This is a genomic window from Rothia nasimurium, assembly GCF_035916755.1.
GTDB lineage: Bacteria > Actinomycetota > Actinomycetes > Actinomycetales > Micrococcaceae > Rothia.
Map to the genome: position 1 here is coordinate 115033 of NZ_JAYWIX010000008.1, position 56266 is coordinate 171298.

Annotated in this window: 57 protein-coding genes and 3 tRNA genes (1 of these 60 cut by a window edge); 36 read left to right on the forward strand and 24 right to left on the reverse strand. The window is 54.4% G+C overall.

Annotated elements, in window-relative coordinates; all coding sequences use genetic code 11:
• Positions 1-11: 11 nt before the first annotated feature.
• The 3 genes from VSX42_RS09875 (at position 12) to VSX42_RS09885 (ending at position 2050) form a co-directional block, all read left to right on the forward strand.
• The gene (locus VSX42_RS09875) at positions 12-665 is read left to right on the forward strand and encodes a ParA family protein (protein ID WP_326504117.1); all 654 of its coding nucleotides are present in this window, start codon (positions 12-14) and stop codon (positions 663-665) included.
• Positions 666-1010, forward strand: coding sequence for a hypothetical protein (locus VSX42_RS09880; protein ID WP_326504118.1), 345 nt, complete (start codon positions 666-668; stop codon positions 1008-1010).
• A gap of 509 nt (positions 1011-1519) precedes the next feature.
• Positions 1520-2050: a hypothetical protein gene (locus VSX42_RS09885; RefSeq protein ID WP_326504119.1), complete on the forward strand. Its 531-nt coding sequence runs from the start codon at positions 1520-1522 to the stop codon at positions 2048-2050.
• Here the strand turns inward: VSX42_RS09885 and VSX42_RS10995 are convergent.
• Positions 2047-2151 (reverse strand): helix-turn-helix domain-containing protein, encoded by a 105-nt coding sequence (locus tag VSX42_RS10995; RefSeq protein ID WP_418950797.1) that lies wholly within the window; start codon positions 2149-2151, stop codon positions 2047-2049. The two genes, VSX42_RS09885 and VSX42_RS10995, sit on opposite strands and share 4 nt — an antisense overlap.
• Before the next feature lie 12 nt (positions 2152-2163).
• Positions 2164-2616, reverse strand: coding sequence for a hypothetical protein (locus VSX42_RS09890; protein ID WP_326504120.1), 453 nt, complete (start codon positions 2614-2616; stop codon positions 2164-2166).
• Between the two features lie 196 nt (positions 2617-2812).
• On the opposite strand from VSX42_RS09890, the gene VSX42_RS09895 reads away from it, so the two are divergent.
• From VSX42_RS09895 to VSX42_RS09915, 5 genes are all read left to right on the forward strand, one after another.
• On the forward strand, positions 2813-3067 hold the full coding sequence (locus VSX42_RS09895; protein ID WP_326504121.1) for a hypothetical protein: 255 nt from the start codon (positions 2813-2815) through the stop codon (positions 3065-3067).
• 14 nt (positions 3068-3081) lie between these two features.
• A complete protein-coding gene (locus tag VSX42_RS09900; RefSeq protein WP_326504122.1) occupies positions 3082-3420 on the forward strand; it encodes a ribbon-helix-helix protein, CopG family in 339 nt (112 codons plus the stop codon).
• 187 nt (positions 3421-3607) lie between these two features.
• Positions 3608-3802, forward strand: coding sequence for a type II toxin-antitoxin system HicA family toxin (locus VSX42_RS09905; RefSeq protein WP_326504123.1), 195 nt, complete (start codon positions 3608-3610; stop codon positions 3800-3802).
• Positions 3795-4163, forward strand: a complete 369-nt coding sequence (locus VSX42_RS09910; protein ID WP_326504124.1) for an antitoxin HicB — start codon at positions 3795-3797, stop codon at positions 4161-4163. The genes VSX42_RS09905 and VSX42_RS09910 overlap by 8 nt, the downstream gene beginning before the upstream one ends.
• A 114-nt stretch (positions 4164-4277) precedes the next feature.
• Positions 4278-4745, forward strand: coding sequence for a hypothetical protein (locus VSX42_RS09915; protein ID WP_326504125.1), 468 nt, complete (start codon positions 4278-4280; stop codon positions 4743-4745).
• A gap of 49 nt (positions 4746-4794) precedes the next feature.
• On the opposite strand, the gene VSX42_RS09920 is transcribed toward VSX42_RS09915, so the two are convergent.
• On the reverse strand, positions 4795-5199 hold the full coding sequence (locus tag VSX42_RS09920) for a hypothetical protein (RefSeq protein ID WP_326504126.1): 405 nt from the start codon (positions 5197-5199) through the stop codon (positions 4795-4797).
• Positions 5200-5664: 465 nt separating this feature from the next.
• Here VSX42_RS09920 and VSX42_RS09925 point away from each other — a divergent pair, with 465 nt between their 5' ends.
• The 3 genes from VSX42_RS09925 to mobF all read left to right on the forward strand — a co-directional run bounded on the left by VSX42_RS09925 (position 5665) and on the right by mobF (position 12193).
• Positions 5665-5958 carry a hypothetical protein gene (locus VSX42_RS09925; protein ID WP_326504127.1) on the forward strand — a complete coding sequence of 98 codons (294 nt, stop codon included), beginning with the start codon at positions 5665-5667 and terminating at the stop codon, positions 5956-5958.
• 124 nt (positions 5959-6082) lie between these two features.
• Positions 6083-6427 (forward strand): hypothetical protein, encoded by a 345-nt coding sequence (locus VSX42_RS09930; protein ID WP_326504128.1) that lies wholly within the window; start codon positions 6083-6085, stop codon positions 6425-6427.
• Between the two features lie 531 nt (positions 6428-6958).
• The gene (gene mobF / locus VSX42_RS09935; protein WP_326504129.1) at positions 6959-12193 is read left to right on the forward strand and encodes a MobF family relaxase; all 5235 of its coding nucleotides are present in this window, start codon (positions 6959-6961) and stop codon (positions 12191-12193) included.
• A gap of 68 nt (positions 12194-12261) precedes the next feature.
• Here the strand turns inward: mobF and VSX42_RS11000 are convergent, their stop codons facing one another.
• From VSX42_RS11000 to VSX42_RS11005, 12 genes are all read right to left on the reverse strand, one after another.
• Positions 12262-12672, reverse strand: coding sequence for a DUF4913 domain-containing protein (locus VSX42_RS11000; protein ID WP_418950790.1), 411 nt, complete (start codon positions 12670-12672; stop codon positions 12262-12264).
• A 3-nt stretch (positions 12673-12675) separates the two neighbouring features.
• Positions 12676-14400, reverse strand: coding sequence for a type IV secretory system conjugative DNA transfer family protein (locus VSX42_RS09940; RefSeq protein ID WP_326504130.1), 1725 nt, complete (start codon positions 14398-14400; stop codon positions 12676-12678).
• 84 nt (positions 14401-14484) lie between these two features.
• A complete protein-coding gene (locus tag VSX42_RS09945; protein ID WP_326504131.1) occupies positions 14485-15798 on the reverse strand; it encodes a hypothetical protein in 1314 nt (437 codons plus the stop codon).
• A gap of 229 nt (positions 15799-16027) precedes the next feature.
• Positions 16028-17581: an SCO6880 family protein gene (locus tag VSX42_RS09950; protein WP_326504132.1), complete on the reverse strand. Its 1554-nt coding sequence runs from the start codon at positions 17579-17581 to the stop codon at positions 16028-16030.
• Positions 17581-19548 (reverse strand): hypothetical protein, encoded by a 1968-nt coding sequence (locus tag VSX42_RS09955; protein WP_326504133.1) that lies wholly within the window; start codon positions 19546-19548, stop codon positions 17581-17583. The genes VSX42_RS09950 and VSX42_RS09955 overlap by 1 nt, the downstream gene beginning before the upstream one ends.
• A 5-nt stretch (positions 19549-19553) precedes the next feature.
• Complete coding sequence (locus tag VSX42_RS09960) at positions 19554-20306, reverse strand: hypothetical protein (RefSeq protein ID WP_326504134.1); 753 nt, start codon at positions 20304-20306, stop codon at positions 19554-19556.
• A 34-nt stretch (positions 20307-20340) separates the two neighbouring features.
• On the reverse strand, positions 20341-20685 hold the full coding sequence (locus VSX42_RS09965; RefSeq protein ID WP_326504135.1) for a TrbC/VirB2 family protein: 345 nt from the start codon (positions 20683-20685) through the stop codon (positions 20341-20343).
• Between the two features lie 35 nt (positions 20686-20720).
• A complete protein-coding gene (locus VSX42_RS09970; RefSeq protein WP_326504136.1) occupies positions 20721-21236 on the reverse strand; it encodes a hypothetical protein in 516 nt (171 codons plus the stop codon).
• The gene (locus VSX42_RS09975; protein WP_326504137.1) at positions 21217-22683 is read right to left on the reverse strand and encodes a hypothetical protein; all 1467 of its coding nucleotides are present in this window, start codon (positions 22681-22683) and stop codon (positions 21217-21219) included. The genes VSX42_RS09970 and VSX42_RS09975 overlap by 20 nt, the downstream gene beginning before the upstream one ends.
• A gap of 6 nt (positions 22684-22689) precedes the next feature.
• A complete protein-coding gene (locus VSX42_RS09980) occupies positions 22690-23409 on the reverse strand; it encodes a hypothetical protein (protein ID WP_326504138.1) in 720 nt (239 codons plus the stop codon).
• Positions 23397-24515, reverse strand: a complete 1119-nt coding sequence (locus VSX42_RS09985; RefSeq protein WP_326504139.1) for a transglycosylase SLT domain-containing protein — start codon at positions 24513-24515, stop codon at positions 23397-23399. Before VSX42_RS09985 ends, VSX42_RS09980 begins: the two co-directional genes overlap by 13 nt.
• A gap of 459 nt (positions 24516-24974) precedes the next feature.
• Positions 24975-25790 (reverse strand): tyrosine-type recombinase/integrase, encoded by an 816-nt coding sequence (locus VSX42_RS11005; protein WP_418950791.1) that lies wholly within the window; start codon positions 25788-25790, stop codon positions 24975-24977.
• 73 nt (positions 25791-25863) lie between these two features.
• On the opposite strand from VSX42_RS11005, the gene VSX42_RS09990 reads away from it, so the two are divergent.
• From VSX42_RS09990 to VSX42_RS10000, 3 genes are all read left to right on the forward strand, one after another.
• Positions 25864-26529: a hypothetical protein gene (locus VSX42_RS09990; protein WP_326504140.1), complete on the forward strand. Its 666-nt coding sequence runs from the start codon at positions 25864-25866 to the stop codon at positions 26527-26529.
• Between the two features lie 270 nt (positions 26530-26799).
• Positions 26800-29973, forward strand: a complete 3174-nt coding sequence (locus VSX42_RS09995) for an LPXTG cell wall anchor domain-containing protein (protein ID WP_326504141.1) — start codon at positions 26800-26802, stop codon at positions 29971-29973.
• A 306-nt stretch (positions 29974-30279) separates the two neighbouring features.
• Positions 30280-31146, forward strand: coding sequence for a hypothetical protein (locus VSX42_RS10000; RefSeq protein WP_326504142.1), 867 nt, complete (start codon positions 30280-30282; stop codon positions 31144-31146).
• Between the two features lie 810 nt (positions 31147-31956).
• Here VSX42_RS10000 and VSX42_RS10005 read toward each other — a convergent pair.
• The 4 genes from VSX42_RS10005 to VSX42_RS10020 form a co-directional block, all read right to left on the reverse strand.
• Positions 31957-32928: a hypothetical protein gene (locus tag VSX42_RS10005; protein WP_326504143.1), complete on the reverse strand. Its 972-nt coding sequence runs from the start codon at positions 32926-32928 to the stop codon at positions 31957-31959.
• Positions 32929-33503: 575 nt separating this feature from the next.
• Positions 33504-33767, reverse strand: coding sequence for a hypothetical protein (locus VSX42_RS10010; RefSeq protein ID WP_326504144.1), 264 nt, complete (start codon positions 33765-33767; stop codon positions 33504-33506).
• Positions 33768-34117: 350 nt separating this feature from the next.
• The gene (locus VSX42_RS10015; protein WP_326504145.1) at positions 34118-35284 is read right to left on the reverse strand and encodes a site-specific integrase; all 1167 of its coding nucleotides are present in this window, start codon (positions 35282-35284) and stop codon (positions 34118-34120) included.
• 4 nt (positions 35285-35288) lie between these two features.
• Positions 35289-36161 (reverse strand): helix-turn-helix transcriptional regulator, encoded by an 873-nt coding sequence (locus tag VSX42_RS10020; RefSeq protein ID WP_326504146.1) that lies wholly within the window; start codon positions 36159-36161, stop codon positions 35289-35291.
• A gap of 108 nt (positions 36162-36269) precedes the next feature.
• Between VSX42_RS10020 and VSX42_RS10025 the strand changes: the two genes are divergently transcribed.
• The 9 genes from VSX42_RS10025 to VSX42_RS10065 all read left to right on the forward strand — a co-directional run bounded on the left by VSX42_RS10025 (position 36270) and on the right by VSX42_RS10065 (position 42338).
• Entirely contained in the window at positions 36270-36500 is a 231-nt protein-coding gene (locus tag VSX42_RS10025; protein WP_326504147.1) for a helix-turn-helix domain-containing protein, read from the forward strand.
• A gap of 164 nt (positions 36501-36664) precedes the next feature.
• Complete coding sequence (locus VSX42_RS10030; protein ID WP_326504148.1) at positions 36665-37009, forward strand: hypothetical protein; 345 nt, start codon at positions 36665-36667, stop codon at positions 37007-37009.
• Positions 37009-37272 (forward strand): hypothetical protein, encoded by a 264-nt coding sequence (locus tag VSX42_RS10035; protein ID WP_326504149.1) that lies wholly within the window; start codon positions 37009-37011, stop codon positions 37270-37272. The genes VSX42_RS10030 and VSX42_RS10035 overlap by 1 nt, the downstream gene beginning before the upstream one ends.
• The gene (locus VSX42_RS10040; protein WP_326504150.1) at positions 37269-37496 is read left to right on the forward strand and encodes a hypothetical protein; all 228 of its coding nucleotides are present in this window, start codon (positions 37269-37271) and stop codon (positions 37494-37496) included. Before VSX42_RS10035 ends, VSX42_RS10040 begins: the two co-directional genes overlap by 4 nt.
• Positions 37489-37791 carry a hypothetical protein gene (locus VSX42_RS10045; RefSeq protein WP_326504151.1) on the forward strand — a complete coding sequence of 101 codons (303 nt, stop codon included), beginning with the start codon at positions 37489-37491 and terminating at the stop codon, positions 37789-37791. Before VSX42_RS10040 ends, VSX42_RS10045 begins: the two co-directional genes overlap by 8 nt.
• Positions 37788-38804 carry an AAA family ATPase gene (locus tag VSX42_RS10050; RefSeq protein ID WP_326504152.1) on the forward strand — a complete coding sequence of 339 codons (1017 nt, stop codon included), beginning with the start codon at positions 37788-37790 and terminating at the stop codon, positions 38802-38804. The genes VSX42_RS10045 and VSX42_RS10050 overlap by 4 nt, the downstream gene beginning before the upstream one ends.
• A gap of 154 nt (positions 38805-38958) precedes the next feature.
• Entirely contained in the window at positions 38959-39732 is a 774-nt protein-coding gene (locus VSX42_RS10055) for a hypothetical protein (protein ID WP_326504153.1), read from the forward strand.
• Positions 39733-39932: 200 nt separating this feature from the next.
• Positions 39933-40373 carry a hypothetical protein gene (locus VSX42_RS10060; RefSeq protein WP_326504154.1) on the forward strand — a complete coding sequence of 147 codons (441 nt, stop codon included), beginning with the start codon at positions 39933-39935 and terminating at the stop codon, positions 40371-40373.
• A 1053-nt stretch (positions 40374-41426) separates the two neighbouring features.
• Complete coding sequence (locus VSX42_RS10065) at positions 41427-42338, forward strand: 3-hydroxyacyl-CoA dehydrogenase NAD-binding domain-containing protein (RefSeq protein ID WP_326504155.1); 912 nt, start codon at positions 41427-41429, stop codon at positions 42336-42338.
• A 2-nt stretch (positions 42339-42340) separates the two neighbouring features.
• Here VSX42_RS10065 and VSX42_RS10070 read toward each other — a convergent pair whose 3' ends face one another.
• From VSX42_RS10070 to VSX42_RS10080, 3 genes are all read right to left on the reverse strand, one after another.
• Complete coding sequence (locus VSX42_RS10070; RefSeq protein ID WP_326504156.1) at positions 42341-43183, reverse strand: sulfurtransferase; 843 nt, start codon at positions 43181-43183, stop codon at positions 42341-42343.
• 146 nt (positions 43184-43329) lie between these two features.
• Positions 43330-43902, reverse strand: coding sequence for a hypothetical protein (locus VSX42_RS10075; RefSeq protein ID WP_326504157.1), 573 nt, complete (start codon positions 43900-43902; stop codon positions 43330-43332).
• A 30-nt stretch (positions 43903-43932) separates the two neighbouring features.
• Positions 43933-44649, reverse strand: a complete 717-nt coding sequence (locus VSX42_RS10080; RefSeq protein ID WP_326504158.1) for a hypothetical protein — start codon at positions 44647-44649, stop codon at positions 43933-43935.
• 447 nt (positions 44650-45096) lie between these two features.
• On the opposite strand from VSX42_RS10080, the gene VSX42_RS10085 reads away from it, so the two are divergent.
• From VSX42_RS10085 to VSX42_RS10130, 10 genes are all read left to right on the forward strand, one after another.
• Entirely contained in the window at positions 45097-45603 is a 507-nt protein-coding gene (locus tag VSX42_RS10085) for an asparaginase domain-containing protein (protein ID WP_326504159.1), read from the forward strand.
• 70 nt (positions 45604-45673) lie between these two features.
• A complete protein-coding gene (locus VSX42_RS10090) occupies positions 45674-46411 on the forward strand; it encodes a hypothetical protein (protein ID WP_326504160.1) in 738 nt (245 codons plus the stop codon).
• Positions 46411-48630, forward strand: a complete 2220-nt coding sequence (locus tag VSX42_RS10095) for a RecQ family ATP-dependent DNA helicase (RefSeq protein WP_418950792.1) — start codon at positions 46411-46413, stop codon at positions 48628-48630. The genes VSX42_RS10090 and VSX42_RS10095 overlap by 1 nt, the downstream gene beginning before the upstream one ends.
• A gap of 18 nt (positions 48631-48648) precedes the next feature.
• Positions 48649-49137: a tRNA adenosine(34) deaminase TadA gene (gene tadA, locus VSX42_RS10100; RefSeq protein ID WP_326504161.1), complete on the forward strand. Its 489-nt coding sequence runs from the start codon at positions 48649-48651 to the stop codon at positions 49135-49137.
• 107 nt (positions 49138-49244) lie between these two features.
• Positions 49245-49898, forward strand: a complete 654-nt coding sequence (locus VSX42_RS10105) for a TetR/AcrR family transcriptional regulator (protein WP_326504162.1) — start codon at positions 49245-49247, stop codon at positions 49896-49898.
• A gap of 65 nt (positions 49899-49963) precedes the next feature.
• A tRNA-Ser gene (locus tag VSX42_RS10110) sits at positions 49964-50054 on the forward strand.
• A 182-nt stretch (positions 50055-50236) separates the two neighbouring features.
• Positions 50237-50875: a uracil phosphoribosyltransferase gene (gene upp / locus VSX42_RS10115; protein ID WP_237207283.1), complete on the forward strand. Its 639-nt coding sequence runs from the start codon at positions 50237-50239 to the stop codon at positions 50873-50875.
• A 461-nt stretch (positions 50876-51336) separates the two neighbouring features.
• Positions 51337-52110, forward strand: a complete 774-nt coding sequence (locus VSX42_RS10120; RefSeq protein WP_326504163.1) for a winged helix-turn-helix domain-containing protein — start codon at positions 51337-51339, stop codon at positions 52108-52110.
• Between the two features lie 129 nt (positions 52111-52239).
• On the forward strand, positions 52240-53022 hold the full coding sequence (locus VSX42_RS10125) for an alpha/beta fold hydrolase (RefSeq protein WP_326504164.1): 783 nt from the start codon (positions 52240-52242) through the stop codon (positions 53020-53022).
• 9 nt (positions 53023-53031) lie between these two features.
• Positions 53032-53559, forward strand: a complete 528-nt coding sequence (locus VSX42_RS10130) for a SixA phosphatase family protein (RefSeq protein ID WP_326504165.1) — start codon at positions 53032-53034, stop codon at positions 53557-53559.
• Positions 53560-53710: 151 nt separating this feature from the next.
• Here the strand turns inward: VSX42_RS10130 and VSX42_RS10135 are convergent.
• Positions 53711-53802, reverse strand: a tRNA-Ser gene (locus VSX42_RS10135).
• A gap of 177 nt (positions 53803-53979) precedes the next feature.
• Between VSX42_RS10135 and VSX42_RS10140 the strand changes: the two genes are divergently transcribed.
• On the forward strand, positions 53980-54366 hold the full coding sequence (locus tag VSX42_RS10140; protein WP_326504166.1) for a hypothetical protein: 387 nt from the start codon (positions 53980-53982) through the stop codon (positions 54364-54366).
• A gap of 110 nt (positions 54367-54476) precedes the next feature.
• Here VSX42_RS10140 and VSX42_RS10145 read toward each other — a convergent pair.
• Positions 54477-54567 (reverse strand) — tRNA-Ser (locus VSX42_RS10145).
• 170 nt (positions 54568-54737) lie between these two features.
• On the opposite strand from VSX42_RS10145, the gene VSX42_RS10150 reads away from it, so the two are divergent.
• Positions 54738-55730, forward strand: a complete 993-nt coding sequence (locus tag VSX42_RS10150) for an NAD(P)H-quinone oxidoreductase (protein WP_326504167.1) — start codon at positions 54738-54740, stop codon at positions 55728-55730.
• A 160-nt stretch (positions 55731-55890) separates the two neighbouring features.
• Positions 55891-56266, forward strand: the 5' portion of a protein-coding gene (locus VSX42_RS10155) for a dehydrogenase (protein ID WP_326504168.1). Its footprint extends 110 nt past the window's final position; the window shows 376 of its 486 coding nt (coding positions 1-376); it begins with the start codon at positions 55891-55893; its stop codon lies off the right edge, out of view.

Here is a 56266-nt window from a genome sequence, read left to right on the forward strand (position 1 = left end):
AGGATGGAGCCATGATTTTACTAATTGCTCACCACAAAGGCGGGGTTGGCAAGTCCACTCTCGCTGTCAATCTAGCCGTAGCTTTTCAGCAGCTCGGTAAAAAAGTTCACGTCTTGGAGACCGATCCGTCAGTGCGTACTGCTTCCCGCTGGGCAGACGACCGAGAAGAGCTGGGCCATGCCCCGGTTATCACCACCCGCAAAGAAGGCAAGCTCTCAGCCACTCTCAAAGAGATGGACGAGCAGAACGATATCGTCATCATCGACACGGCGGGTAAGGATTCCAAGGAGACTCGCTCAGCTATGATCGCAGCCGACATTCTGCTGGTGCCCACCGGAACCTCACAGGCTGACTTGGACTCCACGCTTGACCTGGCTGACACCATCGATACCGCGCGAGACTTCAACGAATCGCTCAAGACTCTGATTGTTCTCTCCAAGGCTTCAACTCATGCTTTGAGCGACGAGATCCAAGAAGCACGAGACTACCTAGAAGACTTCCCCCAAGGTATCGAAGCTGAGATAGCCGATGTGGTTATTTATCACCGCAAGGCCTATCAGGCGTCCATAAGCGAAGGCCTCTCGGTGGTGGAGTCCAAGGACGCCAAAGCTAAGGCTGAAATTCAGCTGCTGGCCCAAGAAATCTTGACCCTGAAAGAGGCATAAATGGTTCGCAAACGTAGCACGGAGAAAACCGCAGATGACTTCATCGAGGCGGCAGAAAAAGACGCCAGCTGGAAACAGGAAGAGACGCCAGCAGCTATCAAGAAGGTTGTTAAGGCCCAGGCGGTAGAGATGCCTGCTGATACCAAAGATCGGGTCAAAGCTCGAGCTAAAGCCAGCCTCAAACGCGGCATCTACACTATCCAGGCCACTGAAAGCCAAAAAGAGCTGATGAACTACGCGGCAGAGAAACTGGACATCTCCAAGGCAAAGCTCATGGAGCGTTATTTCTTCACTGCCTTGGAAGAAGAGTTCGGCAACGATGTTCCCATCGTCAAAGAGGTTTAAGTTGCTATGAATCGCTACCCGCCCCAGTACAGGAAACCACCACTGAGATACCGGCTCTGGGAGTTCGTGCGGGCAGTCCACCGGGTCATCTAGATGATGGGACTGTTCGTGGGGATTCCTGCGGCCACGATTCCTGTACTGGGGCGGTTCCCCCCAGATACGCCAAGCTATTGGATATTGCATCCTCTGGGGCCTAGCTATAAGTTTCATCGTTTACCTTGTTCGCTCCCTCATATCAGGTGAGAGACCACCGGGGGTATGACACCTGGGGGAAAGATTGAATTATCCCGTACAATGGGTGCTGGCGCTTTAGGCGCTAGTAAAATCATGGCACTTACTCTGATTCCCTGGTGTTTTCAAACCCTTTCTTGCATGAGGGGCTCTCTTGACGCCGGGGGAGAGGGGCTAATGCCTACATCTGCCTGAATCTTGTGGTGAGATGATGGCAGGAATGCCGCCCTGTTTCTTGGAAGCAGGGCGGCGTCTTCTTTTATGCCTATGATGAAACTATGAGTAGCTGGAACTTACCGAAGGAAGTAGTCGCCCTATCCCGTGCTGATAATTTCGAGGCAGCCCGGCACGAATGGGATTTGGTAGACCGGGATATTGACCCTGATTGCTTGCAAAGCTGTGTTTGTGGCAAAGAGGGGTTGAGGTATCTCTTCACTATCCGTAACCGTGAGACCGGGGCCAAGCTCTATCCCATCGGCTCTAGCTGCATTGAGCTGTTCGGGCGCAAAGACCTTGACCAGCAAGTTAGCGTTGCTAGGCAGATGTATGAGGTCCTTGCAGAGTACAGGGAAACTGGATCCTTGAGGCTCAACGGTGGAGCCATCTCAAGAGCCGTGCTGAAGCAGCTATATGAGGAGGGTTGCTTTGACCCTAATTCATATAATGATGGCAACCCTGATGTTGATTATCAGTTCTTGGTCAAGATGTTCAATCGGCGTAATGAGCTTAGTGAAGGGCAACGAAGGAAGGTCTGGGTGTTGCTCAATAGGACTGTTGGCCCCTACCTGGAGCGCACATTAGGTTCCTAGCTGCTGCGGTTCTTTGCCTTGAGACGAGTGATAGTAGAACGCGAGACCCCTAGCGTGGCAGCTACTTGGTTCTCACTCATGCCGTTGTCGATAAGGCGCAGCGCTGCTCTTCATCAGATAATGTGGTTGCTCGTTAGGTGTTGCCAGTAGGTGTTGCCGTAAGACTTGATCTTCTTCTTGAGGGCGCTGGTCGCGGCGTCTTCATCGTTGAGACCCACGGTCCCCCAATCAATGAAGGGTGAAGCCGTCGTGGCGTTATTTTGAATCCATCCTAAGTCCACCATGGCCATTGCAAGCATCTCTAGGTTGGGAGCAACAAGCTTCTTGTCGCCTGTAAAGACTTCTCCACTGTAAATATCGAGCTGGTAGTTCAGAGCCTTTGCCACCTGACGTCCAATCTCAGTAAAGGAGCGGTACTGGTCAGGTGTCGAGTTGTTGGCAACTGCCTGGATAGGTTCCATTTCTGCTGGGGTGAGGGGTTGAGTCTGCTCGTATGATTCATGCTCTCCAGGATTCTTGCCTCCGATTTTGTAGAAGAAGTCACCTAGGGTGATAAAGATTGACATGAGTTTTCCTCGATTCATATACGAACGTTTTTGACGCAACCTAGTCTACCGGCGTCCCGAGAGAGTGGGAATCCCTCTTTCTTGCGTCAGAAGTCTGAGTCGAAACCTGAGTGAGTCATAACTTGTCAACGAACATTTTTGACTCAATTTCTGTGCGGCTATTTATTGTAGTCGTTTATTCGGCTGCAATATAGGTATGGCAGTTGAATTTACTCCTAACGCAAGCAAACATCGCATCCCGCATCAAGATGCACTCTATGCAGTTCTCCATCATGAAGTGGCGGTAGACATTCCTGGTAGAGATGGATTCAAGGCTGCCACCCTGTACATCGGGCATCCACACGGTCAAACAGACCGATACATCGAAGTGATCGCCGAGGTGATTCCACCGCGCGGTTTCAAAATCTTCTATGTTATGCCCCTGAGTCCAAAAAATAGAAAGTACCTCTAGAAAAGAAAGCCCCGATGACCTACGGAACTAACGAATACTACGAAAACTACTCACGAGCTATCGAGGCGGGCGAAGTTGAAGTGGACCCCAACACCATCCGTCGAGATAACGCTGGGGCTCTTGAGCTGATTCTTGCAGCTACTAGCGCATCCAGTGAAGAGGAAGCTCTGGCAATGTTTGCCCCTGGTCGCCCTCATGTGGGGAAAGAACGGGGAGTCTCCCCTTCTATCCGTGCGCGGGTACCTCAGCAGCTTAAGGACAGCATCGCCCTTCTAGCTGCACGCCAAGGTAAGAAAGAATCTGAGATTGTGCGTTTGGCGGTTGCAGAGTACGTCAAGGCACACACAGCATAAGGGGCAGGATTAGGGCCTGGGTCTAGGCATAATCCCATTTTGGGGCAGGGGGGGCGTTCTTCTTTTACCTTCTAAACTATGGTTGCAGAGGGTCTTTGGTGTAATCCGCATCAGAATCCTAGTAAAAAGTATACCCCCTCTATACTTTTAAGTATAGAGGGGGTATACTAGAATTATGGTTAAACCAATGAAGTACAAAGACCTTGCCACCAAGCTCAAGGAGGCAGGATTCATTCGCTCTGAAGGCAAAGGGGACCATGAAAAGTGGACCTATCCAGGGATTAAACGTCCTGTAATTCTTACTCAAACCAGAGAGCTATCACCGGCCGTCACCAGAAACGCTCTCAAAGCTATCGCCGAGAAGGAAGAAGCCAATGACTAAAAAAATTACCGTTACAGCCAATCGCTGGGCACATGGCTGGGAACTCATTATCGATGAAGATAAGGCTACTCAGGTGCGCTCTCTTGCTAAAGCCCAGCAGCAGGTACGTGACTACTTCGATACCCTAGAGCCTGAACTTGACCATAGTGACCTTGTTGTTCATCTTGTATATGCAGATGTCGAGGAAGAGCTTCGTCAGGCACGTGAAGCGCAGGCTGCTGCCCGAAAGGCTGAGGAAGAAGCCGCTCAAAAGGTTCGGGCAGTCGTCGCGCAGCTTCGCAGCGAAGGGGTGTCTCTGGCTGATACTGCTGCACTTCTAGAAGTGTCAAAATCTAGGATTCAGCAGCTCCAGGCTGCGTAGTTCCTAGCTAAGGGCCCGTAGCAACTTAAAGCAACCAGCTATTGGCCGGTGTATCTACTAGATACACCGGCCAATAATCTTTTAAACGCCTGATGAAGAAGATAGGGTAGAGTCATGAGCAAAGAGCAGCAGCGATTTTTCAGTCATGTTGTCAAAGGACCTGCACCAGAATCCTGTTGGATTTGGACAGGTGCTATCAGCGATGATGGCTACGGAATCTTCTGGCGTAAAGACTCCAATACTGGCAAGGATGCCCCCATGCGTGCTCACCGCTACGCGCTCTCCCTCGCACATGATAATCTCACTGATCTGCACGCCCTGCACCGCTGTGATAACACTTTATGCGTCAAAGCGACAGAACATAGTGACACACACTTAACCGCTGGAACCAGGGCAGAAAACATGAGCGACCGCTCTAGAAGAGGCCGATCCAACTTCCAAGGCAGGCCTACCAAATCAAAAACTGACCGAGCGGAAGCTGCACGCACCCTGCGCGAAATTACCCTTAAGGACGGCTACAAGCAGCAAGCCGTTGATGAACTCATGAAAGGCATACCGGCAGAACAACTATCCCTCTTCTAGAACGAATGGTGGCTCTACCCTCACTGGGTAGAGCCACCATTCTTTCTATCTATACCGCAGTATCTGAAGGAGAATCTTCGCTGTCATTCGTAGAAGATTCTTCACTTTGCTGGGGAGCTATCTTCAGAAGCCTACGCGCTTCAGAGGAAGACATCGCCAAACGCTGAGCAATCTCACCCACAGCAATACCCTCAGCCTTCATTCGTGAGGCCACAGATGCCTGCTTCAGCTGCGAGCTTTCCTGTTGCTGATTAATCTTTTCGCGCAGTTGCTGAATTTTTACTTCTAAATCCTCAATCTGCTTCTCCAGATCACTAACACCGTTCTTCTCAGGAATAGAGAAAAACTCAGCTGCAAGTTCCAACAAGCGATCCTGTTGTTGCTGAAACTTTAGAGCAGCTTCTGCTGCCTTCTTCTGTGCATTAATGGCTGTGCTACTTTTACGGCCTGCCATATTTCCTCCTCATAGGGTGGTGAAGTTTTCTTGCTTCTAGACTACCTGAGAGCCTTCTTCTTTAACAGAGTTTGCTGATTTTTAGGCGTAAGAAAAGGGCATCGTCGCTGCCGCGCCGCTGGCTCTGCTAGCTTCACCGCAGGATCAGTAGCGGCTTACTTCCAGCCAAAACTTAAGTTCTATTTGCGAGGCCGCTACTGATCGCGGTGATAGGAGGTGCCGGTTGCCTACGACAAAGATACTGAGCCAAGAAAAAATGCAACTGCTCGCAAGCTCGCAGCGGTGGTTATCCCCTTTTTCTTCGGCGCTACGCTTATTTCCTCAGAAAAAGTGGTGCCCCACCGCCCTAAAGGGTTGCCATTTTTTCTTTGACGGCTCAGTTCTCTTTGCTTCGCCAACCGGCACAGGGCGGGCTCCCAGCCACACATCTGACCCGCCCCTCTCACCTAGCGAATGGAGAACATCATGGTTCAGCCTGGCGATATTTTTTACACCTCTTGGGGATATGAACAGACTAATGTCGAGTTCTACCAGGTCATCAGAGCAACCGAGAAAACTGTGTGGGTACGCGAGATTAGCGGAGCAAATTCCGGTGATTGGTGGAGCGGGCACACTGAGCCAGCTAAGGACAGTTTTGTTTCAGATAAGGTTCTCAGGCGCAAGCTCAAGGGCGGAGAGTCACCGTTCTTTTCGGTGAACGCAGTGGCAGACGCTTGGCCCTATGAGGGGCAAAAGCTCTACTACTCAAACTACGCCTAAACCTAGTTATCCAGTAAAGCAATGGCCTGGACGCGCAAGGCATCCAGGCCACCCAACAAGTCTTAGGCACGAAAGAAAACGTTACCAATCACCTAAGACCCATCACAGAAAGACTAACATCATCATGACAACTTCAGCAAGCATCGATAAGCTCATGACCCGTCTGATGTTTGACGAGGAAGGCACCGGGGCAGAAATTGTATACTACCTGGAGACTGAGCCGACCGAGCATGAAGCACATCAGCTATCACAGGGAATCTGTATTTACATTCCTAAGAAGTATGTTCACCTGGTGACTTGCTTTGTGAATTGGAAGAAGCCCACCAAAATGCGGGGCTGGTGCTCATTTGAGTTGGTGCGCGATAAGGGCGGGCAGGACATTCCCAAGTATCTTCCTGAAGAAGTGCGCTATCACCTGCTCATGACCAGCGCCGGAGTTTTTGAGTATCTGGCGGATATGACCAGCTAAGCAGAAAGGCAAGTGCCCCCGTAACCACCTAACGGTCACGGGGGCACTTCGTGCGCCGGGCAAGGCCCGGCGTACGGTTTTACACAATCGGCACGGATACGCAAACCTAACGTGCTGACTCAAGCATTATTGCTCGTGCCTCGCGTGCTTGTCGAGTCAGCACTAGGTTTGCTACTTGGTGGAAAAGCTGTGCACAGCTAAAGTCTCCTCCGCAAGCTCCCCCGACTTTACCTGCACCCAACTTTCCCACAAGAACCTCAGCCCTGATGCACAGACCTGTCCACAGATTCCTCCGCAAGCTCCCCCATCTATGGATAGGTCTGCACACAGGCTGGCCTCGTGTGCAAAACCGCGGCAAGTATGCCGGACGAAAGGTCACTAGAACGTTTCTGCTGCCTCTTCCCCCGCAAGCTCCTCCAGAGACGAAACCCCTGTTCTAGCGCCCATTTTTTTCGTCACACCTCATGCATTGAATGAATCAGGAACTTCTAAAATAAGTAATTCATAATAAGAAAGTGCTATGATAGCCCTATGATGACCGTGCATAAGCTGTCGGCAGGCGATGGCTACCGTTACTACACTGGCGAGGTCGCTAGTGGTGATGTCTTGCGCGATAAGAATCGTGAGCTCGGGGATTACTACACGGTTGAAGGTATGCCCCCCGGCCAGTGGCTAGGCTCCGGCGCTAGTAAAATCGGCCTTTTCGGGCGGGTCAATGAAGCTCAAATGCAGGCTCTATTTTCCGGCCAGCAGTTGCCTCTAACTACCGAAGAGTTGGCGGAATTACTAGCCCAAAAGCCAGATGCAGCAGAAGCTAAATACGCTTCAACCCTAGAGGAAAAGCGCCTGCAATACGCTGAGAAAGCTTGGGAAATTCACCTAGCTATCAAGCAGGGCAAGACCCAAGAGGAAATCAGTAAATCCTTCATTAAAGAGCGTAGCCAGAAAGCTATAAGCCTCAAAATTGAGGCTTATAAGGCAGCAGGTAACGACTTTTCTAAGACCAACAAAAAAGCCTACCGAGACCCTAAGAACCTAGAAACCCTGCGCCAGAACTTCATCAACTCCTACACCATGACCCAGGCCGAAACTAAGCGCGCCCAAAACAAAGCCCGCCAGGAAGCCAACAAGACTCTCTCAGTTACCTCCCGTAAAAACGCCGAGGCACCCCGCACCTATGAGAAAGTCAAGACCCCTTTCATGGTGCGTATGGCCGAGGAAAAAGCACGCTTTATCCGCCTGAACGACCGCCAGCCCAGCAAGGACGAAACCCGCGAAATCCGCAACCGAGTAGGCGGTGAACTCTTCCGCAAAGAGCACCTACGCGAACCACGTACCAAGGAAGAACTCAGCCGCTGGATCACCCAGCAGAGCAAGCCAAAACAGCAAACTATCACCGGCTTTGACCTGGTATTTACCCCCACAAAGTCCGTCTCTATCGCCTGGGGTCTAGGAGATGAAACCCTCCGCAAGGGCATCGAAACGGCGCATGAAAAAGCTATCCAGGACGTTATAACCTACCTTGAAAACAACGCTGTTTACACCCGCCGAGGCAAGAACGGCATTGCCCAGGAGAACGTTCAGTCAGGCATCATTGCGACCAAGTTCCGTCACTACGACTCCCGTAACGGCGACCCTAACTTGCATGACCACCTGGTTATTGCCAACAAGGTTCAGGGCAAAGACGGCAAGTGGCTCACCCTTGATGGGCGCATGATTTACTCCTACAACGTGGCTGCATCAGAACTCTATAACTCTAAGATTGCTGAGTACATCCACGCTGATCTGGGCCTAGAGTTCACCGGTGAAAAGCGCAAAGGCCGCAAGATTTACGAGCTTGAAGGTATCGATAGCGAAACTATCCAGGCTTTTTCCTCCCGTAGCTCTAGCATCAAAAAAACCCTAGAAGAACTCAAAGCTAAGTACATCCAAGAGCACGGCTACGCCCCCAACGATAAGGCCCTCATTGCCCTGCGCCAGCAGGCCACCTTAGCGACCCGCCCTAAGAAAGAAGGCGCTCATTCCCTGGCCGAACTTAACGAAAAGTGGCGTCACCAAGTTGCAGAGAAAAAGCTGAAACTACCCACCGGTGAGAAGCTGTATCAGCACCTCAAAAAAGCATCAAATCAGCAGGCCGAGAAAGTTATTGAAGCCAAGGCTCAGGCTTTAGCCACCCCTGCTATGGCACATGCAGAGCGCATTATTGGGCGGCTCCAAGAGTCCCGTTCGACCTGGAAGATTAACCACATTGAGGCTGAAACCCTCAGATACTTCCGCGACGTCACCAAGGGCTCAGGGCTAGATAAGACCGCCGTCGACGCCGCTGTCTCAGCTGTTATCAATCAGTCCATCAGCATCAACAACTTTGGTGAAGCAGTCGAACTTCCCGAGGCCAAGCTCCGCAATAATGGTACCAGTGTTTACCGCAGAGCTGACTACCAGCTCTTTTCTTCTCATGCTATTTTTGAAGCCGAACGAACCCTGATTCAGGCTGCTACCACCGATAAGGTCATACCCGTAGCGACCCATGATCTCTTTGAGAGGCAGGTAGCCCAGCTCAAGGCTGAGGGCGGTCTTATCTCTTCTACTCAGGAAGATATGGCTCGTGCATTTGTCACCGATGAACGCCTGCTGGTGGTGGGTATTGGCCCTGCTGGTGCCGGTAAAACTACCTCTATGAAGGCAGCCGTTGATACAGCCCGAGCTGGTGGCCATAAGGTGATTGGTCTTGCTCCTACCGCTGTTGCGGCCTCCATTATGGAGAAGGAACTAGATATTCAGGCCATGACGGTTGCTAAGTTTACTAACCCTAAAGCGCCCCGGATTATCCTTGAGCCGGGGACCGTGCTGCTGGTTGATGAAATCGGCATGGCCTCCACTTTGGATTTGGCAAAGATCGTCGATCAGGCTCGTGAGCAGGGCGCTGTGGTACGCGGTATTGGCGATTACAGGCAGCTGTCAGCTATCGGCTCAGGCGGTGCCTTGCGGATGATTGAATCTGAGGCTGGGGCTATCTACCTTGAAGATGTCTTCCGCTTCAAGAACAGCGAAGAAGCGGCAGCTACCCTTGCCTTGCGTGAACCCCCGCTGGTGGGTGTTGATAAACCCTTTGGTTGGTATGTCGATAATGGCCGTGTAACAGCCGGTGAAAAAGATGTGATGCTGGCCGATGTGTACGCCGCTTTTGCTGCTGACACCGCAGCAGGCAAAAACTCTTTGATGCTTGCCCCCACCAACGAGGACGTTAAAAAACTCAACGAATATGCTCAGGTTGCAGCCATCGACGCGGGCAAGGTCAAAGAGTCGGCTAAGCGTATAGCCCTGCTTGATGATGGGTCTAACGCCTACAAGGGCGATATCATTGTAACCCGTGACAATAACTACAAACTACGTCTGAATAAGGGTAAAGACTTCGTTAAAAACGGTGACCTCTGGAAAGTCCAAAAAGTCACCTTAGACGGTGATCTCAAGGTTAAGCACCTGAACCACGGTGGCGTCATTACCCTACCTTCCTCCTACGTCAAGCAGTACGTTCAGCTGGGCTACGCCTCTACTATTAACCGTGCCCAGGGTTCCACCGTGGACACGGTACATCCTGTGGTCGATGCTTCCACCTCCCGCGCTAACGCCTATGTGGCGCTTTCTCGTGGCCGTGAATCCAACAGGCTTTATGTTGCTACCGCTGAAGGCCAGGCCCGTGATGACGTGCTGGGCGCTATTACCAACAACTTTGACCGTAACCTCTCCTTCCATGAGGAAACCCGCGCTCAGCGAGCTGCTGAACGCAACGTGGCAGCGGCCCTGGAAAAGTACGATGACCTCTCCCTCTATGCTTCAGAAGAGGCTATGAAGTCTGTGGTAACTGAAGCTATTGGTGCTCAGAGTGCTTCTGCTTTCTTCCAGAGCCCGGCCTGGGGCGCTCTGGCACATGAACTAGCTGATACCTACCGTAGTGGCCTAGATCCAGTAGAGACTTTCACCCGCGCCTACCAGCAAAGAGACTTGGCAGGTGCTGAGGACGTTTCAGCGGTACTGCACTGGCGTATTCAAGAAGTGCGAGCAGCTAATGAGGCAGCCCAGGAGCGGTTCGGCCAGTATGCCCGGCCTATGGCTCATATTCCCACTGAGCAACTGGAGCAGCTCATTGCCCGCGCACAGCAGCGCACCAAGCCGGTGAAGGAACGTGAGATTGAAGATAAGCGCTGGATTGAACGTGACTATGCGCTAGTACCCTCGGCCCATCTGAAAGAAATGAGGGTCAATACAGTCAAAGCTCTGTCTGTGGCTGAATCAACCGGCGATACTCGAGCTTACGCCCAAATCTCAGAGAACCTGGGGCTCATGGACGCTGAGGTGACTAGACGTCGCTGGGCCTCACCTGCTCAGCGTGAGGTAGAAGAGATTGTTCGTGGTGAACGTCCCCGATCTGGTGCAGACTTTACGATTCTGAACTCTCTGCAATGGGAGAAGAAGATTCGTGACACCTTAATCTCTGAAGTAGCGGCTCCCGGTACCGGCGCTAAGGACCAGATTGTGAAGGGCGTGAGCGGTCATAGCCTTGATTCCTTCTGGCAGTACGACCAGTACACCCCGGACTCGCTCAAGCGCGTGCTCAAGGCCCAGCATCGTGAGGTAGCAGAGCTGGTGCAATTGCGTGGTCATCAGATCGCAGCTGAGAAGCCTGCTTGGGCTGATGCTCTGGGCCAGGTGCCTGCCCAGGCCCGTAATGCTCGGCACTGGTATAGGGTGGCAGCCGAGGTTGAGTCATTCCGTGAAAAATACAAAATTCCAGCAGGTGAACCGATTGCAATTCCAAAGAAGCTTCGCAACGGAGAAAGGGGAGAGTTCTTGCAGACCCAAATTGTTAACGTGCACAAACGATCTGTTCTGTCAGCACAACACAAGGACAGGGAACAGCTCCACCATGAAGCCCGCCTGAAGGACACCCTAATTGCGGATAAGGAACAGCTGAGCGACGCCGAAAACCTCATTAACCAGCACCGGACCAAATCAGATAGCCCAGAACAAAAGCAACTAGAACATCAGGAAAAGCTGTGGCAGGAACTAGCTCAACGCTGGGAGACTGAACAGCAGAAGAAGGCCGAGGCTTTAGACGCCCAAAAAGCCTGCGACGTCGCATCTCAAGATGCTCACAGCGCTATCTCTGCCCGTGATGGGTATAGCCAGTCTCTCGTAGCTGCCGCCCATAAAGACTACCAGCAGGTGCAAGAGGCACAGGAGCGGGTAGAGAACTCGAACATCTTTAACAGGTCATCACGAGAGCGCGAACTCAACACTGCTCTAGACGCCTATGAGAGCAAGTACGGACGCACAGATTTACCTTCTGAGGATGACAAGGTGTGGCTTAACGAGGATGCTCGCTATGCTGAGTATGCTCAAAAGGCACAAGAAGCAGAAGAAGCCCTAGCACAAGCCCAGCACAAACTTGACCGTGCAAACGGCCAGGCCGATATGGCCACGCAACAGCGTCTGAGCGCGTACGATAGCTACGTCGAGGCACGAGAGGCTAACCCGAATACAAGGGTAGTATCTGAGAGAATGACAGCTAGTGATGCTATGCAGGCTAAGAATAAGGCTACTCGTAGAGATGAAGCTATGCTCAGGGCCAAGATGACCCCTGGTTCTATGCGGATGCAGCAGGTTCGCCAGCAACAAGTATTCAAGCAACAGAAGCCCCCTGCACAAGCACAGACCCAGCAGCAGGTTCGCCAGCAGCAGGTAACGCAAAAGCCTAGAACGCTGTAAGGAAAGAAAAAAGGGGGTAGCCCGCACATGCTTTGTGCGGGCTACCCCCAAAATAACTAGGTAGTAGCTTATCGGATATTGGTTATCCAGAATGGATAATTGGTGAGAACCTGATCCTCAAACTCTTCATCATAGAGGGCCTGCGAAGTCGCGGTTACTACATCACAAACTCTCTTATCATCAGACCGGTGGCCAGCCGTACAGTTACGGAAAACTCCTGTCTGAGGATTGAAAAGAGCCCGAGAGTGCGGGTCCCAATGGTTTACCCACCACAAAGAAAGACCACCCTCAACCAACTCTGCTTTACAGTATTCCCAATAAAGAGCCTTGAACCTGGACACGGCCTCTGGGTGGAGCCACCATTGCGGGCAAAAGGCCCCGCCTTGGGAGGCCGGATGTTCAATACGTCCCAGAAACGACAATACCCAGTCTCTGAAATCGACAGTTATGCCTTGACCATTGAATGGTTCTTGTGCCACTAGCTATACCCCTATCTGTTCCTGAGCTTTTAGCTGTTGCATATCTTGCTGAACAGTCTCTGCCAATTTTTTGTCCCTAAACCAGAACCGTGCCTTAGCGATACCGCTATCCCCATCACTATTGCGGATATAAATCTCACCCAAGGGCAAGTTAGCTAGGTCTGAGGCATCCAAGATTTCACGTTTCTGGATCTGAACACCGGAAGAATGGCCATGCCCTGAGCGAGAATTATAGGAAGTGCTACGGGTCTGAAATTCTTTATCATAGGTTCCAACTAGTCTTGACACATCTAGCAAGAATGAGGGCTCTGTAGAACCCCCGCCGTAAACAAAGACGGCAGCACCACCAATGAGCTTTTTCATGCCGTCAGCAGAGAAGGACATATCGCCCTGAGCTTTTGACTGAAAATAGGTGTTGATGATAATTCCTAGAGAACCAGCATAGGTGTACATATCCGCTAGCTCTGGAAGAAAAACTGCGTTTCCCATTTCATCCAGGTCCATTACCAGCGGTACTCGAAGACGACCATTCGGTTGTAGGGTAGCGGCTTTTTTAGCACTAATAAAGACTTGGTAGACCAAGGCTGATAACAGTGCAGCTGAAGAACCAGCGTTCTTATCCCCAATTAGAATCAAGGTATCGGTGCTGGTAATGAAAGCTCTTGGATCAAAGACATTTTCTTTAGCCAGCCCGGGGCGGATAGCCTGTAGCAAGTGCTCATGCTCAAAGGGAGAAACCGCCCGTTGGGCAGTAGCCCAAACTGACCCCCGCGTATCTCCTGGTTGTTTTTTAAGACCGAAGAGGATTTCTGCTTGGTTGTTAAATCCGTGTTGCCTCAATATAGTTGCAGGTTCGTCTTCCTCCATCTTCATAACCCAAGAAAAGACATCGTTATCAGTCTTTCCAGCAAGACGGGCAGCGAGCATCAGTAGACCAAGAACCTTGGCGCCTTGCTTATCAAAGTGAGCGTTCGGGTTCATCCCAGATTGTTCTGAGCCTTTAGTTGCTTGTTCAAAGATTTCACCGATTTTCTCGGCTTTCTCTGAGTCTGAAACGATTCCCAAAATATCAAATTTATCTTCTGGGCTATGTCGTTGAAGAACATTATTGGGGTCAAAAACCCACACTCGGCCGACTTTTACCCGTTGGCTCATTACTTCCCAGATACCGTCCGGTTTGTTTGAGGTAACTAGAAGCGGGCCAGGGGCAACGAATGCGTGAGGTACGACCTGAGATGAAGTTTTGCCTCGTCCAGTCCCATGAATGTGGACAGCGCATTGACGCCACCCCTGATAAATGGTTTTACCGTTCACGGTTCCCAGAGGAAGCCCAGGCCCAATATTCTCAGCGAAGGGGTGGAGATTTGTACGTGCATCTTTGAGCCGAGGCTTTTCTAAAGATACTGAGAACTTAGCCAAATTGCCTAGCTGTCTATTCGCTTGATTGCTTTTGGCAGAGTTCTTTTTCTTTTTAGACCCCGTAGACTTTCCATCAAGGATAAGCAGGCAAATTAACGAGATGATACCCAGTGCTATTCCCACACCTAGGCAAACGTATAGTACAAGCCCTACCTCTAATTCACTTTGTGCAAAGAGAAGAATGAGGTCTACTACATTCCAGAGCCAAACTCCGGTAACTAGGTAATGGGTCAGAGCAGCGCCAAAGTACAAGCCAGCTACAGGAAACCCAAAGAGCAGAAAGACAGCGAATTTTTCTATTTCTCGCATCTACAATGTCCTTTCAGAGCAAAGGGAATAGATAAAAAAGGAGGGGTGGAACACCTTGCTTGATGTCCACCCCCGATAGGTTGCTTACCCCATATTGAACCGTTGTCCAGTTTGGTGAAGCTGGCTAAGAATTTTAGGTTTAGGCGACTGTACCGGAATACCCAGTGAGTCACTCACCTTCCACAGTGCCTTACCTGCACCAACAGGAGGGCTACCAGCTAAAGAACGCTGAGATAGTTTTCTGTCCTGAGTTTCTAGCCCCTGGTTACCAGACATAAAAGACGTCACCCAATCTATTTCTGTCTGCTCAATACGACGAATCGAGTTCAAGGCTTCCATATCAGCTTCTGTCATAGCCAGCATGACCCACAAACCACATTTTTCAATTAGTGAGTGGGCAATTTTGCGGTCATGCTCGTTTGCCAGCATCAGGAAGTCTTTAGGAGAGTGAGTAACTTTCCATTCGCCGACGCCTTTGGATCTGTTAGTACGCGAAAGTCGGTCTACTTCTTGGATTAGTCCATCAGCATGGCGAATGGGGTGCCAGAATTCATCCATCAAAGAGGTAAAGCCGTTCCACCGGATAGTGGGTTCGTAGTGTTCTCCTTCCTGAGCAGCTTCAGCGGCTTTTCTAGCTTCATGCTGAGCTAGTTCCCAATGAGCGTCGATTGCATCCATACCAAGACGCCAAGTGGTCATCATGGTTGCTGAGATCATCTTTTCATCTGCGTTCGGGATAGCTGAAGAGTCAAAGCACATGCCAGCAGGACTGCCAGGAGTAAGAGAGATACCTTTATCCGAGAAGATGTCCGAGAACTCACCGTGGACCAAAGCTGAGACGGACTCAAAGAGCTGGCTGTACTTAGACTTGAATTTTGCTTTATCGGCACCTTCAAGTCCCGATGCGTACACGACAGCATCGGTAGGAGAGTCAAAGAATTTTAACAAATGCCCTAGGTTAGGGTTCTCTTCCCGCTCCATGACAGCTTCTACACCCATTTTGATAATCATGGACTCGGCGTCGGTTACTGTCATGTCACGGCCACGGTTGATACGGATAAGTGCTCTGATGTTACGGACAACGTTATCTACGCCATCTTCGTACATCGACTTTCCTATTTCCCCGCCAATTATCAGACCGGCAGCCGCAAGTGGCCCTCGGTCCATAGGGTTAACTTTTGACTTACTATGGCCGGTTCCTAACTCAAAAATATCTGCACCAGCAGCTCGTGCATAGTCCGCGTATTCACCCTTGATAGGGTCAAAAATCATCAACGGCGTACCAGTGGCGTTCAGGCAAGCATTGAGCATCAAAGAGATGGAAGACTTACCAAACCCATTCAGCCCAAAAACCATAGCGTTAGGAGCTGTAATAGCGCCGCTCCTGTAGAGGCTCATGTGGTCCATAGCTACAGCAGAGCCGGTGTGCAGGTTGTACCCAATCGGCGCGCCGCGTCGGGGGCTGTTAGTGCCGGTGATAAAAGGATAGAACCCCGCTTGTTCACGGTTAGTATCTAGCCACATGCGAGGTGTGGCAATCCTATGCCAAGCCCCACCTCCTTGGCCACGGAGTCCATGACGGCCACGGCGAGGGGCCGGTGTGATTACCGGCCCCTGTTTCTTGACTTTAGTTTTCGTGTTCAACGTGAGCATCTTCAGAGCTTTCTTGGGTTGGCCTGCCAGCATCTGTATCGAACATTGTAGGTAGCAGGTAGTTCGATGCTGAGGAGTAGACCCACGGGAAAATGCCAATGGGTAGGGTCTGATGGAAAGCTGCTTCTGATACGAAGTCAGCATAGGACCAGCGCATCCCACCCATGAGAGTTTTAAGCTCGTTTTCCGCAGCCCTTTGAGCCTTACGATTAGGTTCAAAGGTAACGGTAACCATCACGCAGTATTCCTGGATGGTGGCGCCGTTAGCCATCTGCGCTTCAGCATTTTTTGTAGCTGCTTTCTTCTTCGTGTCAAAGAAAGTATTACGCTGCTTTGACCCTGCCTCGGTACTTGCGGCACGGGAGGTCTGATCCATCCTAGAACGCTGCTTGAAAGCGGGGATAGGACGGTAGAACATGGCCACCCTCTTACGCAAGAAACTTTGTGACGGGGCAAAAAGCGCTTGGTAAGTGTAGGGAGTAATTTTTGATTGGTCAGGAACGCTCATCAAAATAGTCATGGAAGCCACCCCATCATGGAGAACGACGCGTTTGTGATTGCCATTCATGTAGGTGGGCCCTGAGCTATTAAAGCTACGGATCGCGGGAACCTTTCCGTAGAGCTCCTGGTCAATCTCGGCTACTCTGGCTGGGTTATAGGCGGTGTACATTAGATCGCCGTACTCAGCGTGGTTAAGAGGGTAGGTTTGCCCTGAGCCCGCCTGAGTAAGTGCGGTGATATGGTGGGGTAGTTTTGCTAAAATCTCGGCAAAAGCACCTTCAACCTCAGTATCTAATGCAGAAAGTTTCCATCCTAGTGTTACATAGGTGGTGACTCTTGTTGTCTTAGCTGGCAGCATACCAACTGTCTGATGCAGGATTTGTTGGGAAACTTCCGGGGCTGAGGGGTCGATCGCCTGAGTGATTTCATTAGCCATTGGCTCTGCTGATGTATGTAGGGAGTCAACAACAACCATTGCTCCTACTAATCCATTCTCCCGTGATAACCGAGAGAGCCAATTCCCATACTGACCTACCTGCCTAATAAGCCGGTCTTCGGGCAATGACGAACCGCCCACCGGTGAGCAGCCCAAGGTCACTGTCGCCATTTTGACGGCCTTATGGTGTAGGAGCTCTACAGAGTTTCCCTGGCCATCTAATGCCTCTTTGGGTTCAATAGTGTGCAAAAAACCTGGCAGGGTTAGTTGGTCTTCTTTTGATAGCGCAGAAATATGAGCGTTAAAGAAGGTTGTTTCTCCTCGGGCTGCCCTTTTGCGGTGTTGCCTACGCATCAAAATACGTTGCACAATCGTTCGGTCAGAGTCCCCGAAAGGCACAAAGCCGATAAGGAGGCTTGAGAACACTACCAATAGGAGTAAAAGAGCAAGCAGGAAGAGCTTTAGCAGTGTTAGGAAGAGCGCAAAAACGACGCTGACAACGGCTACCACAAGTACACGAAAAGGAAGCCAACCAAAAACTTTAGTTGGTCCTGATGCAATCGGGTTACCGTATTGAGGCTGAGTGCTCATTAACGTATTCCCCTTTCATCAAAGAAGGTGTCTTCTAGCTTAGGCATGGACTGGATAGTGTACTGGGCTGTCCTAAATAGCTCGGCAATCTTGCCGGCAGGTAAGGGGCTAGGCTGTCCAGCTTGGCTAGGCTGTTTTTGGCGTGGGTAATCGCTGGTGGGGCCAGCGGTACGGTGGTTAGGCAAGGAATGAGGCAATGTGGCATTTGAACCGGTGGTCGGGTAAAGATTGTTAACTGGTTCAGATGCTTCAGACCCGCTAAAGTTCTGATGTTGGTTTACATCCTGGTAGTCGGTTGAACCAAAGTTCTGGTTCTCTGCTAGAAGCGAGTCAGAATAAGCCCCCTCAAGCTGGGTTCCAACTGAGGTTTCGCCTGCTGTTGCCTGGGGCGCTGAATCAAGTGAAGAATCTGCTGGAGCATCATCAAACTGGGCACCGTTATCAGGCACGTTGGAAAGAGGTAGCTCTGAGGGGCCGGAATTGGCATCAGCACTCGTACTATTTTCAGGAACCTGAGAATAATTGTGAGTTTCAGCTTGTGAATCAGAAGCAGGGTTAGCAGGAGTGATGGGTTCGGTGTTGGTACCTATTGAACCCATATCTGAGGCATCGTTACCGCTGACATCTTCAGGGGTATAACCGGTTTGGTCGAGCGTGGCCGATGGTGCTTCATTCCTGTCTACTGACGGTTGAGACTCGCCAGTACCTTTTCGGTGAGTATTCTGACCTGAAGGTTGGACACCTGGGGTATCTTTGCGCTGGTTCCCTAGGGTCTTTTCAGGGCGTGGAGCTTCACTTTGTGGTCCACCGGCACCACCCGCAGGAGCTGATGATGATCCACCAGCCTGCCCCCAACCGGATTCAGCTAGGGTTGGTCCTTGCCACGCACCGCCCGCAGCTCCACCACCAGCGGCCCCACTGGCACCAGCTCCACCACCGGCAGCACCGCCACCACCGGCACCGCCCGCAGTACTAGCTGCACTTGCTCCTGCCGCAGCTGCTCCACTGGAAGCAACGACCGCTGCGGCAGCTGTTAAGGCTCCCACCAGCGCCATGAGCTCTTTACCACCGCCAGAAGCTCCTGATGCCATAGCGTCAGGTGCTAGAACTCGTAGCAATGAGGGCAAGGCAAAAATGGAAACAGCAATCATGGCCATACCAGTAAAGACACCATCAAAATTGTCATATCCTTGCATGAGCTTAAAGGCGAAGCCGTAGATAACAGAAACCACAGGTTTGAAAAGCAAAAAGGCAATAATCCACCGTGCAACAGGAGTCATCTTCAAGTCGCCCTTGAGCATATTTATTGCTTCAGAAACAGTCCAGAAACCAACCATGATAGGGAGGGCCACAGCACGAACTATCATCAAGCACCACTGGATGAAAATTAGAATGACATTTAACCCTGAAAAAGCAAGAGTCGAGCCACCCAAAACACCAACCACTGTTTCTGCGGTGGGATAATTCCCATCAAGAGAAAAATTTGGTTGAGCCATCTCTAGCACCCAGCCTGCAAAGAGGTCTGAGACTGGTATAAAGATCGTTGCAATGCTTGTTGCAGCCGCTGCTACTCCGACCACCCGGGCAAGCCCAATCACTGCTGTCCGGATATCTTCGCCACGTTGAAATAACATAACCCGACCACCAGCAACAATCAGCCCTAAGATGGCAAAAAACCCGGTAAGCGGTGCCGTCAGCGCCGTTAACCAGGTCATTGTATCGCCTTGGAAATTTATACTCGGGCTATAGTCCATCCACGAGGTCATAAACTGTTGCATGAGGTTGAACATGCCGTTATAGCTAGAAGTAACTAATTTTTCGATAGGATCAGGCAAAATATCAGAGACTACATCAGAAACTGTCTCGGAGACATCCCCACCATGTTGTGCCATTTTCCGACTAACGTAGATAGCAATATCAGCTACTTTGTCTTTGACCCCATTACCAATATCTTCATACAAAGGCATGGTTCTTAGTCCTTTTTCTTCTCAGTAAAGAAGATGAATTCCCCTTCTTTAATCATGGATACACCTTCCGCGGGGCAGCCACCTACGGGATATTTCCAGTCGTTGCCATCCCATTCAACTGTGCATTGCATGATGAAATACCCTGACCCATCGAATGAATTATCAGAAATAACCTCAGAGACTAAGCCAATAGTTGCCGCGCTATCGGTGTATTGCTCAATGGTGTAGCCCACCACCACAGTTTGGTGGGAAGGTTCCTTATTCATATCGTCGCGTGGTTCTTCTTTCACACGCCGCGGTTCAGTCAGGAGTAAGGCAAGCTGCTCCTCACTAAATTGCGGGTCGCTAAAGGAACCGACAACATTAGCTACAGCCAGGACAGCACCCATAGGTGTATGAGTGAAGCATTGCCCAATCTGCTGCGAAGTATCAACGGGCCCATACTGAGCTGAGCTGGGCCACGAGGTACGTTTCTTACTGATCTTCCATACCAAGTCAGCAGGTTCTTTCATATCCTGTTCAGTCGAGCCGTCAGACTCAACTGAACAGGATGCAAATGAACTAGAAGGATTGATAGATGACGCACTTTGGGAGGTGGTAACCTCACTTCCAGTAGCTTCATCAGCCTTACCCTTACCACCTACTAGGTTCATGATGATAAGGACTATCAGCATGAGAATAACCGACATAAGGAACCCCACAGCTAGCATGGTGCGCTTAGAGCGGGAGCTTTTTTCATGGGGCGTATTTTCTAACATCTATCTATCCTTCCAATAACGCAATAGATTTATTTTAGATGGCAGCGCCACAGTTGAGCGAGGCACTAATGAACGCGCTGACGATGGAACCAGCACCAGCAACGAGAATTGCACCGCCAATCCAATAGCCCAGCTGCTTGAAAGGCACATTGATTGATTCATTACGGTGCGCGAACATCATGCTCACACCGATGATAATCAAACCAATGACTCCAACACCGGCTGCAATACCTGCTGACCATGCCTGGGCGGTTTCCAAACCGTCACAGAGTTTCTTAGGGGCGGGGATAACTTCAGCATGTGCCGGTGCCATCGTCAGCAACAGGGCCAGGACTGCATAGCTTGCAGCGGCAACAGCTTTAGTGAGTTTCTTACGCATAGGTTTACATCTCCTTAGTGATGTGTGGTTAGGGGTTAGAGTGAGACAAAGATACGTTTTTCGATGGTTTCTCGTACTTTTGTCACAGCTTTCTTGGGTCCTTTGTTCTCCAAGAGGTCTTGGGTGAAATCAATAGCTCTGAAATCTTCTACCCAGGGGATTTCAATAACAGAGTTAGGGCCCGAAAGAATAGTGAGCAAGTTCTTGACCGGCTTGGGGTAAGCCCGTGGAGCATCTGGAACTACCAAGATCCCCAGCAAAGCAACCTGCTTAGACCGAAGCTCAGCAATAAGTCCGAGTGTTGCTTTAAGCGACTTAACGGTTGAGCGCACAACAAAGAGAACACTCTGATCTGTTAACTCCGCTGAGGTAATCTCCGGAAAACCTAAAATAGTTGCCCACGTGCTGGCCCCGCTCTCAGGGGTGACCCCGCAAATATAGACGCTATCTTTTTGCGTAGGCTCTGGCGGCAACGCAAAAGGATTGACGGGCCGTTCTGGTTTTTGCATGAGAGCTACCCCTGTAGACTCATTATTTTGGCGCAAACGCATAGACCCTCCCTTGTTCTTCTGTTGTTTGAAAAATAATGGCAGGCCCGTTATCGAAACGGTCAGCAATAATAGGTTCTTCTTGCCCCCAAGGTTCTAGGTGCCCGTCCGGGCTAATTCTTTTACCTGAAGATGTGGAGAAGAAAAACCCCGCGCTGTACCGCCCTTGAGTACCTACCTTCATTGCCTTACCTGTAGATAAATCTGCAAGCACTTTATGGGCGTATACGGTGTCCCGCACTGGGTCACTGATTATTGGAGAGTTACTTTCCTCCGTAGTCAGGCTCCGAAGGTTGCTAACCGCATCATCGGTAATGTCGGCAAACTCCATAACGAGAGCTTGGTCTTTGGCATACCTCAGAACAAGATGTTCGTTCGTCGATGCCAATAGACCTTGATAGGTAGCACTTGTATCTGGGGGCGCTATCTGCACGGGAGTGCCCCCGCTGACTTTATGTATAGTTGCTTCTTCCTTACCGATTGCCCAAAGCTGGCCGGAAACAATTGTTGCTACGTGGGTATTTTCAGGTAGTTGCTCATCTTTAAGTTCTCCGCTGACAGTAGGAACCTTAAGAGCCAGTCCTTCTTGCCAGATGGGAACCCCTGATAAATGGTGGGTAGGTGAGGGCACGTACCGGTAAATCTTGCCTTGAGCCATATCAGCGGTATAGGTTGCTTCTTCTCCCACAGCACTAATCCAATTTGGACCTAAGCCTGTAGCTGCGTACAAAGTCCCTACAGAGGTTTCTAGAGGAACTTCAGTAACTTGCTTACCGCTACGGTCGTACGCCACTAAAGATCTCTCTTGAACGACCACGAGATAATCATGGGTTACCACGGGTACGGTATTAGTTGTTTCGAGGGTAAAAGCCAGTTGGTCACTGTACCCGGAGGGAACAGCGCCTTCGTAGCTTGAAGAAAGAGAGTCTACTTCCAAAGGAACCGGAAGCTCAGACTCAGCATCATCATTTTTGATAAATAAGGATGCTACTCCAAGGGCACCTAGACCAACGCCTACCGTTGCCACGCCAGCGCCGATTAAGAAGTTGCGACGGGACGGTTGTACTTTTGCTGGTTCCTCTTCCTCTTCCTCTTCCTCTTCCTCTTCAAGGAGCATTTCAACGCTCACATCAACTTCTTCAGGGTCATCGTAGATAGCTGGGAAAAAACCTGCTTCAGGGACTGCTGGGGATTCTAAAACTTCTTGTAACTTCCCGGATGCTGATAGCTGCATAGGGAAAATTTCTCCATCAGCATGGACATGAACCAGGGGTTCGAGAACACCTAGTTCCTGTGCAAGCTCAGAGCACACAGATGAACCAAGTTCATTGAGAGTTTTTGCATCCGCCCCAGGAGGAAGAAGAGCGGTTACGCTGTGTCCGCTCGGTGCAGTTACCTCTACTTGACCTTCGTTCAGGTAGAGATCAAGGATAATTTTTGCTTCGGTCATCTTCGATTAGCTTTCTTCAAAGATTGTGGGTACAGCGCCTACGACTGTCCAACCATCATCACGTTTTTCGAGGTAAACCATGACCTGAGCTTTTCCTCCGGGAAGGTTTACCCCGTCACGCCCTACCCAATCCCAGTAGACGGTGTACCCAACAGTTGCTGTTTCGTAGCCTTCTTCGCTAAGGACCGGAGCGCTACTGCTCTCCTGGCTTGTGGCTTCACCCTGAGTTCCGCTGGGTGTTTCCTGGATATGAGAGTGCCCGTCCAGGTGAGAGGACGTACGGTAAATCCGTAATTTGGTGTAGGCCTGATGCTCAGATGCTTTAGTGAACTGGTACTGCAAGGTATTTCTGCGCTGGCTCTGGTCCCCCTCTAACACTGCCTGAGCCCACTGCTCACTCATGAGAGGCCGGGCACGCTCTGTACCTGATTGCATACCGGCATCGATCGTAGAATCCCAGCAGTAGGAGATACCGATAAATGCGCGGCCTACTGACTCAGCCGAATATCGAGAAACTGAGTCAGGATTGACACAAGTGCCATCAGCTAGGGGATAGTTACTGCCTGGAGTTTTCAGCGAAGTAGGACTTGCTGAACTGTCAGAAGCAGCGGTACTAACCTGGGGCGCTGATACAGGCGTAGCTGGCTTCTCTGATGACGCACAAGCTGTCAGAGAAGCTAAAGCGATAAGGCTAAACGCAAATGCACGGGGCTTTAGAAGTTCCATGCGCCTTTCTCCTTCAATATGGGTTCTGGGTTAAGGGTCTGTCCGTTGTAGGGGTTATAGTTTTCACCTGTCAAAGGCTCACCGGGCTTGTAAATTTCATAGTGCAGATGGGTGATGAAGACCGTTGCTACAGATTCGCCGTAGTTCCCTTCAATCCCCAGAATGTCGCCTTTCTTGACCTCTTGACCGGGCTCAACCGAGGATTCATGAAGGTGGCAGAAAGCCATCCGTAGGTCTGAGCCATCTTTAGCAGTAGCAAGAACGCAATGATCGGGCTGAAAGTAGCCTGTGATATCTAGGTCAGTCGGTGCTACAACAGGACCGCCAGGGGAGAAACCAGAGCCGGTGAGCAAGTCGATGCCGACGTGCTGTTGCGCCCAGGCAGGCAAACCTGGCACCGACCGGGGGCCATAGCCAGAACTCATAGTTGAGTTTGGTAGCGGGGACGTCCACTCTCCATCTCCTAAGTCGCCGTCCCAAGCAACTGCGACGGAACTACAGGTCGATGAGTATTCCACCTGAGCCTCGGCGGTAATAACTTCGATATAGTGTTGGGTCTCGGTAAATGGTGGGATGCCGGAGTATTTTTCGACGTTACCGGGGCCTGCATTATAGGCAGCAAGAGTGAGTTGAATCAGCTTGGTAGGGTCTTCCCCAGCGTACTTTTCGACCATTCCTTTGAGGTCTTTCATGTAGCGACCCATAGCTGCTACAGCATCGCTGACGTTAGTGATATCCCCACCGTTGCCGTAGGCCTCCCAGGTAGCAGGCATGAACTGTGCTGGGCCTTTCGCACCAACCGGTGAGACAGCTTGGGCGTTGAAATTTGATTCCTGCTTGATTTGTGCTGCCAGAATCTCTTCGGGGATACCTGAATCTTCAGCTGCTTTTTTGAGAGGTTCTTTGTACTCTTCGGGGACGTTGATGGCAGATGCGGAGCTCTGCTCGTTCTGGGCCGAATCTGTGACGGCGGAGGTGCAAGCGGTATTTGTTATGAATGTCGTACCGGCAAGTTGACCGAGCATAACGGGACCAGAAATTGCGATACCAACGATGAGGCTTCCTGTTGCTAGGAGAGCGCCACCGGTTTTTTGTTGTGAGTTCATGAGCCAAAGGTGTTAGGTCGGATAATTTTTTTCTCTGAGCCGTTCGCTCCCCGGTGCAATTTCGGCGGTGGTGATGACGTGAGAGCTGAGAATATAAGCTCCAGCATGTATGCGATGGCTGCTTGCCGGGAGGCTCCGGTGTTCTGGGAGATTTGGTCTGCCTGGTTGCTGCATGTGGCGCATAGGGTGAGCGTCCGTTTATTAAGCGGTACTTTCTCTGTGCTGGGAGAATCTTTGAAGGAGCTGTAACACAGGGAGCAGAGTAGAGGGTCCTTATCTGTCATAGGGGCGTCCTTGCGGTGTACGTGATTTGTGGTCTCACAGATGTATATGAGCGAAGGGGCCGTTTGGAGAACAGAATGGGGAAATTTTTTTAAACTTTTTTCTGACCAGCAGAAACACCACTGAACAGAACACAATCAAACAAAACAATTGTGTTCTATTCAGTGCTGTTCTGTTCTATGGGGTTTTATGAAGGCTAGGAAGGGCAGCTACTGCATCCCACAGGTCCTGCTCGAAGTAGCCGACGTATTGCTGGGTAGTGCTAATGTCAGCGTGCCCAAGAAGCTGCTGAACAACCTTGATGTCTTTAGTTCGCCGATAAACTTCAGTGGCAAAGAGACGGCGCAGACTATGTGGAGTGTACCCCTTGCCTAGGGCGGCAGATATTTTGCGCCCTACATAGTCATGGGTGCGGTGTCCTGAGAATCGCCCTGGGAAGTAGTAGCCATGAGTTTTTAGCCTGAGTAGTGCTTGGAGGTCAGGGTGTGCTGGAATGATGCGAACATGCCCGCCCTTCCCGGTGATACTCAGATAGGAGCCGTGGAAATCGCTGGTATGCAGGGAAGCTATCTCCGTACGCCTTAGCCCAGCAAGCCCGGCCAATAAAAGCATAAGCCGAACTTCCTCAGTTGGAGATGCTTGCACCGCTTGAGCAAAGATAGAATAAGGGGCCGGGGGTAACAGCTTCCTGGGAACTGAAACAGACAACAGGTTATCTGTGGGTGCCTTGGAAATAGCCTCTATAGCCTTAAGGTAATGGTAAAGGCCCCGTACAGAAGCGAGAGCTGACTTTTTGGTAGCAGATCCCCAATTAGGGTTAGCTACCCACGATGCAAGCTGAGCTGGAGTAAGAACTTCAGGTGCCTGCTCGGGGTAGGTATCAGCTAACCGGCTAACCCAGTAAATCCTAGTCTGAATAGTGCGTTCGGTACGTCCTGCTCCTGTCAGCCAAGTAGCATACCCAGTAATGTGCTGGTTCCATAGCGTCTCCATATAAGAGGCTCCTTCAAAGAGTAGAAGTAAAATCGAAAGAGCCTGTGACCCCTATCCCCAGAGAGCTTTTCCCATGAATATTCAAGCCCCAGCTTTTAACCAATGGCTAGAGGCCCTCGGTATCGACGCCACCTTGCAAGAAATCTGTACCAAAGCAGGCCTTGGCCTCTCAACAGTCTCAGAGCAACGTAGCGGCAACCGGATTACGCCTAAAACCGTCATCGCTATCTCACGGGCCTACGGTGCTAACCCGATCCGCCAGCTTGCAACTTTTGAAGGCTACGAAACTTTGCAGAAATACGACCTAGCTCTCAGCGATATCGCTCCCCTGTATTCAGTGTTAGAGGTAATCCATCAGAGCTTTATCCGTCAGGGGAAAGCCTTACCTGCTACTCCTTTCGACGCGCCAGAAGCTGCTTTGAAACAGTGGGTGCATGTCAACCAAAGAGGTTTGGCTCAAAAAGTGCTTGCGCAGCACCTGGGGATGCAGCCTTCGAATTTCTCGCATCATATGCTGAGTAATTCCATGCCTGTTCATCGAATCATGAAAATCAGTACTATTCTTGATATCTCCCCGCTGCCCGGACTCGTGGCAGCTGGGTATCTGACCTTTGAGGAGGTCTTTGGGTCATCGAGGGGGCAATACCTAGATGGCCTGAACGATAAGGAGTTATTAGAAGCAGCTGGGCTTCTGATGTCCTTCCTGCACTCTGATGTGCAACGGTTCATGTCCTCCTAAAATATGTTTCTCGCTAGGGCAGGCAACTTTCTGTCGCCCAAATGTTTCGTTAAATCATAATTAATTGGATTAATTATATATAATTGGGTGTGTTGGGTGGGGCAAGTACCGTGCATCCAGCCCAACATCCCAGGAGAAAGTAAGAGATTCTTCTTTCCTCAAAGGTGCGAGTGTAAGACCCCTGCCCCAGGGAACCCCGAAACCCTGGAGCAGGGCCTCTCGCCTGCACCACCACACACCAATTGAAATCACCAGAAAGGACACCCTCCCATGTCACACGCACCCTTCAAGGTCCTAGCCACCAAGACCGGAGCCCTGTGCGCCACTGGCCTAGTCGCTTCCTCCATCTTCGCCTCCATGCCCGCAGCCGACGCGGTTGATACTGGCTCATTTGGCTCGGTCATCTCCGCATCCGAGGCCCAGAGCACCACCCGCGAAGTACCGGTCGATAACACCGCCCTGCTGGCAGCAGTCGAAGAAGCCCGCGCAGCCGGGCTGACCATCACCGAAGAACAAACCAAGACCATCACCACCGGCACCACCACCGAAGTCCAAGCAGTCCTCGACACCATCACCACCGAGTACCAGGCCAAGATTGCCGAGCTCACCACGAAAACCACCCAGTACAAAAAGGATGTAGCAGCTGCCAAAGCAGCCTACGAAACCGAAAAAGAAGCCACCGACAAACACAACGCAGAACTCAAAGCCGACTACGAGGCCAAACTAGCTACCTACCAGCAAGCCAAAGCCGAATACGATAAAGCCAAAGCAACCTACGATGAGCTCGTAGCAGCCCAAATCACCGACGCAGACCCCACCGTAGCCCTGACCCCCGAAACCCTGGCCTACGCTCAGACCATCAGCATCAACGAAAACCGCAACTCCTTGGTAGCCATTGATGGGGCCACCATTACCCGCGAGTTCACCGCTGATAACCCCACCAACACCGACTACATCTACAACTCCGATGTCGTCAAAGTCGTCTCAGCCCACGACGGGATGAACTTCTCAGCAACCTGGGATAAGGCCGTGACCACCAGCGACGGACGCCAGCTAGATGCCAAACTGACCTTCTCTAATATCATCACCGCCTCCACCGACGGACTTGCTGGCACCAACCGCCCAGCAGAAATTGCCGTCTACTCCAACTACTCTGACTCCATTGCCATGTGGCTGGTTGCCGGTGGTACCGTAACAGTCCAGTACTTTGATGATGCCACCGGAGCAGAATACGATAAGGACTTTTACCAGACTGCCGGCTCTCTGAATAATCAGGGGCTGCGCGCAGAATTTGCCTCACCCATCATTGACCCTGAAGCTAAAATCAAAGCGACCTTCTTGAATCAGGGTTCTTGGGTCTCTAAGTCTGTTGAGCCTGTCTACGGTAAGGCCTCACAGATTACTGACACCGGTTTCCGCCTGGTAGCCGGGCAACCTCATGGCATCTCAGATGAAAGCGATGAAGCCCTGTCCCTGCTGGGCGTGACCTTCCTGGGTTCTTCTGGTATGTCCTTTAACGTGGGTACCTCGGGTGTCACTGAGGGAACTGACCCCTTGCCGGATGAGAATTATTGGGCTTGGTATAACCACCTGATGCTTTCTGCTAATACGGTTGCTCCTACTGCCAGTGAGCCGGTTGCCCCGGTTGAACCTAAGGAGCCTGAATATGCTCCTGCCCCGGTTTATGATGCCCCTGAGGTTCCCTCAGTCTCTTATCAGCTCACCAAGCTTTCTGCTCCTATCCCTGTGGTCGATAAGGTCGCTGCCGATGAGGGTAAGAAAGTCATTGCTGGGGAAACCACCACCCAGACTGTTTCTTACGCCACCGGCTATAAGGCTCCTGAGTCCTTCATCCTGGGGGATCATATCTACTTCACCGAGGACGGCCGCATGCCTGTGAGCGTAGATATGAGCCAGGTCAAGGTCACTGACGAGACCGGAGCGGACGTCACTGAGCTCTTTACTATCACCGCTGAGGATGGCGTCCACAACGGTAAGGCCGGGCACCAGATTCTAGCGACCGCCAAGAACCCCGCAGGCTTGCAGCTCAACCATGTGTACACCCTGCATGTGAACCAGACTTCCCTCTTTGACGGTGTTGCCGATACCCTCATGGATGCTGGTTTCGCTATCGTCAATGACGAGCTGCAGTACACCACGGATAAGACCTACCATGAGCCGGCCATCACCCCCTCAAAGGTCGATACCTCAGCGACCGATGGGTCTAACATTGACGGTAAGACCGTGACGGTAGGGGACACCATCTCCTACAAGCTGGTAGAAGACACCACCGACCTGGTGGACACCACCTCACCGGTGAAGGTCTCGGGCATGGTTGATGACTTCGATGAGCGCTACGGTGATATTGATGCCTCTGCGGTGCGTGTCTACCAGGTTCCCGGCGACACCGACACCTCCACCCCCGAGGCGGTATCAGCTGCTGTGAAGCTGGCAACGGCTAAGGACGTGACCGACTCCTACACTGTCACTAACGGTGAGGTCGAGGGCTTGACCAACGGCGGGGCTGTCGGTATTTCCTCCATGATGAAGACCGAAGGTGAGGGCGAGGAGCAGAAAGTCGTTCTGCCCATGGGGTTCAAGTACATTCACGTACTGCCCTATACCGTGACCGCTAATACTGATGGGGATATTCTCAATACTGCCTGGCAGGTGACTAACGGGGCCCGTACTCAGACTGAGACTGTGGCCAATAAGCTCAAGGAAATCAACCCCACCAAGGACGTTGTCATCAATGTTGGCGATAAGGACAGCATTGACGGGGCTGAGATTGCCCTGAATACTGTTTTCAATTACCAGCTGAACTCTTCAACTTTGCCTGCTGAGCGCGCCGGTCACTCTGAGTCCTGGAGTATCACTGATGATTATGATGAAACCAAGGATGCCTATGAGGGTAACTTCCTGGTGCAGAACACCCGCAACTTCGTAGATGCTGACGGTAAGACCGTGAGCGCCGGTAGCGATATTACTGAGTACTTCACTCAGGTGCACCGGGACGGTAAGGTCACCTACGAAGCTACTGAGGCTTTCCTGAAGCTGATGTCGTCTGAGGCTAACCGTGGCACTGAGCAGGGTTTCACTGTCTTTATGCAGGTGCAGCGTATCGGTGTTGGTGAGGTACTGAATACCTTTGTGGAGAACTACAACGGTGAGAAGCTGGTCTCTAACACGGTGAAGACTTTCACCCCTGAGCCTTCTGTACCGCCTGTTGTTCCTGAGGACCCGGCTTCGGTGCCGCCTGTTCCTGTCACCCCTGAGCCTGCCGCCCCTGTTATCAAGGGTGAGGGCGCTAAGACCGGTGGCGAGGCTCGTGTTGCCGGTGTGCCGGTGGCTGGGTTGTTGACTGCTGGCGGTGTGCTGCTTGCGGGTCTGGTCGGTGCTGGTGCTTGGGCACTTGTTGCCGGGGCTCGGAAGAAGAACAGCTAGCACCCTGTGAGTGTGCCAGTGAAGCACAACATAGACCAGCTCTCCTACCCCTGCTCTCTTCCCCCCCTGGGTGTCTTGGTATAAACCCATTCTTGTCTATACATGTGGTAATGAGTTATTGAGGGATTGTGCCCACGATAGATACCTAAAGGGGGTGAGAGCCTAGGGGTAGGGAGGTTGTAGGTTCTGGTGCTTCGCTGGCCTTTGATAGGGGGGGGCGGTGAACTCGTTTCAGGGTTCACCGCCCCCTCTCTTCCTTAAGGGGCGAAGACCTAGGAGCAAGGTAAAAAAGGGGGAATAAGAACAATGACACAGAAGAAGACGATGACGGCAATGGTAGGTACTGGGCGGAAAGCGCGGGCGGTACTAGCTGCGCTGCTGGCTGCCCTAGTGCTGGTGGTGGGCACTGCGTTGGCCGGTGGGTTCTTCTCGGGCTGGGTTATCAAGGATGGGCAGGTCTATGCCCCCTATCAGCTACGGCACCCGGATGCCAGTGGGGAAGTCTTTGAGCGGAACGGCCAGGAATATTATGAGCCTGCCTATGGACTGATGGCTGAGCCGGTGGACGGCGTTGGTGCGCTGGCGGCTCCGCAGGTAAAGAATCTGACCCCTACCCCTGTGCAGTGTACCGGTGAGGCGCTGGGGGAGGTGGTCCCTGAGCCTGGTTCGTGGGTGGTGCCGTCTTTGTCGGATGGGGCTGGTGGGTATGCTACGGGGTATTTCACGGATGGGTTGTTTTCTGATGGTATTCCGTCTGCTCCGGGCGGGGAGCGGTCGGTACTATCGGCGCCGTTGGGGACGGTAGGTAAGGCCTCTGTGTTGGCTGGGCATGTGAACATGGATTATCCCGACGATAGGCTCTCTGGGTGGGGTCTGCTTCATTACATTGATAGGTGCGCGCATGTGTATATCACGGATGAGGCAGGTGTGACCCGTGAGTACCAGGTAGCCGTTATTGACACGATTGAGCAGGGGCTGACTGAGACTGACCCAGGTCTGTGGGGCTCTGCTGAGGTGACGCCGGATGAATGGGCCAAGTATGGGACAGATGAGCTGGTGTGGTTGCTGACCTGCTCGGGTGCTTTTGTGGGGGATTCTGGGGAGGGGAATACTTTTCTTTTCCCCTATACGGATAACCTGCAGGTGGGACTGACACCTGTAGCGACAGAGTAAAGGGGTAAGCGGGCAGACTATTATGAGGCACCCCCCCGGGGTGTTCCTTGTGAAAAGTGAAGGTGGCTCTCTCTGAGTTTCAGAGAGAGCCACTCTTTACTTCACTGAGCCTCGTCAGTGAGCTGGGAGTTGAACCAAATCTTTGTAGCTACACCGGCAAGAGCAGGTACAGCCAGGAAAAGTAAAAACTTAAGATACGGTTCACCTACTATATGCTATATGCAGGGTAGGTAGATACCGGAACGATATGATACCTAGCCCCAGAGTGAAGAAAATTGCTAGGAGTGTATGCTGATTTTCTTTTCTTTTTGCGGGAAAGCTTGTAAATCCCCAGCAATATGAGACAAAAATAGAGAATGTTGCGATAGTAAGGAGGTGAATCATTAAATATCCGGGAATCCTGCGAACTGAACGCCTAAATCTTAGCAAGAGCCAATATCTAAAATACCTACAAGAGCTTCATCTCCATCCCTGAGGATTCTTTGTCATATTTTATTTGATTAATAGATTTTATTATGCAAATATTATTCTAGATTTTTTATTTGCCTAAATGATAAAAAGCTTGAAACAATAATTACTGGCAAAATAAACCATAGTATAGTTCCTATGAACTCCTGTATGAACGATAGATTGGGAATGAAAAGGAAAACGGTAGCGCAAGTGGCAACAATCATTATGGGAAGATTCTTGATAATAACCTTTTGACGCTCGGGAGACACCTTATCCCTTAGAATATAGGAGGTTAGAGTGAGCGTTGAAAGCAGAAAAGAAGCTGCGTATATGAAGAGCTCAATAATTAGCATAATAACCCTATCCTAGGGACGGCCAGCCTAAGAACTCTACACCAAGCTGATAGCATGAACCAATTCCAAGAGCGTTCGCAAGTGTCCCGCCTCCGTACTTAAGAAGTTCTTCAACTGCGGCCGCGGCGCCATCGTCAATCTCTTGCTTAGAGAAGAAGTATTTTCGAATTTTATCAACAACCTGATCCATCTTGCCACCTAGCTTCTCGTATGCTTCAGTAAGCTTTTTCGAGTTTTTAATGACTCTCTCAGATTTTGAAATGGCAGCTGCAAGTTTGGCGCCAGGTATTGCGATAAGGGCAATCTCTCCTGAACAAGCCAGTGCGGTTCCTGTAGTCTGCCACCATTCAGGATCTGCTGTAACAGGGAAAGCCGTATCATGAGAGAACTCAATATGCTGAGTCAGGGTTGAATCTTCAATCTCAAACCAAGTCTTTACGGGATTTCCGTTAGCATCATAGGCCCAGGGCTTCTTAACTTCCCCAATTACTAGCTGGTCTTCATTAGAGATGTCAACAGAGCCATCTTCATCCATCGCTAGGAAAGTTCCATCTTGTAGCGCGAGATCAAAGGCGTACTCGCTAGGCGCGCTTGAAGACTCAATTGTGATGACGCTCTGCGCTCCAGTTTCTGTTGCTCCTGTCGTGATGGAGGCAACATCACCTATCTTTGTTGAAATCTGTTGATCTTCTTCATCGAATCGAATGAGACTATCTATGGAATGGTTGTTGGTATCAGGGGCTTGGACTTCAGTCGGATCCCCAACCTGTGTTATCTCTTGAATTGGAGAGCCGAGGTCGAAAGCGGTTTTCTGTCCTTCCATGGACGAGACAGGGGTGTAGCTGTCGAGAATTTCCTGAATGAGCCGGTCAGTATTCTGGTGTGAGCTCTCTATGGTGGTTGCTTGTGCTACTGGTGCTGTAACTATACTTCCTGAGACAATCAGGGCGAGAGCACCCGCCTTATGGAAGAATCTCATGGCTTGTACCTTTCATCTGTGTTGAGTGAGCTGAGCCATTCATCAGCTGCCTGACTGATTTGATAATAGGCACACTTATGTTTTCTTCTCAAACTATGCGTATATGCTTGATGCGTTCACTTACAGACGGTAAGGGTGGGTATGGTGTTTGCGTTTAGTTGCGATTGCTTCCATCCGTCTTCCTTCTTGCGCTCTTTGGGGTGTTGCGCCAGTCTTTGCATATGACCCCTGGTGCTATTGCTAGGTATTGTGTGTGCCTATTGGGCTATCTTTGATATTCAATAAATAGAAACAAATCTTAGGTGTTATAAATATTTGAATGTTCTATGGCTAATTATTACGATGTGATCTCATGCTATTTGGGAGTATGAGGCTTGTTCATAAGGGGTTCCGCAGACTCATGCCCGTTGTGTCCCTCTCGCCTGGTTTGCTTCGTTAACTGGGCGATTCACACTAGCCGCCGAGCTAGCAGCTTCGCTGTGGGTTTGTTTCACCAACCCTTATGAATAAGCCTCATAAGCTTCAGTGAGTAAAGGCTCCTACGCGCTCATGAGGTCTATAAAGTTAGCTGTAAATTACCTCTTGCTGATGCGGTAGCTATTGGGCTGTTCTTGTGGCAGTAGCTCTTCAGGTGCTGAATAGCCTAGTTGCTCCAACTTTGCTATGAGAGCATTGCTTTCGCCAGGGCGGGCTAAGTAATAGAGAGTATGTAGAGTCTCTCCAGATAAACTAAGAATTTTTGCTTCATAAAGGTCCTCATGGCTGGGAGAGCTAGCGATGGGTGAGTAGTGATGGCGGGGCTGCTTGCGGGTGCTGAGAGTATAGGTTGTATTTTTCATGAGATTTTTCCTTGTTTGGGGGCAGTATGATGTGCAGGTAAGAGAGGCAGTGTCCTGAAGAGGGTGAGCGTGCTACTGCTAAAGCCCTTGACTGATTGAGTGGAGTCAATGTGCCCGCGAATTATCTCTCCTCGCCGGTGAAGGTAACTATGGGCATAATTTTTTTCAGCAGTACGGTTGCTTGCAGGACTTGACTGAAGATTGGGTCTTGTAATCCGTGGGTCGTGGGTTCGAGCCCCACAGGGCGCACATAAAAACCCCGCCTCACTAGGTAAAACTAGTGGGGCGGGATTCTTTTTAACGGGTAGAAAAACGGCTCACCCAACGAATACCCAACGATTTCAAAAACGCTAGGCACCCACAGCAGGGTTGCCGAATGCCTGCAACAGCCCCGACATATCCGGCGCGAAACGACTACGGGCAACATAGTGCTGCTCTGTAATGGCCTCGCTCGAATGGCCCAGCTGCAAGGACGCCGCGCTAATCCCCTCAGCATTCGCTAGATAGGTTGCAACCGTCTTTCTGATCTCATGCGGCTTCAAGCCAGGGAAACCAGCTGCAGCTACCTGGGCCCGCCACTTCTTGCGGAAGTTATTCGGCTCCCACGCTGTGCCGATAGTCGAGGGGAAGACGTAGGCAGAGGGCACCGCCCACGCCGTCGAGCGGGCGTGCGGGGGTAGATGGTTCTCTTTGCGGTCACGCAGCATTTCAGCGACAAACTCGGGCAAAAAGAGGTGCTGCTCGGAGGTCTTAGACTTCGGGTGAGTCTGCCTAATCAATTTGCCGTTCTCGTCATGCACTAGGGTGCCGTTGATTGAGACGCTAGAACGTCCCGGCCTGAGATCCAGGTCTTCCCAGCGCAGGGCCAGCACTTCACCAATACGGCACCCTGTGCCCAGCAGGACGTCCAGGACGGCCCGCACATCGTCTGTAAGCTGCTCTCTGAGCTTGACCGCCTCGAAGTATGAGAGCGCCTTTACCTGGCTCTTAGGCTGGGCAGGGAGCTGCACATCTCGCACCGGGTTGCGAGTCACGGCGTCCCGGCTCACGGCGAACTTGAACATATTCGAGAGAACAGACTTCGCCCGCTTTGCTGAGGCGTAGCCGTGGTCAGCGGCGATACCTTTCACATGCAGGGTGAGGCGTCCGGGTGTGCATTCGTTGAGGGTGAGCTCACCGAGGCGGGGGAGTAGGTGCAGGCGTAGGGCGTCCTGGTACATGCGGACGGTCTGCACGGCTCCTTTGCCTTGCTCTTCGTAGTGCTCCCACCATTGGGCGGCCAGCACTGAGACGGGGGAGGTGCCTTTGAGTTCGCTGCTCTGGTGTTGGTGGGCTCGCTCTGTGAGGTGTTCTTTGAGCCTTAGCTCGGCCTTTGCTTTGCTGGTAGCGGTGCGCTCGATAAGGCGGGTTTTGCCGTCGAGGTCACGAAAGCGGGCTTTGGCTGTCCAGGTGCCGTTGGGGTTTTGGGTGCTGTAGATGTTGCCGTAAGTACCCGGCGACAAACGAGGGCGGGGCATGATGTTACCTCTTGGTATTCGTGAAAGACCACATGGTTTTTTCTTCCTCGGTCAATTCATGTGCTGCTGTCTGGGGAATCATTCCCGGCATAACTAAGGTTTTCTCTGCTATTCCCTGCGGTGATCCTCCTAGCGCTGTAATTAGTTCATTGACCGTTTCGATTCTGAGCCCCGGGGTCTCCGTAGCCTGTTTGAGGTGAGATTTTGCCAGCCGCTCTAAGGAGACCGGGACAATGTCTGTGTAAAAGATGTGGTCTTTTAGTTCCCATGTCTGCACTCCCTTTAGCCGCAAGACCGTCTTTAACGGATCTACAGCCATTTCTGTTGGGAATCCCCATATCTCCGCTTCACGACCTTTCTCGTTGATTTCATAGGCCAGGTCATCTAGTCCTAGTGCCTGAGCTCTTCTTGCAGCATTTGCCAAGGGCACTCTCGAATCGTAGAGGTGTGAAGCTCCGTTTGAGTAGTACAGGTTGAGCTGGTTTATCTCTTCGAGTAGTTCCGTCAATTTTCCAGCTTGAATAGGTAACACCTCGTTCTTGCTGGCCTCGTTGAGCACTAAATATCCGGGGAGAGCGTGGCTCGTTGGAGAGTAGCTAAAAGTTTCGGCGGGCTTGAAGATATTCCAAATTAACCCCTCGGGAGGAACGCCTAGGGCAGCCGAGATAATACTGAGTTCGTGTGAGGTGATGGTCTTCTTCTTGTGGTTCTCGATGTTCGCAATGGAGCTACGAGGAATTTTGTAGCCAACCTCTTCGGTGAGCCTGCTCAGCTCTTCACCGCTGATTTTTAGGTATTTACGGTACTGGGCTATGTGGTTTGCGATGCGGGTTGCGTAGTCTTGCAGCCACTCTTCTTGAACTTTTGCTTCGGTCATATGTCCTAATCTAATCAACAGTTGAGTAGAACGCAACATAGATGTATGCTATTCTCAACTTGTCGCATATGCGACAAGTAATGTGTAAATCAGGACAAGGAGGCGGTTTTGACCGTTCAAGACCTAGCTACTCGGCTCACATCAGGGGTAGAAGAAGACCCAATTCTGACTCTGCAAGAACTTGCAGCGCGGGAAAAAGTATCGGTGAACACTGTCAGGCAGTGGCGAATGAGGGGTGAAGACCCGCGCTCATTTATCGCAGGTGGGCGTTACGTCCGATACCGCCTAAGTGACGTTCTCGCATGGGAAGAAGAGCGAATGAGCGGGCGGGCTGCATGAGTAGCGAAGCCAGAGTATCTATAGTTGAGCGGCTCGAAGAGCCTGCAAAAAAGGACGAGCACAGCACCAAATCGCCAAACCCGGTTGCTGCACTCGCCCTCGAAGAAACCAAACCCGCTACGCCCCAAAAGGCATAGCACTACCGAAGTAAGGAGGGTTCAGTCATGACCCAAAATACCAGTATCACCGAAGCCGAGGCTACCTTTCTTAGCCTGCAGAACATCAAAGACCTCGTACCCCCAACCGGCTACACCTACATTCCCGACCCTGCCCAGCCTACAACCGCAGTAGGCCACTACTCAGGGGCCATTGAAGACGGCGGCGACGAATACTACTTCGAGGCATTCCTCGACCCCATCAACCCTCTCAAAGACTCTGCCTACCACATCGAAATCTGTCTCGAAGCGGCCAGTAAGCAAGAAGTCCGGGCACTCCTAACCCGCCTGTTGAACTGGTGGGCAGAACGCGAAACCGAACAGCTCACCCTCGCAGAACAGGCGGCACGCTAATGCCCCAAAGCGAGATTGAACTTATGGCAGAACTGCAAGCGCATATCGAGGCCATGTGCGACCACTACGGAATTAGCGACGTCTTCGGCACACAAGCTATCTTCATCGCAAACGAGTGGGCGCAGATCATGGACGGCGGACGCGGCCCAGAACCCTTTATTGCAAGAGCCGGGCTCGAGTACATGCTCGAACAAGCCACCCGCAACACCGACAAGCTGCAGGCATTCATTGAATACGCCCGAAGCACAGGGGGTAAGCAATGACCCACCGCACCCTAACTCAGCAGGACTACAAGCACCTACTCGACCCCGCACAATACCGTAACGGGGTAGGGGAGATCGTGGCGCTGTGCGGGTACACCTGGCCCGACGAGCCCAGCGACATCAGTACCCCCGACGCTATCCGCCGCCTGTGGGCAATGCCTACCTGCGAAATCTGTAGCGTTATCGTCCATACCCTTGTCTCAGGCGGTGTCACCCATGCCTAAGCACATCTTCCAGCCCCATGAGCTGCAAGAGCTCGATACAGCCCTAGCGCAGGCCCTGAGAGCCCGCGCTAAGGCAACTGACCTGCAGAGCTTCGAGGCCGGTTACGTGGCCGGGTGCGCGGTTGGGCGGCAACAAGAGCGCCTGCACTGGGACTTGCACCTACAGGGGTACATCGCCCAGCTAACCCGCTTCGGGAAAACCCTGGCCGAGCGTGTGCCGTTCACCGAGCGTATCGACGCTCCTCGTCTGCTCACCAACGAAGACCTTGACTATGTGAGAGGTGTTGCTTCTTGAGCCAACCTAATCCGGCAACAGCGCCTCACCCTCTCGACTTCACCTTTACAGCTCACACGGTGCTCTCAACGAACTACCCACCCATTGAGTTCACAGTGCCGGGTCTGGTGCCCGAGGGCTTAACGCTGCTGGTAGCCTCACCCAAAATCGGTAAGTCGTGGTTTGTACTGGGCCTTGCTGTTGCCTGCGTAACGGGAGGGTACGCCCTCGGGTCAATCAAGGTTGAGCAGCGCCCGGTGTTCTACCTGGCTCTTGAAGATGGGCCGCGCCGTTTGCAAGATCGCCTGAAAATGATTGGAGTCTCTGAGCCCAGCGATGACTTCTACAGCCTTACATTCCTGGTAGACATGACCTTTTCGAGTGTTGATAGCGCAATCCGTGCGTACCTCGCAGAGCGCGGGGCCCAGAAGCCCCTAATCATCGTCGATACCCTCGGGCGTGCCCGTGGGGTGCATACAGGAAACGACGCCTACGGGAAGGACTATAACGACCTAGCCCGGTTGAAACGGCACGTAGACGATTATCCCGGTTCATCGCTAATCATCGTCCATCACACCAATAAGCGAGGCAGTGACGGCGACTTTCTAGGGGCTATCAGTGGAACGCAGGGCCTTGCCGGTGCTGCTGACTCAACGCTCATGATTAGCCGTGACCGTGGCAAGGGGCAGGCCCGCTTGCAGGTGACGAGTCGTGAAATTCCCGAGGGGGAGTATGCAATCAGCTTTGAAAACGGGGCGTGGAGCCTTGTGGGTAACGACCTGAAAGAAGCTGCTGCAGCTGCCCGAGAGAGCGAGCAAATGGGGGTTCTTGGAGATCTGCAAACAAGGATCTTGGAGCACTTCAACAAGTACCCCGAACCTCACCGCCCGAAAGATATTGCCGTTGCTTTAGGAGAAGACCCTGAAAAGGTGGGGACTTATATCCGCCGTCTGCATGAGATGGGCCGGATCCAGAAAACAGAGCGAGGTAAGTATGCGGCCCTGCCTGAACCTGGCTTGCTCGACGAGCTGTAACTAGGTGTACGAAGTGTACGGAATGTACGGAACCAGAAAAGGAACCGTACAACCGTACACCTTGTACGGAATCATCTAACCCAAATTACCCCGTTGTGACTAGGCAAAAGGACACTCCGGACACAACGGACACCAAACATAAGGAGAAACCCCTATGAAAATCGATACCTCCAACATCAGCGACCTGCAGTACGGCCAAGCCCTCAAAATGGCACGCAACATCGCCACCCTTGCAGATCTCAGCATGCCCACCCTGAAAATAACTCAACTAGAGCAAACCCTCTCGAAGCTACGCGTCCGAGCCAACCCCGCTAAGAAAGCCCTCGACGCTGTTCTAGCAGGCAACCCAGTCGAGGCTGTAGAGCACATTCGAGAAATCGCCCTCGACCGCGTAAGAATGGAAAGCGCAGAAGAAGAAGCCACGCGTAAGATCACGGCCCAAGCCCGAGACATCGTGCGCGCAGAAGATACCAAGACCCTATGCGACTACATCGAAGCTAACTTCGAGGCCGCCCGTCTCGGCTTCAACAAAAAGGTAGAGGGCAAGAGCGCAACCTGGCATGAGGACAAGGACGCTAAACCCACCGACCTAACAGAACCCGCAGAAGTCGCATACGAGCTATACGACCTGGCCCGAACCCTCGCAGGTTACGAAATCCCGAAGTACTGCCACCCTATTACCCGTGGGGCAATGCATGCAGGATATTCGGCACCGACCCTTATGGGAGACCCCCGCGAACCCTGGGCTAAGGTACGCGGTGCAATGGGCGAACGCCCAAAGCCCGGCGGAATGGTTGAGCTCTATTGGAAGAGCCCCAAAGAATTTGAAGCCGAACACAAGGCATACGAGGCCATGCTGCAGAAGCTCGGAGATGAGGCACAGGAAGACATTCCCGTGTACGAGTATTGGCTGAATAAGAAGAAGTAAGCCGAGACACTGGCCCCTGTTAATTAGCGGGGGCCGGTGTTAAAATTGAGGTGGTGACGGTAGCCTAAACCATTCGGCTTCGGTGGGCTGCCGTCCTCCTTTCTTCATGTAGATGTTTCTCAATTAGCCCCCGTTTTGCGGGGGCTTTTTGGTGCCATGACCGGAACACAACACCGCCCACCCCTGTTAACCTGGGAACCATGAGCACCACCAGCCAGCAGCAGACCCCACCGGCCCCGGCTCTGACCGACACCGAACTAGCCCACCTCGCTACCGCCCTGACCGGCTACACCACCAGCGCTCACCCTGCCTACCGTGCCGCAGCTGCCCGCACCGCGCTAGACGCTCTGGCTTCTATCAAGGCCCATATCTGGGAGTCAGCAGCAGCCCACCTAGAATGTACGCAGCACCTCGAAGCCGCCGCCCTCTTATGGAGCGCCCAACCCTACTACGCACCCCGCCCAGCCCACGCCACCCTAGAACAGGTAAGAGCTGTATTAGCCCAGGGTCAGCCAGGAGCGGCGCAGCCTGCTGCCACTGGCTTTGAAGCCTGCCCGGTCTGTGCTGACCTCGTGCCCGAGGATAGTCCCGGCCCGTTCTGCTCTATCTTCTGCCAGCAGCGCGGCGACACCAGCGCCTAGCCCTACCCCAGGGGCCCTTTTTCGTTGAACGGTGAAAAAGTGTTTCGGCAAGTAAGCCCCCCCCGTCGGCGTTCCCGACGTCATCGGGGTCAAAGCGAAGATCTATCTCCGGGCGTGCCCCCTAACCTCAACACCACTCAGGCAGAAAGCAAAAAGACACCCGGCCCCGAAATACAGCAACTATCTCGGGGTCGGGCGCTCTCTCGCCCTACCAGCACACCCCCTCATGGGCCGCGTATGAGCCAGAATTAACGCCCACAGCCCCGAACGCAGCACGCACAGGTATTGGGAGCCACCCCACCTATTCCAGCCCCGCAGAAGAGCGCACAGCACCGGGAGTCAGAACACCGGCCCTACCCCTTGAATGAGCGATACCCTCGGCTATCCCGAGGCCACCACATCGCTCACCGACCCGACCAAGCAAAACCTCGAAACCGGCAACCCGCAGGTTTTGAACCTCAGCGCCCGACCAGCTCGCACACCCGCAGGGCAGACAGACTTAGGGGTATGCATAATCTGCATTCCCTACCCCGCCGCCCAACAAGGGTGCGCGAAAGTGCGTACCCCATGGGGCCCCTCCTCTCATGGACCACCCCATGGGGCCCCTCTTTAGCAGGGCGTGACCCTATGGAGCCCCTCGACCCCATGGAGCTCCCCCTAATCCCATGGGCCTGCTACATCTGAGGGGTGAGGCCGATTTACCCAACGAAAACCCAACGAAAACAGAGCTACGTTGGCAAATTTAGGCGAATGATGAAGCGGCAAAAACATGGTATTTACCCTAGTCGTGGCGATATTGGTAAACATAGATGAATCTCGCTAAAACCCTATATTTCTAATCCGTGGGTCGTGGGTTCGAGCCCCACAGGGCGCACGCAAAAACCCCGCCTCACTAGGTAAAACTAGTGGGGCGGGATTCTTTTTGCTGTAGGTAATACAGTGAGGCGCCTGACATACTTCTTAATATTTTCTTTGTAAAGTTTCTCTTTTTGGGTGGGGTGGGCGTAGTATCTATTGCATCAATGAAATACCACTTCAAAGGAGAAGATGATCATGTCACGCGAATTCAACACCGTAGCTGTTCTGGGTACCGGCGTCCTGGGGTCCCAAATCATCATGCAGGCAGCCTGGCACGGCAAGAAGGTCTTTGCCTACGATGCCTTCCCCGAAGCCCTCGATAAGCTCTCCGACCGCTGGGCCTGGATTCGCCAGGGCTACGAGCAGGACCTTCCCGACTACACCCCCGAAAAGTTCGACGAAGCCATCACTCGCATCGTCCCCACCAGTGACCTCAAAGAAGCGGTTAGCGACGTCGATATCGTCATCGAGGCTGTACCCGAAAACCTCGACCTCAAGCGCGAAACCTGGGCCAAGGTAGGGGAGCTAGCTGACGAGCGCACCCTGCTCGCTACCAACACCTCATCCCTGCTGCCCTCTGACTTCGCAGACGCCAGCGGCCACACTGACCGCTTCCTGGCTATCCACTACGCCAACCGCATCTGGATCCGCAACACCGCCGAAATTATGGGCACCGCCAAGACCGACGAAGAAAGCATCAAGGACGCCATCCGCTACGCCGAAGAAACCGGTATGGTTCCCGTCTACGTCCGCAAGGAGCAGCCCGGCTACCTGCTGAACTCCCTGCTCATTCCCTGGCTCGATGCCGGTGCAAAGCTCTACGTCAATGGCGTAGGCACCCCCGAGGAAATCGATAAGGCATGGACTATCGCCACCGGTACCGAGTCCGGCCCCTTCGCCGCCTATGACACCGTGGGCTTCAACGTCGCCTCCCATATTGCCTCAGCGAGTGACGACGAGACCGTACGCGAGTTCGGTGCCAAGCTCAAGGAAGCTCTCGACGCTGGCTTCAGTGGCGTTGCCGACCGCAAGGGCTTCTACTTCTACGACGAGGACGGCAACATCACCGGAGTCAACGACTACTGGACCGACAACTTCGGCCGGTAGCGCTATCTCTCAACGGGGCGCAGGCCAGCTGAGTCCTCTGCGCCCCATTCAGCCCAGGAGCCGTCGTAGACGGCCAGCTCGGTATAGCCCGAAACATAGGCTGCTAGGGCGTCAATGCAGGCGGTCACGCCGGAGCCGCAGGAGAAAATCAGGGTTTCAGCATCCCCTGCCACTGCGTCCACGGCTGCCTTAACGTCTTCGGGGGCGCGGAAGCGTCCTTGCTCATCAAGCAGGGAGGTGAAGGGCAGGTTGACGGAGCCGGGAATATGCCCGGCTCGCAGACCCGGGCGGGGCTCGGGCACGGTACCGGCAAAACGTTCGGCGCTGCGAGCGTCAATGACGGCGGCGTCCTCACGTTCAGCAAAGGCTTTGGTGGTCAGGGCGTCAACGAAGAGGCCGCGGTCTTCTGTCACGAATGAGCCGGGAGTAAAAGGCCCCTCGTTGAGGGGGAGCTGGTTAAAGCCGGCTGCCTCCCAGGCGGGCAGACCCCCGTCGAGTACGGCAACGTTATCGTGCCCCATGGCTACAAACATGAACCAGCCGCGGGCGGCAGAGAACATGCCCTGGCGGTCGTACACCACGATGGCGGCGTCCTTGCTGATGCCGAGAGCGCGGACCTTAGCTTCAAAGTCCTCAGCATCCAGCATGGTGTGCACCCCCTCGGGGGCACTAAATTCACCGTCGATATCGAAGCGGCGGGCGCCGGGTATACCGGTGCTGGCGCCGGCGAACTCGCCGACGGAGGCGTCCAGAATGACCAGGTTGGGGGCGGCAATATTGGCTGCCAGCCACTGGGCTCCCACGATGGGGAAGCGCAGGTTAATGGCGGAGGTTTCGGGCATCATCAGCCTTTCAAGGGGGATTGTTACCCTCCCATGCTACTGACTCGGCCGCTACCCGCGAAAGGCTGCGCCCCGGTGTCCTGCCGTATCACGGGTAAGGACGCCGGGGCGTAGTAATCCGGGCAACCGAGGCTTTGGGGCTGGGCTGCTTAGAAGATGCCGCTTGCCTTGCGGCCGGTATCGGTCAGGGTGATGTTGCGGGAGTCGCGGTTCTGGTCGTTGCCGGTGGAGGTATCCCCGGCGATGCGGCCTACCTGGGTGACGGTGATGTAGCTGCGCAGGCGGCCCTCTGAGGTGAGGCCGTCACCGAAGTTGAGGTTGGCAACCAGCTGGGTTTCACCGGCCTTGACGGGGTTGGCCAGGGTGACTAGGAAGCTGCGGGTTGAGGTTGCGGCGTCAAAACCCAGGTCGCGGGTGTAGGCGCCGTTGAACCAGCCGGGGGTGATCAGGCGGTCAACGCCGGTGGGGCCCGATGCGGTCTTCACGTCGATGCGGAAGGAGACCACGGGGAAGTCGCCGTAGTAGCGCTCAGTGCCCACGTTCTTGAGGCGCAGGGCGACCAGGCCGGCGTAGCCTTCAGCCTTCCAGGATGAGACGGTGAGGACGGGCTCAAGGTCGTAGGCGGGAGTGGCTGCCTGAGCTGCAGTAGTGGCGAAAGCCAGGGAAGCGGTGCCCAGCGCTAGGGAGGTGATGGCGGTGCGACGGGTGATAGCGGTCTGCATGGTGGTACCTTCTCTCAAAGATGGGGCGGTTTAGTAGGAGTCAGCGGGGTTGCTGTAGAGCTTGACGGTGACCTGGTTCTTGATGGGGACGTTGGCACGCCAGGCGACGGGGTTGGACCAGGTGCCGTTGAGCATGCAGTACTGCTGGGTGCCGGTCATGGCGATGGTGCGGAAGCCGTAGGTGGCTTCTCCGGTGTAGCCTGCGGGTACTTCGTAGGGGCCGATGGTTTGGCCGACGCTCCAGGAAAGGGAGTAGGAGGCGTCGCCGCCAACGGTCTTTGCGATGGAGTAGGCGATGCCGGCATTGATGCTGCCTTTATCGAGGTTCTGGGCGCCACCCAGGTTGAAGGAAGCGGTTTCGGTCTTTGACCCGTTGACGCTCATGGTGACGGTCTGGGTCTTGGAGAGGTTCTGGGTGAGGTTGACGGGGGCTGAGGTGCTGTTGGTGGTTGAGATGGTACCAACGGGGGTGAAGCTGTCGGTTACCTTGTAGACCACGGTGCGGTAGTCTTCCCAGGCGTTGCAGACGGGGCGGGTGTTGAGGATGTTGGCCTTGATGTAATCGTTCTTGTGGTAGGTCTCCACAATCGGCAGGGTGGGGTTGAGTGCCGGGGTTTCGGGGTAGGTGTTGATGATGGTGCCGGAGCCTGCGTCGGTGGTGTCGGCGGCGCTGGCGGGTGCGGATGCCATGGAGAAGGCCAGTGCAGCTGCTGAGAGGGTTGCTGCTACTTTGGGTGCGAGCTTCATGGTTTTGCTCCTAGGGTGAGGTGGTGTGTGGGTGGGCCCTGATGGGCTTAGTGGTCATTCTAGGAGCGGGTTTTGGCGCACTTATGTCGCAGGTTAGGACGCCCTTGCTTGGGATAGGCGTGGGGTCTTGACTTTGATGGTGGGCAGGTTTATTTAGTGTTTGAAATATTGTTGGCTTTTCTTCAAAGAAGGGCGGACTTGTCCCTTAAAGTTGTGACGACTTTAAGATTGTATAGACTTGACGTTTTCGGGGTAAAATTTTGTGGCGCACCTTACTTTCCCTGTTGTTTACTTCGTGTTTACGGAGCGCCCCCTCACCCCGGTTCGCTATAAGCGAATTAAATCGGGGGTAGGAATCCCCGATTCCGCCCACCCAGCCGACCACGGGCGTCCGCTTGCCCCTCCACTAGACTTAGAAGCAAAACCCCGCAACCCCTCAAGGAAGCCATGCCCATCAACAACGCAGAAACCGTGACCATCCTGACCACCGGCGGGACCTTCGATAAGGTCTACTCCGTCGCCGGTGAACTGGAAATCGGCGAACCCTCAGTATCCGAGTTGCTCAGCTATGTGCTCACCGACACCGCTTTTGAGGTGCAAAGCGTACTCAAGCTCGACAGCCTCGACATGGTTGACGCCGACCGTGCCGTGCTGGTGCAGGCGCTCGACGCTGTAGAAAACAACCGCGTCATCATCACCCACGGCACCGACACCATGCCCGAAACCGCCCGCTACCTCGAAGCCAATGCCTCCCTCGGCAACAAGGTAGTTGTGCTCACCGGCGCCATGCAGCCCGCCTCCATGCGAAAGTCCGACGCCAGCTTCAACCTGGGGGCAGCCGTTGCCGCCCTCAACCTGCTCGACCCCGGCGTCTATATCTCCATGAGCGGCCGTATCTTCCCTGCCTCAGCCGTCAAGAAAGACCGGGCCCGCGGCATCTTCGAAATCGCGTAAACCCTGGTGAGTTGGGCGAAGGGTCGGTAGGCTTAAAACAAACCGACCGTCCACTGACCAGGAGGACCCCGTGAGCCAGTACCCCGGCAACGACAACACCACCGGTAACTACCAGCCCCAGCAGCCCCCTACCTACCCCAACCAGGTCCAGCCCCCGGCCTATTCAGCAACCCAGCCCGGCTACTACACCGAGCAGGGTGCCTACGCGGGCTACGCCCAGGCTTACGGTCAGGGCCTACCCGCCCACATGGATGCCCCCGAACGCCCACAGGCCCTCAAAACCGCCAGCCTCATTATGTACGTGATGATTGGCCTGGGCGTTCTGGGGTCTATTCTGGGCACTATCTTCTACCAGGAGATCCAGCAGGCAACGAGCAACAGCATCCTCTCCCTCTTCAGCGGGATGATGACCGAAGAAGACTTCGCTGCGGCGGAGGCTGAGCTATCTGCGAGCGCAGATACCGGTATCGCCACTGCCGGTCTCATTATGGGCCTGGTCTTTGGTCTTATCTGGTCTGCCCTGCTCGTATTCTTCACCATCATGATGAACAAGGGGCACAACTGGGCCCGTATCGTACTGACAATTGTCGCAGGATTTCAGATTCTCAACCTGCTCGTGGGCGCGCTGACACTGCTTCTGGTTTTCCACTGGACCATGCTGGTAGAGCTGCTCGCGGCTGTTCTCGCTATCGTCTTTTTGGTCTTCGTCTGGAAGAATCCCGTCTCAACCTACGTGCGTCAGATCAAGGCCTACCAGCAGTGGAAACTGCAGCAGGCCTACCTGGGCGCTGACCGGGGCCAGGGCTAGTGCCCCTGCCCCAACAGTCAGACCTGGTGGCGGGTGGCGTCCTTTCGCCCGGAAGCCTGCGGGATGAGGCTACCGAGCTCCTCGCCCGCCTGACCGGCAACCCCGCCGCCGCCTTCCATCCCGGCCAGTTCGAGGCCATTGAGGCCCTGGTGCAGCAGCGCCGCCGGGCCCTGGTGATTCAGCGAACCGGTTGGGGTAAGTCGGCGGTCTACTTCCTCTCCGCCCTGCTCCTGCGCAGGCGGGGGAGCGGGCCCGCCCTCATCGTCTCGCCCCTGCTGGCCCTCATGCGCGATCAGGTAGAAGCCGCTGCCCGCGCCGGGGTGCGGGCAGCTATGGTCAACTCGTCGAACGTGACCGAGTGGGAGGCCGTGCGAGCCCAACTAGCTGCCGGTGAACTCGATGTGCTACTGGTGGGCCCTGAGCGCCTCAACAACCCAACCTTCCGGTCTGAGTGGCTACCCGAGCTGGTGCGCACCTGCGGCCTGTTGGTCATCGACGAGGCCCACTGCATCTCTGACTGGGGCCATGACTTCCGCCCTGACTACCGCCGCATCCGCGACCTAATCGTGGCCCTGCCCGCCGGCGTCCCCGTGCTGGCTACCACCGCAACCGCCAACGAGCGGGTGGTGCAGGACGTTGCTGAGCAGCTCGGCACCCGGCAGCAGGGTAGTGTGGGCTCCGCTGACGACGTGTTTATTCTGCGGGGCCCGTTGTCTCGCGACTCGCTGCGCCTGGGTGTCCTTACCCTGCCTACCGCCAGCGGCCGCCTGGGCTGGCTAGCCACCCACCTTGGCAGCCTGCCGGGCTCTGGCATTGTCTACACCCTGACCGTTTCGGCGGCTGAAGATACCGCCACAGCCCTGCGAGCCGCCGGCTACGAGGTGCTGGCCTATACCGGTAAAACCGACCCCGACGAACGGCGTGAGGCCGAAAGCGCCCTGAAAGAAAACCGGGTCAAAGCCCTGGTCGCTACCAGTGCCCTGGGGATGGGCTTCGATAAGCCTGACCTGGGGTTTGTGGTGCACCTGGGTGCTCCCTCCAGCGCTGTGGCCTACTACCAGCAGGTGGGCCGAGCCGGTCGTGGCGCTATCAAGGCCGATGTGCTCCTGCTGCCCGGCAGCGAAGACAGGGAAATCTGGGACTACTTCGCCACCGCCTCCATGCCGACCGAAGAAAACACCGGTGCCGTGCTGGCGGCGCTGACCGAGGCAACCGCTGCGGGCACAGAACTGAGCGTGCCCGCCCTCGAAACCCGAGTCGATGTTAAGCGCTCTTCTCTTGACTTGCTCCTTAAGGTCTTAGCGGTGGAAGGGGCTGCGGAACGTGGCACCCGTGGCTGGGTTGCCACCGGTAATCCCTGGCACTATGACGCCCCACGCTACGCCCGGGTGCGTCAGGCCCGTCAGCGTGAGCAGGAAGCCATGCTGGCCTACCAGTACACCGATACCTGCCGTATGGTCTTCCTCGCCCGAGAACTCGACGACACCACAGCCCGACCCTGCGGCATCTGCGACGTGTGCGCCGGGCCCTGGTACCCCACTGGCGTTAACCCGGCCCTGACCGAGCAAGCCGGTTCCGCCCTCGCCCGCGTGGGCGTCCCTATCGAGCCGCGCGGCATGTGGCCCACCGGCCTTGACCGCCTGGTTCCCCAGGCGGTACACGAAGTTACCGGCAAACCCCTGCGTGGCAAAATCGCCGAGGCTGAACGCGCCAGTGAGGGCCGGGCCCTCGCCCGACTGACCGACCTGGGCTGGGGCAACCGCCTGCGCGAGATTTTCGCCCCCGGCCCCGATGGGCAGGCTGCGGACGGCCCCGTCCCCGCCGACCTGGGCCGGGCCAGCCTGCAGGTGCTGGCGGAATGGGGTTGGGAGGAGCGCCCGGTGGCAGTCATCGGGCTACCCTCGCCTGTGCGTCCGCAGCTGGCATCCTCGCTGGCCCGCGGTATCGCCGCAGCCGGACGCCTGACCGACCTGGGTGACTTTGAATTGGCGGACGCCCCCGCCCACTTCGGTGGTAACAGCGTCTTCCGCTGTGCCGGGGTGCTAAACGCCTACTGCCTGCCCCCGGCGGCGGCCGACTACCTGGCGACCAACCCGGGCCCGGTTCTTGTTGTCACCGATAGAATTGACTCTCGCTGGTCAACCACCGTCACCGCCCGTACCCTGCGAGCAGCCGGTGCGACCGCCGTCCTGCCCTATGCCCTGGCCATCACCCACTAAGCACGCGCCGAAGGAACCATGCCCCGATCCCCTCTGCCCACGCGTCCGCGCAACCTCCAGCACGAAGCCCTTATGCGCCAGGCCATCGGCCAGGCAAAGCTGGCTCTAGTCAGCGACGACGTGCCCATTGGGGCGGTGGTTGTGGACGCCGCGGGGCAGGTGATTGGGCGGGGCTACAACCGGCGCGAGGCGGACGCCGACCCCACCGCCCACGCCGAGGTTATCGCGATTCGGCAGGCCGCCGAACACCTGGGGAGCTGGCGGCTAGAGGGCTGCACTCTGGTGGTGACCCTCGAACCCTGCCTCATGTGCGCCGGGGCTATCCTACTGGCCCGCCTGCCCACCGTGGTGATGGGGGCCTGGGAAGAGAAGACTGGGGCCGCTGGGAGCGTCTACGACGTGCTGCGCGACCGCAAAGTCAACCACTGGGTAGAGGTCTACCCCGGGGTGCTTGAGAGCGAGTGCGCCGGGCTCCTGACTACTTTCTTTAGAAAACATCGCTCCTAGACCAAATTGCCCCTCAAACGTGTAGCAGAAAACTGCCTGCCCCACCCCGTCATCATGTATCTTTGAAAAAGAAACATTATTTTTTCAAATACCGCAAGGGGGAGGGCATGGCCGCGCAGCAGGCAGAAACGGTCGTCTACGCACACCAAACACCGGTGGTTGAGGCGAGCAGCCGCCGCCCCGGACGCACCAATAAGACCCAGCTTAAGCTCTTTGAAGCCGCCATGGACATTATGAGTGAAGGTGGCCCCATCGCCACTACCGTGGAAGACATCGCGGAGCGGGCAGGCGTTTCAAAGGGTACGGTCTACTACAATTTTGGGTCGAAGAAGACCATGATTGACCAGCTCCTGCAGTACGGTGCCAAGCTACTGTTGGCTGAGATGACCACGGTTGCCAGCAACCATGATGACCCCCGAGAAGCCCTGCGCAGTGCCCTGTACGCCGCCATCATCTACCTGAGCGAGCACCCCGGCTTCGCTCGGCTCTGGGTCTCAGAACTCTGGCGCGCCGGTGCCGACTGGTCGCCCACCACCGACCTGATTCGTGCAGACATCATGCGCTTTATCCGTGAGCTTATTAGCCGCCTGGCTACCCGCTACACCGTGCGCACAGACCGCTCGATCGAGGGGGTTTCACTCATTATCTTTGGTGCGGTCTTCATGCTCTCTATGGACGAAACCCGCCACGGCGCTGAGCGCACCCCCGACGAGGGGGCCGAGCTGGCTATGCTCACCATCGACGGTTACATTCAGAGCTAGGGCCCTGCCTGCTGGCCCCACTGAGTTGAGTGACCAGGGTATCTAGGGTAAAATTTCCAGAGTTTGGTGACGTGTCCGAGCGGCCGAAGGTGCAACACTCGAAATGTTGTGTACGGTAACCCCGTACCGAGGGTTCAAATCCCTCCGTCACCGCCAGCAATAAAAACCCGTTTCCCCTAGTGAGAGCTAGAGGGAGCGGGTTTTTTCATGCCTAAAAAAGGCCCCGCCACGTAAATTTGGCAAAAATCTGACATAAATCTGTTAGACGATGATACCCCTGTGATACTCGTTTGCTCTCCAACTCTTTCCGGGCTAACGGCCAGTGGTAGCTTTTAACTATGCGTATTAAAGTTCTGGACCACCCCCTGGTTGACCACAAAATTACCGTTCTTCGCGATAAGAACACCCCATCCCCGATTTTCCGCCAGCTTGTTGACGAGCTGGTCACCCTTCTGGCTTACGAGGCTACCCGAGAGATTCGCGTTGAGCCCCGCGAGGTCGAAACCCCCGTTGCTACCACCGTTGGCTCCCACATCGCCAATCCTCGCCCCCTGATTGTGCCGATTCTGCGCGCCGGTCTGGGCATGCTAGAGGGCATGACCCGCCTGATTCCTACCGCTGAGGTGGGCTTTCTGGGCATGGCCCGCAATGAGGAAACCCTGGATATCGTCACCTACGCTGAGCGTCTCCCTGAGGACCTCACCGGCCGTCAGGTCTACGTGCTTGATCCCATGCTGGCAACCGGCGGCACCCTGATTGAGTCCATCAAGTTCCTGCGCGCTCGCGGCGCTGAGCATATCACCTGTGTGTGCGTGCTGGGTGCCCCTGAGGGTATTGAGGCCCTTGAGAAGGGTGTTGATGGCCTTGAGAATGTCGACCTCTTCCTGGCTGCCCAGGACGAGCGCCTCAACGAGAAGGCCTATATTGTGCCCGGTCTGGGCGATGCCGGTGACCGCCTATACGGGGTCGCTGAGTAGGGATTTTAGTTCACTGCCTTAGCCTAGGGACAGCTCGCCAGACGGCGGGCTGCCCCTGTTTTTGTAGGGGGGCGGACGCCTGTTGGCGGCCCGGTATGTGATGGCAAATATATTGCATGGTGAGATTTGCCCATAAAAAGGTATTGACATTTGAATTTCAGACGTTCTAGTTGTCTGGTTTTTTCAGTAGGTAAAAATATGCAGAAAACCGGGAGTGTCAAGGCTTTGTTTAGAACATAGGGTGTAAAAGTATGCCGTAGAGTGTAAGGATTTTCATGTTTGCTGACCCTCGCTCGGGGGCTAGACTCAGATAAGTTGAAAAAATACGCGAATATTACTTGCTTTAAATACAAATTCGGACAACGATTAAAAGTAGACAGCAGGCCCACTCACACACGGGGTTTGCTGTCTAGTGGAACCACACACTAAAGCTCAACTCACACAGGGAGAAGGTAGGCAAAATGTCAGGTGCACCGGGGTATGTTCACATCTCGCAGCGCAACCGTTCTGCCGCTCAGCGCCAGCAGGGTGTAGCCGGTCATAGTCGTGGTATTGCAAAGCAGCAGCCCGCTAATCTTCGCCCTATGACCTACAAGCCTGAGCCCCCGCGCGCAGCTGCGCAGGAGAACGAAGCTCGCGGTTTCGTCATTTATGTTGGCCTCAGCGAAGAAGCTGCCGCTAACCACGGAACCTCTTTGGTGCGAATCGTCCAAGATACCCGCGCCTACGTGCAGAACCAGGTGCCTGGTGCAGAGTCCTACGCCGCTGTGGCGCTGGCCCCTGCCGATGCGCAGGGTAGCGACCTTGAGGTCGTCCGCAATGCTCTGGGGGATCCCACCGCTGTGCACTACCAGCCTGAGGCGGTACCGGCGTCCGCCCATCACAGTGGCGAGGACGCCAAGCCCACCCACTCAGTGGGCGTGCTGATTGATCTTTCCCGCCGCGAGGTTTACCTGGATGGCGAACTGCTCAACCTCACCTACAAGGAGTTTGAGCTCCTCAACTACCTGGTTGAAAACGGCCAGCGCACCGTTGCTCGCGAAGAGCTGCTCACCAGCCTGTGGCGTGACGCTGAAGAAATCCCCAATGAGCGCACCATTGACGTGCACATTCGTCGTCTGCGCTCCAAGCTGGGCCGCCTATCGAATACCGTGCGTACTGTGCGCGGCCAGGGCTACCGCTTCTACGAGCACCCCGAGGTTGTTGTCTGGGCAGCACCGGAATACTCCATCTAGGCTTATACCTACCGTGCGAAGAGCGTCGCACTCAGCTATTCAGGCTGGGTGCGGCGCTCTTTATGTGCGCGGACGCTCTCGCCCTAGCTACCTGCTACCGGGGGAGCGGGCGGTAGTAGAGTAGAGGGCATGACTGTTCCCTCTCTGAAAACTTCTCTTGTTGGCTCTGGGCCCATCAAAACTGTCTTTTTGCACGGTCTGCTGGGGCGGGGTAAGAACTTCACCCGTATTGCGAAGGGGCTGGGGGAGGGGGTTCAAACCCTGCTTGTTGACCTGCCCAACCACGGGGCTAGCTACTGGACAGAGAGCTTCGACTACCGGCAGATGGCAGATCTGGCGGCTGAAGCCGTTGAAGAATTCGGGGCTGGGGAGCCTGTGGTGCTGATGGGCCACTCGATGGGTGGCAAAATCGCTATGCTGCTGGCCCTGCGCCACCCCCACCTGGTGAGCAAGCTGGTGGTGATCGATATTGCCCCGGGGGAGTCCAAGGGCAGTTTTGAAATTCTCATGGATTCTATGCTGAACCTGCCAATTGCCACCTACACCACCCGCTCCCAGGCTGAAGCTGACCTGGCAGTCAACGTGCCAGCTGCCGGCACCCGAGCCTTCCTGTTGCAGAATCTAACCATGTCAAAGGCTGGTAATTCCTGGGAGCCCAACCTGCAGATGCTCCGTCGCCACCTGCCCGAGATTATGGGCTGGCCGGGCGCTGACGGAGTTTTTGAGAAGCCGGTGCTGTGGGTTGCAGGCGGTGACTCCCCTTACATCACAGAAGCTGATTTTGAGCCCATGAAGAAGCTCTTCCCCTTGGTGCGCCGTGTGGTGATCAAGGGAGCCGGGCACTGGGTGCACTCTGAGAAGCCCGAAGAGACCATTTACCTGCTCAAGCGCTTTATCGGCCTCGACGGTTAGGATGGGTGTATGACCGATTTCGCCCTGCCACGTCACGATGCCCGCACCCTCATTATCATGCGCCATGCTGAAGCTGACTGGGGCCTTGACGACTTCAATCGCCCGCTGACCCGTCATGGGAGTGAGCAGGCCCAGCGGGCCGGGGAATGGCTGAAAGAGAAGGGGCTGATACCCGAGATGCTGGTCAGCTCAGCGGCACTACGCACCAGGCAAACCACTACCTGGGTGTCAGATGCCCTGGGGGAAAAGGCCCCCACCGCCAGCCTGGATGAACGCCTCTACAACGCACCGGCCTCAGCCCTGCTGACCGCTATCAACCGCACCCCCGCCGGGGTGCAGTCCCTGATGCTGATTGCCCACCTCCCCGGAGTTCAGGACGCAGCCCTGCAGCTGGCCCGCCCCGATTCAGAATACGAGGCGCTGATGGATGCCTCCTACGGGTATGCACCCTCGTCCCTGACTGTTTTTGAGGTAAGCGGCGACTGGGACCAGCTGATTGAGGGCGAGGCCCGCCTGACCCATTTCGCAAGCTTTTAGCGGGAGCTGACGGCGGGCGTCCGCACCTGTGGTGCTAGCCCCCAAATGTGGCGGCGGCAACGCCACATTTGGCGGTGATCACCACACATAACAGCTGGGTACCGTGAAGGTGCAGAAAAACCCCGGTCGACCAAGGTCAACCGGGGTTTCGTGGCGGAGACGGGGGGATTTGAACCCCCGGTCGAGTTTAACCCCGACCCTTCATTAGCAGTGAAGTCCATTCGGCCGCTCTGGCACGTCTCCATAGTCTGTGTAGAGGCTCGTCAACGTGGCCTAGCAACACAGCTCTACCCATACTAGCGACAAAAGTAGCGGCGGTCAAAACCCCGTGAGATACAGGCGCTAACCCTGGAGCTTGCTGTGGGCCACTTGATAAAATGGCACAGGTAACACTCAGTACCCAACGGTAAGGAAATTGGCGTGTCAGAATCGTACAACCAGCAGAATCCCCAGAATTCAGGTCAGAACTACGGCTCCTACAGTGCGCCCAGCGAGCAGCCCTACGCCCAGAACTACAACCAGCCCTACGGCCAGGTTGCTGTAAACCCTGAGGGGCAGAAGCACGCCCAGAACGCCATGATTTTCGGCATTCTGTCCGTCGTGATTGCGGCCCTCGGGATAGTTTTTGGTCCCCTGGCTCTTTCCCAGGCCCGTAAGGCTGAATCCTACGGGGCTGAGGCAACCGTCGGTAAGGTCACCGGCTGGATCGGTCTGGTGCTGGGCATCCTCTCCCTGCTCTTCATCATCGCCTACATTGCCTTTGTTGTTATTTTGATTGGCACCGCCGGTACTTCTTCTACCTACTAGCACTAGAAGTCTTTTACCTAGAGAGTGGGGGGGTAGGCTGAGGCCTGCCCCCGCTTTTGTCTCTAAACCCGGGCATGAAAAAGCCCGCTTCCGTACGGAAGCGGGCTTCGTGGCGGATGGTGTGGGATTTGAACCCACGAGACGGGGTTGCCGCCTACTGGTTTTCAAGACCAGCTCCTTCGGCCGCTCGGACAACCATCCAAACTGTGCTGAGCACTTTTACCATGTTACACAGTTGCCGCCCTAAAGCAAAATAGTGGCCTTTGTGCCCTTGCTCTCGTTAGGCTGAGGTATAAGGGTGGGCAGCGAGCGTCCGTCCGCCCATCTGCCCCGGTAAGGGGCAGGAAAACCTGTCTGAGAAGGAGTTCCCCATGCATGCCATCCTCGAGGAAGAACACGGCGGCCCCGAGGTGCTGGTCGTGAGCGAGCAGCCTACGCCGACACCCGGCCCCGGCCAGGTGTTGCTACGGGTGGCGGCCAGCGGGGTCAACCGGGCGGACGTCTCCCAGCGGCAGGGTTTTTACCCTCCGCCCCCTGGGGCTAGTTCTATCTACGGCCTGGAGGTCTCCGGTACGGTGGAAGCCGTGGGGGAGGGTGTCGATGAGGGCTACCTGGACCTGGAGCGGGTTGCCCTGCTCGCTGGCGGTGGGTATGCCGAGTACGTGGCGGTGGATCTGAGCCATACCCTGCCGGTGCCCGAAGGCACCAGCCTCGAGGACGCTGCTGGCCTGATTGAGGTAGCTGCAACGGTCTACTCCAACCTGGTTCTTACCCTGGGGGTTGCACCCCGCCCCGAGGGTAACGACGGTAAAACCCTGCTCATTCACGGTGGTACCGGCGGCATCGGCACCCACGCTATTGAGCTAGCGCGCGCCCTGGGCTTGCAGGTTTTTGCCACCGGCGGTAGTGATGAAAAGTGCGATTTTATCCGGGCGCTGGGCGCTGAGGCTATCAACTACCGTACTCAGGACTTTCGCGAAGCCGTCCGCCAGCTTACGGACGGACGCGGGGCCGACTACATCCTGGACGTTGTGGGCGGAGCCTACTTGGAAGAGAACATTAAGACCCTAGCGGTAGATGGCTCTATGGCCGTCATTGGCCTGCAGGGTGGACCCAAGGGGCAGCTCAACCTGGGCTATATGCTCCCGCGCCGCTTGAGCGTGCACGCCACCTCCCTACGCTCGCGGTCAGCTGCTGATAAGGCCCGCATCGTGGACGGTGTGGGGCAGCTCGTATGGCCCCTCATCGAAAGCGGGGAAATTTCGAACCATACCAGCGCTGCCTTCCCGCTTGAGCGGGCTTCAGAAGCCCACGCCCATTTAGAAGCCGGGGAGCACCGCGGCAAAATCCTGCTGATTTCCTAAGGCATGGGCGTCCGCGCGCCTGCCCACTGATCGGGTAGGTACCATCGCAGTGAGAAAAACCCACGAACTAGCTGGGTATTTCTGACTACGATGGTACCTTCTCCTGGGAACAGTGATGTTAGGGTAACCTAAGTATGTAGACCTCGTGAAAGGAGTAGCCGTGGGTATCAAAGACTTCCTGCAGGGCCGCAGAGATGACGCCGAACTCGGCAAAGGCCTCTGGCGCCGCGCCCACGACCGCTTCGTCCGTGGCCTCGACCGCTTCCACCAGATTCTTGAACGGGTGCCCGCCGGGCCCACTCTTGAAGAGCTCGTCCCCCTAGCTAACGAGTTGGCTGACCTGCTGCCGCGCGTCCGCACTATCGCTACCGAGGCCCAGCGCCTGGCCCCCAGTGAATCAAACGATATCCCTGCTTCCCCCACCGGGGTGTACTCCGACCTTCACCGGGCGCTTTCCAAGGCGGGTAACTCCCTGGCCCTTTGTGCTGAGGCCCTGGCTATGACCCGTTGCGCCGGCGCCTGCGGCACCGACTGCA

What these genes read in the sequence shown, in the direction of transcription:
- VSX42_RS09875 (WP_326504117.1), top strand. Translation starts at nt 12, where the DNA reads ATGATTTTACTAATTGCTCACCACAAAGGCGGGGTTGGCAAGTCCACT.
- VSX42_RS09880 (WP_326504118.1), top strand. Translation starts at nt 666, where the DNA reads ATGGTTCGCAAACGTAGCACGGAGAAAACCGCAGATGACTTCATCGAG.
- VSX42_RS09885 (WP_326504119.1), top strand. Translation starts at nt 1,520, where the DNA reads ATGAGTAGCTGGAACTTACCGAAGGAAGTAGTCGCCCTATCCCGTGCT.
- VSX42_RS09890 (WP_326504120.1), bottom strand. Translation starts at nt 2,616, where the DNA reads ATGTCAATCTTTATCACCCTAGGTGACTTCTTCTACAAAATCGGAGGC.
- VSX42_RS09895 (WP_326504121.1), top strand. Translation starts at nt 2,813, where the DNA reads ATGGCAGTTGAATTTACTCCTAACGCAAGCAAACATCGCATCCCGCAT.
- VSX42_RS09900 (WP_326504122.1), top strand. Translation starts at nt 3,082, where the DNA reads ATGACCTACGGAACTAACGAATACTACGAAAACTACTCACGAGCTATC.
- VSX42_RS09905 (WP_326504123.1), top strand. Translation starts at nt 3,608, where the DNA reads ATGAAGTACAAAGACCTTGCCACCAAGCTCAAGGAGGCAGGATTCATT.
- VSX42_RS09910 (WP_326504124.1), top strand. Translation starts at nt 3,795, where the DNA reads ATGACTAAAAAAATTACCGTTACAGCCAATCGCTGGGCACATGGCTGG.
- VSX42_RS09915 (WP_326504125.1), top strand. Translation starts at nt 4,278, where the DNA reads ATGAGCAAAGAGCAGCAGCGATTTTTCAGTCATGTTGTCAAAGGACCT.
- VSX42_RS09920 (WP_326504126.1), bottom strand. Translation starts at nt 5,199, where the DNA reads ATGGCAGGCCGTAAAAGTAGCACAGCCATTAATGCACAGAAGAAGGCA.
- VSX42_RS09925 (WP_326504127.1), top strand. Translation starts at nt 5,665, where the DNA reads ATGGTTCAGCCTGGCGATATTTTTTACACCTCTTGGGGATATGAACAG.
- VSX42_RS09930 (WP_326504128.1), top strand. Translation starts at nt 6,083, where the DNA reads ATGACAACTTCAGCAAGCATCGATAAGCTCATGACCCGTCTGATGTTT.
- mobF (WP_326504129.1), top strand. Translation starts at nt 6,959, where the DNA reads ATGATGACCGTGCATAAGCTGTCGGCAGGCGATGGCTACCGTTACTAC.
- VSX42_RS09940 (WP_326504130.1), bottom strand. Translation starts at nt 14,400, where the DNA reads ATGCGAGAAATAGAAAAATTCGCTGTCTTTCTGCTCTTTGGGTTTCCT.
- VSX42_RS09945 (WP_326504131.1), bottom strand. Translation starts at nt 15,798, where the DNA reads ATGAGCCTCTACAGGAGCGGCGCTATTACAGCTCCTAACGCTATGGTT.
- VSX42_RS09950 (WP_326504132.1), bottom strand. Translation starts at nt 17,581, where the DNA reads ATGAGCACTCAGCCTCAATACGGTAACCCGATTGCATCAGGACCAACT.
- VSX42_RS09955 (WP_326504133.1), bottom strand. Translation starts at nt 19,548, where the DNA reads ATGCCTTTGTATGAAGATATTGGTAATGGGGTCAAAGACAAAGTAGCT.
- VSX42_RS09960 (WP_326504134.1), bottom strand. Translation starts at nt 20,306, where the DNA reads ATGTTAGAAAATACGCCCCATGAAAAAAGCTCCCGCTCTAAGCGCACC.
- VSX42_RS09965 (WP_326504135.1), bottom strand. Translation starts at nt 20,685, where the DNA reads ATGCGTAAGAAACTCACTAAAGCTGTTGCCGCTGCAAGCTATGCAGTC.
- VSX42_RS09970 (WP_326504136.1), bottom strand. Translation starts at nt 21,236, where the DNA reads ATGCGTTTGCGCCAAAATAATGAGTCTACAGGGGTAGCTCTCATGCAA.
- VSX42_RS09975 (WP_326504137.1), bottom strand. Translation starts at nt 22,683, where the DNA reads ATGACCGAAGCAAAAATTATCCTTGATCTCTACCTGAACGAAGGTCAA.
- VSX42_RS09980 (WP_326504138.1), bottom strand. Translation starts at nt 23,409, where the DNA reads ATGGAACTTCTAAAGCCCCGTGCATTTGCGTTTAGCCTTATCGCTTTA.
- VSX42_RS09985 (WP_326504139.1), bottom strand. Translation starts at nt 24,515, where the DNA reads ATGAACTCACAACAAAAAACCGGTGGCGCTCTCCTAGCAACAGGAAGC.
- VSX42_RS11005 (WP_418950791.1), bottom strand. Translation starts at nt 25,790, where the DNA reads ATGGAGACGCTATGGAACCAGCACATTACTGGGTATGCTACTTGGCTG.
- VSX42_RS09990 (WP_326504140.1), top strand. Translation starts at nt 25,864, where the DNA reads ATGAATATTCAAGCCCCAGCTTTTAACCAATGGCTAGAGGCCCTCGGT.
- VSX42_RS09995 (WP_326504141.1), top strand. Translation starts at nt 26,800, where the DNA reads ATGTCACACGCACCCTTCAAGGTCCTAGCCACCAAGACCGGAGCCCTG.
- VSX42_RS10000 (WP_326504142.1), top strand. Translation starts at nt 30,280, where the DNA reads ATGACACAGAAGAAGACGATGACGGCAATGGTAGGTACTGGGCGGAAA.
- VSX42_RS10005 (WP_326504143.1), bottom strand. Translation starts at nt 32,928, where the DNA reads ATGAGATTCTTCCATAAGGCGGGTGCTCTCGCCCTGATTGTCTCAGGA.
- VSX42_RS10010 (WP_326504144.1), bottom strand. Translation starts at nt 33,767, where the DNA reads ATGAAAAATACAACCTATACTCTCAGCACCCGCAAGCAGCCCCGCCAT.
- VSX42_RS10015 (WP_326504145.1), bottom strand. Translation starts at nt 35,284, where the DNA reads ATGCCCCGCCCTCGTTTGTCGCCGGGTACTTACGGCAACATCTACAGC.
- VSX42_RS10020 (WP_326504146.1), bottom strand. Translation starts at nt 36,161, where the DNA reads ATGACCGAAGCAAAAGTTCAAGAAGAGTGGCTGCAAGACTACGCAACC.
- VSX42_RS10030 (WP_326504148.1), top strand. Translation starts at nt 36,665, where the DNA reads ATGACCCAAAATACCAGTATCACCGAAGCCGAGGCTACCTTTCTTAGC.
- VSX42_RS10035 (WP_326504149.1), top strand. Translation starts at nt 37,009, where the DNA reads ATGCCCCAAAGCGAGATTGAACTTATGGCAGAACTGCAAGCGCATATC.
- VSX42_RS10040 (WP_326504150.1), top strand. Translation starts at nt 37,269, where the DNA reads ATGACCCACCGCACCCTAACTCAGCAGGACTACAAGCACCTACTCGAC.
- VSX42_RS10045 (WP_326504151.1), top strand. Translation starts at nt 37,489, where the DNA reads ATGCCTAAGCACATCTTCCAGCCCCATGAGCTGCAAGAGCTCGATACA.
- VSX42_RS10055 (WP_326504153.1), top strand. Translation starts at nt 38,959, where the DNA reads ATGAAAATCGATACCTCCAACATCAGCGACCTGCAGTACGGCCAAGCC.
- VSX42_RS10060 (WP_326504154.1), top strand. Translation starts at nt 39,933, where the DNA reads ATGAGCACCACCAGCCAGCAGCAGACCCCACCGGCCCCGGCTCTGACC.
- VSX42_RS10065 (WP_326504155.1), top strand. Translation starts at nt 41,427, where the DNA reads ATGTCACGCGAATTCAACACCGTAGCTGTTCTGGGTACCGGCGTCCTG.
- VSX42_RS10070 (WP_326504156.1), bottom strand. Translation starts at nt 43,183, where the DNA reads ATGATGCCCGAAACCTCCGCCATTAACCTGCGCTTCCCCATCGTGGGA.
- VSX42_RS10075 (WP_326504157.1), bottom strand. Translation starts at nt 43,902, where the DNA reads ATGCAGACCGCTATCACCCGTCGCACCGCCATCACCTCCCTAGCGCTG.
- VSX42_RS10080 (WP_326504158.1), bottom strand. Translation starts at nt 44,649, where the DNA reads ATGAAGCTCGCACCCAAAGTAGCAGCAACCCTCTCAGCAGCTGCACTG.
- VSX42_RS10085 (WP_326504159.1), top strand. Translation starts at nt 45,097, where the DNA reads ATGCCCATCAACAACGCAGAAACCGTGACCATCCTGACCACCGGCGGG.
- tadA (WP_326504161.1), top strand. Translation starts at nt 48,649, where the DNA reads ATGCCCCGATCCCCTCTGCCCACGCGTCCGCGCAACCTCCAGCACGAA.
- VSX42_RS10105 (WP_326504162.1), top strand. Translation starts at nt 49,245, where the DNA reads ATGGCCGCGCAGCAGGCAGAAACGGTCGTCTACGCACACCAAACACCG.
- upp (WP_237207283.1), top strand. Translation starts at nt 50,237, where the DNA reads ATGCGTATTAAAGTTCTGGACCACCCCCTGGTTGACCACAAAATTACC.
- VSX42_RS10120 (WP_326504163.1), top strand. Translation starts at nt 51,337, where the DNA reads ATGTCAGGTGCACCGGGGTATGTTCACATCTCGCAGCGCAACCGTTCT.
- VSX42_RS10125 (WP_326504164.1), top strand. Translation starts at nt 52,240, where the DNA reads ATGACTGTTCCCTCTCTGAAAACTTCTCTTGTTGGCTCTGGGCCCATC.
- VSX42_RS10130 (WP_326504165.1), top strand. Translation starts at nt 53,032, where the DNA reads ATGACCGATTTCGCCCTGCCACGTCACGATGCCCGCACCCTCATTATC.
- VSX42_RS10150 (WP_326504167.1), top strand. Translation starts at nt 54,738, where the DNA reads ATGCATGCCATCCTCGAGGAAGAACACGGCGGCCCCGAGGTGCTGGTC.